Annotated in this window: 48 protein-coding genes, 1 other RNA gene and 2 other annotated features (1 of these 51 running past the window's edge); of the genes, 16 read left to right on the forward strand and 33 right to left on the reverse strand. The window is 30.4% G+C overall.

Going from position 1 to position 57671, the window contains the following annotated elements:
- Nucleotides 1-120: 120 nt before the first annotated feature.
- The 6 genes from clpB to H2684_RS08175 form a co-directional block, all read right to left on the reverse strand.
- Complete coding sequence (gene clpB / locus H2684_RS08150; protein WP_182088912.1) at nt 121-2712, reverse strand: ATP-dependent chaperone ClpB; 2592 nt, start codon at nt 2710-2712, stop codon at nt 121-123.
- Between the two features lie 189 nt (nt 2713-2901).
- Nucleotides 2902-4155, reverse strand: coding sequence for a helix-turn-helix transcriptional regulator (locus tag H2684_RS08155; RefSeq protein ID WP_182088913.1), 1254 nt, complete (start codon nt 4153-4155; stop codon nt 2902-2904).
- A 24-nt stretch (nt 4156-4179) separates the two neighbouring features.
- Complete coding sequence (locus H2684_RS08160; RefSeq protein ID WP_182088914.1) at nt 4180-5478, reverse strand: helix-turn-helix transcriptional regulator; 1299 nt, start codon at nt 5476-5478, stop codon at nt 4180-4182.
- A 259-nt stretch (nt 5479-5737) separates the two neighbouring features.
- Complete coding sequence (locus H2684_RS08165) at nt 5738-5890, reverse strand: YtxH domain-containing protein (RefSeq protein ID WP_243159301.1); 153 nt, start codon at nt 5888-5890, stop codon at nt 5738-5740.
- Between the two features lie 123 nt (nt 5891-6013).
- Nucleotides 6014-6769: a ribonuclease H family protein gene (locus tag H2684_RS08170; protein WP_182088915.1), complete on the reverse strand. Its 756-nt coding sequence runs from the start codon at nt 6767-6769 to the stop codon at nt 6014-6016.
- Nucleotides 6770-6802: 33 nt separating this feature from the next.
- Entirely contained in the window at nt 6803-7693 is an 891-nt protein-coding gene (locus tag H2684_RS08175; RefSeq protein WP_182088916.1) for a YkvA family protein, read from the reverse strand.
- A 197-nt stretch (nt 7694-7890) separates the two neighbouring features.
- Between H2684_RS08175 and H2684_RS08180 the strand changes: the two genes are divergently transcribed.
- Nucleotides 7891-9624, forward strand: a complete 1734-nt coding sequence (locus H2684_RS08180) for an FtsH/Yme1/Tma family ATP-dependent metallopeptidase (RefSeq protein WP_182088917.1) — start codon at nt 7891-7893, stop codon at nt 9622-9624.
- Between the two features lie 43 nt (nt 9625-9667).
- Here the strand turns inward: H2684_RS08180 and H2684_RS08185 are convergent, their stop codons facing one another.
- Nucleotides 9668-10660, reverse strand: coding sequence for a rhomboid family intramembrane serine protease (locus H2684_RS08185; protein ID WP_182088918.1), 993 nt, complete (start codon nt 10658-10660; stop codon nt 9668-9670).
- A gap of 14 nt (nt 10661-10674) precedes the next feature.
- Nucleotides 10675-11721 (reverse strand): HD-GYP domain-containing protein, encoded by a 1047-nt coding sequence (locus H2684_RS08190; RefSeq protein ID WP_182088919.1) that lies wholly within the window; start codon nt 11719-11721, stop codon nt 10675-10677.
- 198 nt (nt 11722-11919) lie between these two features.
- Between H2684_RS08190 and H2684_RS08195 the strand changes: the two genes are divergently transcribed.
- The gene (locus H2684_RS08195) at nt 11920-12243 is read left to right on the forward strand and encodes a hypothetical protein (protein WP_182088920.1); all 324 of its coding nucleotides are present in this window, start codon (nt 11920-11922) and stop codon (nt 12241-12243) included.
- Nucleotides 12244-12245: 2 nt separating this feature from the next.
- Here H2684_RS08195 and H2684_RS08200 read toward each other — a convergent pair whose 3' ends face one another.
- The 6 genes from H2684_RS08200 to H2684_RS08225 all read right to left on the reverse strand — a co-directional run bounded on the left by H2684_RS08200 (nt 12246) and on the right by H2684_RS08225 (nt 19980).
- On the reverse strand, nt 12246-12680 hold the full coding sequence (locus H2684_RS08200) for a transcriptional repressor (RefSeq protein WP_182088921.1): 435 nt from the start codon (nt 12678-12680) through the stop codon (nt 12246-12248).
- 115 nt (nt 12681-12795) lie between these two features.
- Entirely contained in the window at nt 12796-14955 is a 2160-nt protein-coding gene (locus H2684_RS08205) for a YhgE/Pip domain-containing protein (protein WP_243159302.1), read from the reverse strand.
- Nucleotides 14956-14992: 37 nt separating this feature from the next.
- Nucleotides 14993-17155, reverse strand: a complete 2163-nt coding sequence (locus H2684_RS08210; RefSeq protein ID WP_182088923.1) for a YhgE/Pip domain-containing protein — start codon at nt 17153-17155, stop codon at nt 14993-14995.
- Nucleotides 17156-17403: 248 nt separating this feature from the next.
- Entirely contained in the window at nt 17404-18318 is a 915-nt protein-coding gene (locus H2684_RS08215; protein ID WP_182088924.1) for a branched-chain amino acid transaminase, read from the reverse strand.
- 114 nt (nt 18319-18432) lie between these two features.
- Nucleotides 18433-18975 carry a VanZ family protein gene (locus H2684_RS08220; protein ID WP_347707540.1) on the reverse strand — a complete coding sequence of 181 codons (543 nt, stop codon included), beginning with the start codon at nt 18973-18975 and terminating at the stop codon, nt 18433-18435.
- A 159-nt stretch (nt 18976-19134) separates the two neighbouring features.
- Nucleotides 19135-19980 (reverse strand): SLAP domain-containing protein, encoded by an 846-nt coding sequence (locus H2684_RS08225; protein ID WP_182088925.1) that lies wholly within the window; start codon nt 19978-19980, stop codon nt 19135-19137.
- A gap of 226 nt (nt 19981-20206) precedes the next feature.
- Here H2684_RS08225 and H2684_RS08230 point away from each other — a divergent pair, with 226 nt between their 5' ends.
- Nucleotides 20207-21934 (forward strand): WG repeat-containing protein, encoded by a 1728-nt coding sequence (locus tag H2684_RS08230; protein ID WP_182088926.1) that lies wholly within the window; start codon nt 20207-20209, stop codon nt 21932-21934.
- 36 nt (nt 21935-21970) lie between these two features.
- Here the strand turns inward: H2684_RS08230 and H2684_RS08235 are convergent, their stop codons facing one another.
- The 7 genes from H2684_RS08235 to H2684_RS08265 all read right to left on the reverse strand — a co-directional run bounded on the left by H2684_RS08235 (nt 21971) and on the right by H2684_RS08265 (nt 34440).
- The gene (locus H2684_RS08235) at nt 21971-22357 is read right to left on the reverse strand and encodes a hypothetical protein (protein WP_207719422.1); all 387 of its coding nucleotides are present in this window, start codon (nt 22355-22357) and stop codon (nt 21971-21973) included.
- Between the two features lie 113 nt (nt 22358-22470).
- Nucleotides 22471-23631 (reverse strand): TolC family protein, encoded by a 1161-nt coding sequence (locus H2684_RS08240; protein ID WP_182088927.1) that lies wholly within the window; start codon nt 23629-23631, stop codon nt 22471-22473.
- 20 nt (nt 23632-23651) lie between these two features.
- Nucleotides 23652-24779, reverse strand: a complete 1128-nt coding sequence (locus tag H2684_RS08245; RefSeq protein WP_182088928.1) for a TolC family protein — start codon at nt 24777-24779, stop codon at nt 23652-23654.
- A gap of 137 nt (nt 24780-24916) precedes the next feature.
- Complete coding sequence (locus H2684_RS08250) at nt 24917-25312, reverse strand: hypothetical protein (protein WP_182088929.1); 396 nt, start codon at nt 25310-25312, stop codon at nt 24917-24919.
- Nucleotides 25313-25503: 191 nt separating this feature from the next.
- Nucleotides 25504-28800, reverse strand: a complete 3297-nt coding sequence (locus H2684_RS08255; protein WP_182088930.1) for a cell wall-binding repeat-containing protein — start codon at nt 28798-28800, stop codon at nt 25504-25506.
- Nucleotides 28801-28969: 169 nt separating this feature from the next.
- On the reverse strand, nt 28970-32851 hold the full coding sequence (locus tag H2684_RS08260) for a cell wall-binding repeat-containing protein (protein ID WP_182088931.1): 3882 nt from the start codon (nt 32849-32851) through the stop codon (nt 28970-28972).
- Nucleotides 32852-33384: 533 nt separating this feature from the next.
- On the reverse strand, nt 33385-34440 hold the full coding sequence (locus tag H2684_RS08265) for a cell wall-binding repeat-containing protein (protein ID WP_182088932.1): 1056 nt from the start codon (nt 34438-34440) through the stop codon (nt 33385-33387).
- A 249-nt stretch (nt 34441-34689) separates the two neighbouring features.
- Between H2684_RS08265 and H2684_RS08270 the strand changes: the two genes are divergently transcribed.
- Entirely contained in the window at nt 34690-35130 is a 441-nt protein-coding gene (locus tag H2684_RS08270; protein WP_182088933.1) for a cell wall hydrolase, read from the forward strand.
- A 50-nt stretch (nt 35131-35180) separates the two neighbouring features.
- A complete protein-coding gene (locus H2684_RS08275) occupies nt 35181-35705 on the forward strand; it encodes a hypothetical protein (RefSeq protein WP_182088934.1) in 525 nt (174 codons plus the stop codon).
- 36 nt (nt 35706-35741) lie between these two features.
- On the opposite strand, the gene H2684_RS08280 is transcribed toward H2684_RS08275, so the two are convergent.
- Together H2684_RS08280 and H2684_RS08285 are read right to left on the reverse strand one after the other, a co-directional pair.
- Nucleotides 35742-36014, reverse strand: a complete 273-nt coding sequence (locus H2684_RS08280) for a hypothetical protein (protein ID WP_347707538.1) — start codon at nt 36012-36014, stop codon at nt 35742-35744.
- 25 nt (nt 36015-36039) lie between these two features.
- Complete coding sequence (locus H2684_RS08285) at nt 36040-36903, reverse strand: ATP-binding protein (RefSeq protein ID WP_182088936.1); 864 nt, start codon at nt 36901-36903, stop codon at nt 36040-36042.
- A 274-nt stretch (nt 36904-37177) separates the two neighbouring features.
- Between H2684_RS08285 and H2684_RS08290 the strand changes: the two genes are divergently transcribed.
- From H2684_RS08290 to H2684_RS08310, 5 genes are all read left to right on the forward strand, one after another.
- Nucleotides 37178-39286 (forward strand): BglG family transcription antiterminator, encoded by a 2109-nt coding sequence (locus tag H2684_RS08290; RefSeq protein WP_182088937.1) that lies wholly within the window; start codon nt 37178-37180, stop codon nt 39284-39286.
- Between the two features lie 15 nt (nt 39287-39301).
- Nucleotides 39302-39616, forward strand: coding sequence for a hypothetical protein (locus tag H2684_RS08295; RefSeq protein ID WP_182088938.1), 315 nt, complete (start codon nt 39302-39304; stop codon nt 39614-39616).
- 5 nt (nt 39617-39621) lie between these two features.
- Nucleotides 39622-39939: a PTS sugar transporter subunit IIB gene (locus H2684_RS08300; RefSeq protein ID WP_207719423.1), complete on the forward strand. Its 318-nt coding sequence runs from the start codon at nt 39622-39624 to the stop codon at nt 39937-39939.
- A 96-nt stretch (nt 39940-40035) separates the two neighbouring features.
- The gene (locus tag H2684_RS08305; protein ID WP_182088939.1) at nt 40036-41358 is read left to right on the forward strand and encodes a PTS transporter subunit EIIC; all 1323 of its coding nucleotides are present in this window, start codon (nt 40036-40038) and stop codon (nt 41356-41358) included.
- Nucleotides 41359-41419: 61 nt separating this feature from the next.
- Entirely contained in the window at nt 41420-41785 is a 366-nt protein-coding gene (locus H2684_RS08310; protein ID WP_243159303.1) for a PTS lactose/cellobiose transporter subunit IIA, read from the forward strand.
- Nucleotides 41786-41887: 102 nt separating this feature from the next.
- On the opposite strand, the gene H2684_RS08315 is transcribed toward H2684_RS08310, so the two are convergent.
- Nucleotides 41888-42790 (reverse strand): dual specificity protein phosphatase family protein, encoded by a 903-nt coding sequence (locus H2684_RS08315; RefSeq protein ID WP_182088940.1) that lies wholly within the window; start codon nt 42788-42790, stop codon nt 41888-41890.
- Nucleotides 42791-42946: 156 nt separating this feature from the next.
- Here H2684_RS08315 and asnB (H2684_RS08320) point away from each other — a divergent pair, with 156 nt between their 5' ends.
- From asnB (H2684_RS08320) to H2684_RS08330, 3 genes are read left to right on the forward strand one after another with little or no spacing between them, the layout of a single operon-like run.
- The gene (gene asnB, locus H2684_RS08320; RefSeq protein WP_182088941.1) at nt 42947-44788 is read left to right on the forward strand and encodes an asparagine synthase (glutamine-hydrolyzing); all 1842 of its coding nucleotides are present in this window, start codon (nt 42947-42949) and stop codon (nt 44786-44788) included.
- A 35-nt stretch (nt 44789-44823) separates the two neighbouring features.
- Nucleotides 44824-45813 carry a hypothetical protein gene (locus H2684_RS08325; RefSeq protein ID WP_182088942.1) on the forward strand — a complete coding sequence of 330 codons (990 nt, stop codon included), beginning with the start codon at nt 44824-44826 and terminating at the stop codon, nt 45811-45813.
- On the forward strand, nt 45810-46577 hold the full coding sequence (locus H2684_RS08330) for a protein-glutamine gamma-glutamyltransferase (RefSeq protein WP_182088943.1): 768 nt from the start codon (nt 45810-45812) through the stop codon (nt 46575-46577). Before H2684_RS08325 ends, H2684_RS08330 begins: the two co-directional genes overlap by 4 nt.
- 52 nt (nt 46578-46629) lie before the next feature.
- Here H2684_RS08330 and H2684_RS08335 read toward each other — a convergent pair whose 3' ends face one another.
- From H2684_RS08335 to H2684_RS08350, 4 genes are all read right to left on the reverse strand, one after another.
- Nucleotides 46630-47040: an arsenate reductase ArsC gene (locus tag H2684_RS08335; RefSeq protein WP_182088944.1), complete on the reverse strand. Its 411-nt coding sequence runs from the start codon at nt 47038-47040 to the stop codon at nt 46630-46632.
- Between the two features lie 25 nt (nt 47041-47065).
- Nucleotides 47066-48106: an ACR3 family arsenite efflux transporter gene (gene arsB, locus H2684_RS08340; RefSeq protein WP_182088945.1), complete on the reverse strand. Its 1041-nt coding sequence runs from the start codon at nt 48104-48106 to the stop codon at nt 47066-47068.
- A gap of 23 nt (nt 48107-48129) precedes the next feature.
- Nucleotides 48130-48468 carry a metalloregulator ArsR/SmtB family transcription factor gene (locus tag H2684_RS08345; protein WP_182088946.1) on the reverse strand — a complete coding sequence of 113 codons (339 nt, stop codon included), beginning with the start codon at nt 48466-48468 and terminating at the stop codon, nt 48130-48132.
- Nucleotides 48469-48605: 137 nt separating this feature from the next.
- Nucleotides 48606-49016, reverse strand: a complete 411-nt coding sequence (locus H2684_RS08350) for a hypothetical protein (RefSeq protein WP_182088947.1) — start codon at nt 49014-49016, stop codon at nt 48606-48608.
- A 142-nt stretch (nt 49017-49158) separates the two neighbouring features.
- On the opposite strand from H2684_RS08350, the gene H2684_RS08355 reads away from it, so the two are divergent.
- Nucleotides 49159-50040, forward strand: coding sequence for an AEC family transporter (locus H2684_RS08355; RefSeq protein ID WP_243159304.1), 882 nt, complete (start codon nt 49159-49161; stop codon nt 50038-50040).
- Between the two features lie 28 nt (nt 50041-50068).
- Here H2684_RS08355 and H2684_RS08360 read toward each other — a convergent pair whose 3' ends face one another.
- Nucleotides 50069-51457, reverse strand: a complete 1389-nt coding sequence (locus tag H2684_RS08360; RefSeq protein ID WP_182088948.1) for a hypothetical protein — start codon at nt 51455-51457, stop codon at nt 50069-50071.
- Between the two features lie 179 nt (nt 51458-51636).
- Here H2684_RS08360 and ssrA point away from each other — a divergent pair.
- Nucleotides 51637-51999, forward strand: a transfer-messenger RNA (tmRNA) gene (gene ssrA, locus H2684_RS08365).
- Between the two features lie 111 nt (nt 52000-52110).
- Here ssrA and asnB (H2684_RS08370) read toward each other — a convergent pair.
- From asnB (H2684_RS08370) to H2684_RS08385, 4 genes are all read right to left on the reverse strand, one after another.
- Nucleotides 52111-53697 carry an asparagine synthase B gene (asnB, locus tag H2684_RS08370; protein WP_182088949.1) on the reverse strand — a complete coding sequence of 529 codons (1587 nt, stop codon included), beginning with the start codon at nt 53695-53697 and terminating at the stop codon, nt 52111-52113.
- Between the two features lie 49 nt (nt 53698-53746).
- Nucleotides 53747-54021: a binding site (T-box leader), on the reverse strand.
- 67 nt (nt 54022-54088) lie between these two features.
- Nucleotides 54089-55390 carry a pyrimidine-nucleoside phosphorylase gene (locus tag H2684_RS08375; protein ID WP_182088950.1) on the reverse strand — a complete coding sequence of 434 codons (1302 nt, stop codon included), beginning with the start codon at nt 55388-55390 and terminating at the stop codon, nt 54089-54091.
- A 15-nt stretch (nt 55391-55405) separates the two neighbouring features.
- Nucleotides 55406-56587, reverse strand: a complete 1182-nt coding sequence (gene deoB / locus H2684_RS08380) for a phosphopentomutase (protein ID WP_182088951.1) — start codon at nt 56585-56587, stop codon at nt 55406-55408.
- 46 nt (nt 56588-56633) lie between these two features.
- A complete protein-coding gene (locus H2684_RS08385; protein WP_182088952.1) occupies nt 56634-57032 on the reverse strand; it encodes a cytidine deaminase in 399 nt (132 codons plus the stop codon).
- Between the two features lie 193 nt (nt 57033-57225).
- Nucleotides 57226-57490 (forward strand) — a binding site (T-box leader).
- A gap of 65 nt (nt 57491-57555) precedes the next feature.
- On the opposite strand from H2684_RS08385, the gene H2684_RS08390 reads away from it, so the two are divergent.
- On the forward strand, nt 57556-57671 hold the start of the coding sequence (locus tag H2684_RS08390; protein WP_182088953.1) for an iron-containing alcohol dehydrogenase family protein. It continues 979 nt past the right edge of the window; 116 of the gene's 1095 nt are visible here — the first part of the coding sequence; it begins with the start codon at nt 57556-57558; its stop codon lies beyond the right edge, outside the window.

Raw genomic sequence — 57671 nt, forward strand, 5'->3', positions numbered from 1 at the left:
AGTGAGGTATTTTTTTTCAACGCTTAAGCTCTTCTGAACACACCTGCATAGCAGGTGGTTTTCTAAATGGACAAAAAAATAATCCAAATCTCTAAAAAGAGATTTGGATTATCTGATTACCTATTCTATTAAAAATTCTCCATTCTTAAAATCTACATTTACTGTACATCCTTCATATATTTCACCTTTTATTATTTTCTTTGCAATCGATGTTTCAAAGGTATTCTCTATATACCTTTTAAGAGGTCTTGCACCATAAACAGGATCATATCCTTCCTTTGCCATAAATTCTTTAGCAGTATTTGTTATATTAATTGTGATATTTTTATCTTTAAGTCTATTTTTTATATCTTCAATGAATATGTCAATTATAGACTTTATCTCTTCAATATTCAAAGGTTTAAACATTATTATATCATCTAACCTATTTAAAAATTCAGGTTTAAATCTTGATTTCATTTCATCCATAACTCTATCTTTTACATTTTCATCTATTATTGAGCTTTCCTTATTATCAAGTAGATAACTGCTTCCTATATTAGATGTCATAATTATAATACAATTTTTAAAATCTACAACTTTACCCTGATTATCTGTAAGTCTACCGTCATCAAGTATCTGCAAGAATATATTAAATACATCATTATGTGCTTTTTCAATTTCATCAAATAATATAACACTGTATGGTTTTCTTCGAACTGCTTCTGTTAATTGACCTCCCTCTTCATAGCCTACATATCCTGGAGGAGCCCCAATTAATCTTGATACCGAATATTTTTCCATATACTCAGACATATCTATTCTTATAATATTATCTTCACTATCAAATAGTGTTCTTGCAAGAGTTTTAGCAAGCTCCGTTTTACCAACTCCTGTAGGTCCAAGGAATATAAATGATCCTATTGGTCTTTTTGGATCCTTCATTCCAGATCTAGCTCTTATAACTGCATTTGAAACTGCCTTTACTGCTTGATTTTGACCTATTACTCTCTTTGAAAGCTCATCTTCAAGTTTTATAAGTTTCTGTCTTTCTCCTTCTACAAGTTTTGAAACTGGTATTCCAGTCCATTTTGAAACTATATCTGAAATTTCACGTTCTGTAACTTCTTCTTTAAGCATTGAATTTTCATTATTATCCTTAATATTCTTTTCTTTCTCTTGTATTTTCTTCTCTAAATCTGGAATAACTCCATATCTTAACTCTGCAACTTTATTTAAGTCATACTCTCTCTCTGCTTTTTCAATTTGACCTCTTGCATCATCAAGTTTCTTTTTAAGATCTCTAACCTCAGTTATAACAGCTTTTTCCTTTTGATATTTTGAAGTAAGCTCTTTATCTTTCTCCTGCAAATTACTAAGCTCTTTGTCTACATATTTAAGCCTTTCTTTTGAAGATTCATCCTGTTCTTTTGAAAGTGCCTCTTTTTCAATTTGCAGCTGAAATACTTTTCTCTTTACATCGTCCATTTCAGTAGGCATGCTGTCAATTTCAGTTCTTATCATTGCACAGGCCTCATCTACAAGATCTATAGCCTTGTCTGGAAGATATCTGCCAGTTATATACCTATTTGAAAGTTTTGCAGCTGCAACTATAGCAGAATCATGTATCCTTATACCATGATATATCTCAAATTTTTCCTTTAAACCTCTAAGTATTGAAATAGCATCTTCCACAGAAGGTTCATCTATAATTACAGGTTGAAATCTTCTTTCAAGTGCTTTGTCTTTTTCAATATACTTTCTATATTCATCAAAGGTTGTGGCACCTATGCAGTGAAGTTCTCCTCTTGCTAGCATTGGTTTTATTAGATTTCCTGCATCCATTGATCCTTCAGTTTTTCCAGCTCCTACTATATTGTGTATTTCATCTATAAACAGTATTATCTTACCTTTACTTTTTTCCACTTCTTTTAATACTGCCTTCAATCTCTCTTCAAATTGTCCTCTGAATTTTGCACCTGCAATAAGTGCTCCAAGATCAAGTGAGAATATTATTTTATCTTTTAATCCCTCAGGTACATCTCCACTTACTATTCTACCTGCAAGACCTTCAATTATAGCTGTTTTTCCTACACCTGGTTCTCCTATGAGCACAGGATTATTCTTTGTTCTTCTTGAAAGTATTCTAACTACACGTCTTATCTCATCATCTCTACCTATTACAGGATCTAATTTGTGTTTTTTTGCTTCCTCCACTAAGTTTCTACCATATTTTACAAGTGCATCATAAGTTCCTTCAGGATCTTGAGTATCCACAGTTTGATTTCCCCTTACTTTTGAAAGCACTTCTAGAAAACTATCCTTTTTTATGTTGAACTTATTTAATATTCTATCTACATCACTTGAATGTGATTCAATAATTGCAAGCATTACATGCTCTACACTTATATATGAATCTTTAAACTTTTTGGATATCTCCTCCGCCTTTACAAGAACCTGCTCAAATCTTCTAGTTACATATACAGAAGATGAATTGGCTCCCTCTCCCATTACCTTTGGCATTTTATCTAAAACAGCATTGGTTTCATTTCTAACTAAATCCACATTAATACCCATTTTCTCAAATATATTTGAAACTAAACCATCTCTTTGAGATATAAGTGCCGAGAAGAGATGAATAACATCTACCTGTTGATGATTATGTTTTACTGCTATAAGCTGCGCCTCATTCAATGACTGTTGAACTTTTACTGTAAGTTTATCTATATCCACTTTTTCTCCCTCCTAAAACACTAGTCATAGATATACAATTAATTGAACTTTGACTTTCTTTGACCTTACTTAAATGATATTATTATATTGAAAGTTATTCAACCCATATATAATATCAAATACCCTAATCTAGCTCATAAATATGAATTTACTGCCTTTTTTCTGGCTTTAACTGAGTTTTCCTTTTAATTACATATCATATTTTTTCAGATTCATTGCAGAATTGAAATATTTTATTGCTTCAAATGTATTTCCAAGTTTATAATACATATTTCCCATGTCAATATACTTCTTATAGATTTTTTTTCTATCCTTAAGCCTTAAAGTAAAACTCAGTGAAAAATTCATGTATATCTCCATATGTTCAATATCATTTTGCTTCTCACATATATATGCCTTACAGGAGTAAAGCCCTTCCATCAGTTCAACATTGTCACATTCAATTGCCCTATTTAACATATCACTACATATTTTATCTGCCTTATTTACAAAATTGTTTTCAATTAATTTATCTAATATATTCAATAAAAGAAAATCAATCTCTTTGTAATTCTCACATGAATATTCCTCTAATCCTCTATCTAAATAATTCAAAGCCTTGTCTTTCATATTAAAATCAAACATTATTTTAACATACATAAATATTACAATAAATTTATACTTAGATTTTTCTTTAATAAGATTAAATACTTTTTTTTCATATTTTGAAAAGTCATCTCTCTTATATACAATTGATAAAATTGAGCACATAAAATATATTCCTGCTCTTTTTATTAAATCAGGCTGATCTTTTATATATTTTAAGAGATAATGTATAGAAGTGCTAACCTTATTATAATCTTCCATAATTATAAGGCATAGTGATTTATAGTAAATTGAATTTAATATGATTTGCTTATCTTTTATTTTCTTTGATATATTTAAAGCATTTTCATAGTAATTAAAGGCTCGCAAGTATTCTCTATTTTTTAACATATACGCACCAATATCCATATAATAAATTGCAAAATTTTTTTCGCAAAAATCCTTTTTTAAATATACATAGTACTTTGGTATAGTTAACTTAACATTATCTATATTATCGTATTTAATATAGTATCGAAGAATTTTATGAGCAATTTGAAAGCACAAGTCGTAATAGGAGTTTTCTTCTGCAAACATAAGATTATATTTTAATTTTTCAATATAATCCTTATCTTTTTTACAATCAAGCATATTTATATTGTCTATTATTTGAGTTCTTATTCCCTTTTTTAAATATTCTCCATCAATTTCAAGTTTTTCTGCTATATATTCTAAAGTCCTATAATCTGGTTCCATTTTGCCATTTTCAATACAACATAATTTGGAAGGTGATATATTTTCTCCACAAACTTCTTTTAAAGTCATATTCCTATATATTCTAGCTCTTTTTATCTTTTCCCCAATAGAAAGTATCTCCATATTAATCACCTATTTATTTATAAACTAATCCAATACATTGAGTTCATTAAACATATCTACCCCTTTACTGAGATATTTGGCAGCTTCTGCCTCATTACCAATTTGAATATAAAACTTTCCAATTAAAATTGATATCTTTCCTACATATTCTGTATAATCCATATTTTGACAATAATTTAATGCAGCAAATAAAGTATTTTCCGCTTCTTTTATATTATTTTCCATCATATCCACACGATATTTAAGAAGATAGTACTGTATTAAACCAGTATCATTTTTAGATCCAACAATAGAAAACATCTCTTTTAGAGTATCTCTTGCACCTTTTATATCTTTTATTTTCATATAATTTTCACATATACTTTTAAGAGTGTATATTATATCCGGATCTTTTATTTTATTTCTTAATTCTTTAGATTTATTTAAGTGAAGAAATGATTCTTCCATATTGTCAAATTTAGAAAATAAATTTCCCATATTATTTTCAATTTTTGCAATATTTACAATATCAGCAATACTTTTATACACATCAAGTGTCTTCTTCGAATACTTTATAGCATTGTCAAAGTCACCTTTTTTATTGTATTCTTCTGCAATAAGTAAAAGTGTCTTAGCATATTTATTATTGTCCTCTACTTTCATAAACTTCTCTTTTGCAAGATATGAATAATCCATTGCATTTTTCATATCATCAAGTTCAAAATAGACAAAGGCTATGTAGTAATATATTTTTCCAATTAAAAGATCATCACCTATATTGTTATTATTATACACTATCTCAGCTTGTCTAAAATAGCTCATAGCAGAATTATATGATTTTAATTTTATAGTAGCATAGCCAAGATTCATAAAACATTTTATAATCTCTTCATAATTATTATTTTTTATAAAAATGACATTTGCAGATAAAAAGAATTGCTGAGATTCAGAATATTCCTCTTTTATCATGCATATCTTTCCTCTTAAATATAAATTTTTAGCCTTTTTATATTCAAGGTTATATTTATCTGCATAATAGAATGCCTTTTCAATATATTCTTTAGCTCGAATTAGATTATCACTTATTATATATGACTCAGCTAAATTCTCACAATAAGTGCAAAATTTTTCTGCTTGACTCTCCTCTGATTCCATAAGATATTCTACAGAAGTATTCAGCTCCTTTGCCAAATACTCCAATAAATCCATACTTGGATTTGACTTTCCAGACTCAACAAGACTTATTTGCCCTGGAGTTATCCTATCTCCTGCTACATCTTTTAGAGTCATATTCATTTCTTTTCTTTTTCTTTTAATTTTTTCTCCTAATGAAAGTATCTCCATATATCATTCTTCCTTTAAATAATAATTTATATAAAAATATAGAACATTATTACATTTAATTATACTATAAATATACTCCATTTTAGATTCTAGGATTCCAGTTTTTATTGCACTTTATACTTATTTTTATTATATCATAAAATTTTGAATAATATTATTCTAAGTAAATAATTTTATTCAAAATTTTGAAAAAATTGTATTTTAAAATGTCTTGACAAAATTTAATCGTCAAGACATCTTAAATATATAGCAAATTAGACTATTTCATCCACCCAATTACACCATCTGCTGCATTTCTCATAATTCTTTTTGTCTTTTTCATTCTTTTCTTTGTAGATCTTTGATTTTCCATCATTGTTGCAACTGCTGTACCAACCAAAATTCCTGCTATAAATTTACCACCATGCATCATATAAGGCACCGTATAAAAATAACGGCTTTTCAACTCCTTTCATAATTAAAATATTTTTAATTACTCGTTTATATAAATTATGATGTGTAAATTTATATTTTTTATTACTCAGATACATTAATTTCAATTTTCAATTATTACATTATCAATTAAATCTCTAGCAATATTCCTAAACTGGGATTTTATTTCTTCATTTTTAACTTTTAATTTATTTTTTTTAAGCCATTTATATACTACATTTTTGGATTCTATACCCACTGCTTCTTTTGCCTTTTCATCTGCAATATCATTAAAAAGATCTCCAGAATGTCCTGAAACTTTTGAAAACTTTATATCTAATCCCATATCAATGAATCTTTTCATAGAATTGTAGTATTCTCTTGAAGATTCACTTTTTCTCTCCCATAGACCTGTTACATGATTTGCAATTCCCTCATAATCATGAAATATTACTATATGCTTTTCATTATTTTTAATAGCATATTCAGCAGCTTTAACCGCTGCTTCAAGTTCCCCGGCAACTTGTCTTATTGATTTTTTACTATTATCCTCTGATACTTTGCTTTCAACATATTCTACTACATCCTTTTTTACCACAACAAGAGCATAAGCATATTTTTCAGTTGAAATGTTATAGCTTCCATCTACATATATATGGGCAATATCTGGAAAAATATCACTTTTTTTCACATCAAAATTATAACTTTCATTTAGATAGTCTTCAGCTTCATCTCTGCTTTTAAAACTCTTATATACTGCTCCCTTTGCTCCCTTTACATATTTAAGACATTCTGCCCAGCTGTCCACAATTAAATTTTCTATATTTTTATTATTTTTAAAATCATATCCCTTTTTTATAGCATAAAATTTTTTCTTCATATCTTTTAAATAATTTTACTCCTCCCATATTTCCTATTTTAAATTATCTGCAGAATGCATCTTTCTATACTGATTCTTAGTTATAATCTTATCTCCTCCAATTATTTCGGATATATATTTTTTAAATTTTTTTGTAATTAAAATTATATTTCCCTTACCACTCCAATTTTCAAGTACTATATTTTCAGGTATTTCATCTAAAACAATGTTAAGAACTAAAAATGCAGCAACTATATCATCAATCTGACCTAAAACTGGTATAAATCCAGGTATAAGATCTACAGGACTTACTAAATATAAAAGAGCATTTCCCAGTATAACCTTTGATTTTCCTTTTACTCGCTTGTCTTTAATAAGTTTCCAAAATAGAATAACAATATCAGGCATTAAAAATATATAATCTCCAAATTTTTCATACCACTTATTATAAAAGTGTGGATATTTATCTGTTTTTTTCTCTACATGTGGAATCTCTTTATCTTTTTTATATACTATATTCTCAACCTGTACTTTAAAAAATCCTTGAAAAACTTCTATAGCTTTAATATTAAAATTTACATAAGGTATTAACTTTTTAACTCTATCTAAATCTATAGTTACTATATCCCCATTAAGTTCTACTCCATAATCAGTAAAATCTTCAATAACTTTTTTTATCACATTTTTTTTAATAATATTTAACATACCAAATTTATATATATTTAGCTTGTATACCTTCAAATTTAAGAAACCATCTTTTACATTTCCAATTCCCATTTCAATTTCAAAAGGAATATCAACTTTTTTATTGTATTTTCCCCTTAAGGTTATAATATCACCTATAGATATGCTCTCTATAGATAACCCATTTATGTCAACATATTCTTCTATTATTTCAAGCACATCCTGTTCTGTTAATTTTATATCTGCAGAAGACACTTTCATATAATATTCTCCCTTCAACGATTTATAACTAAAGTATACAGTAAATATTAATTTATGCAATAAGAACAATTATCTAAAGTAAAATATATCCTTATTTACAATAAATTACTTTAACAAATTTTATGATTTTCATTAGACTAATTGAAAAGTATATTATATTATTAATACAAATACACTAAAACAGAGTAGGTGATTGAATGAAAAAATTCAAAAATAAATTTTTTATACTGCCAACTATCATAATAGTACTATCTGTTTCAACATTGGTGTTTTCAAAATATACATCTAAAGAAGTAAGTAAAATTTCATATACAACTTTCAAAACCTATCTTACAAATGATAAGATATCAACAGTATACCTTACAAATTCCGAAAAAATAAAATTCGAATTAAAAAATGGAAATCTGTATGAAACAGATAACCCTAAAAGCAACAATTTTAAAGAAACACTATTAAATGAAGATATAAATGTACTTGATAACTACCCACTAAACAATGTAGAAAAATATTCTTTAGCAGCTTTAGTAATATCTATAGCTTATTTAATTACATCATCTATAAAATCAAATAAAGTTAAATCAAAACGTTCTCTTGGCATAGATTCAATGGATACCTCAGCTGTAAAAAATCCTGACTTTACTTTTGATAATATGGCTGGAAATGAAGAGGCAAAAGAAAGTGTACAAGATGTAGTAGATTTTCTTAAAAATCCTGAAAAATACAAATCCTATGGTGCAAGAATACCACATGGCATAATACTCTACGGAGAGCCAGGTACAGGAAAAACTCTTCTTGCAAAGGCAGTTGCAGGTGAAGCTGGTGTTCCTTTTTATGCTGTATCTGGGTCCGACTTTGTACAAGTATATGTTGGAGTAGGTGCAAGTCGTATAAGACAATTATTTAAAAAAGCAAGAAATAATAAAAGTGGAAAATCAATTATATTCATAGATGAAATAGATGCAATAGGTAAAAGGCGTCAGGGAAGTTCAGCTTCTGGATCCGACGAAAGAGATCAGACTTTAAACGCCCTTTTAACTGAAATGTCTGGTTTTAATGAGAACTCGCAAATAGTTGTAATGGCTGCAACAAACAGACTTGACACCCTAGACTCCGCCCTGCTAAGACCTGGGAGATTTGACAGGCACATTGAAGTTACACTACCAGATATATCCGCAAGAGAAAAAATATTCAAACTCCACTTAAAAAATAAACCTGTAGGTAATATAAATATAAAAGAATGGTCACAAAAAACATCTTATTTTTCAGGAGCAAAAATTGAAAGCTTAATAAATGAAGCTGCAATTATTGCCTGCAAGGAAAATAATCCTGTTATTGAAAACAAGCATATAGACAGAGCATTTTCTATAATTTTAGCTGGATATGAAAAGAAAAATAGAGATTATATAAAAGATATTGACAGGGAAATTACCTCTTATCATGAAATAGGACATGCTATTGTATCTTTAAAAGCACTTCCAAATGAAAAAATATCAAAAATAACTATTATCCCGAGTACAAAAGGTGCTGGAGGATATACACTAAGTATTCCTGAAGACAGACTATACCACAATAGATCATATCTTATAAAAAAAATAATGGTTATGCTTGGAGGACGAGCTGCTGAAGACATTATATTTGGTCCTGAGTATATAACCACAGGGGCTCATAACGATTTAAAACAATGTACAAACATAGCCTATAACATGGTAACCAAATATGGAATGGGAGAAACACTTGGACTTTTGAACATAGAAGGACTGGCAGAGGTGAACATTAATCAAAATGATGTAATATCTGAATGTAAAAAGCTAGTTAATAATATCTATGATAAAACCAAAAAACTTCTAAGTGACAACAGAGAACTTTTAGAAGAAAAATCAAAACTTCTTCTTGAAAAAGAAACTCTCTTTGAAAGTGACATTATCTCATAATAAAAATATTATAAACAGTCAATAAGTTTTATTTATACAGAAACTATTGGCTGTTTTTATTTTTCAAACCTATAACGCTTGAGCACAATACTCCTCCAATTAGTCCCCCAATGTGTCCAAAATTATCTATATTGGCAACTGAAAAACCAAGTACTAAATTTGCAACTATTACAGATACTATGCTGTAAATATACTCCTTGTTTATTCTCTTTCTCATCTTAATTCCAAATACAAATGCTGCTCCAAGAAGTCCAAATATTGCACCAGAAGCACCTATAGAAACATAGGGCGAAAGAACATAACTTAAAATAGATGACATAATACCTGAAAAAAAGTATATAAATAAATATTTTACCTTTCCATAAAATTTTTCAACTATAGGTCCCATAATATAAAGAGCATACATATTAAACACAATATGCATTATACCAGCATGTAAGAACATACAGGACACAAGTCTATAATATTCACCTTTAGATATAAGTGAATTAACTTTAGCTCCCATAAATACAAGTACATTGGTATCAATTGTAAAAAAATTATGAGATATTACAGAAGATATAATATATACAATTATATTTAAGGCAATTAAAGTATATGTAACGCTGGAATCCTTTATGCTAAATTGGAACTTTTCCTTATTTTTATTTTGTTCATATTGAGAAATTGCATTTACACAGTTATATATTCTATTTAAAGTATCCTCTGGAACTTGAGTTGAGTACACTATATTTTTAGAACTAGAATCTATTAAAATTAATCCACACTGTGGATAAATATTGGGTTCTTCTAGCATGACAACTACACATTTTATTTTATTAAAGTTGTATTTTTCTTTTAAATTAAAATAAATACTATTAAAATTTATATTTCTAAAATTATTTTGTGTTGAAAAAATTACTACTTCAAGATTTTCACCTTCTATTTTACAAAGTCCCCACTTACTTATAAGACAGCAGTCATCTTGAAATTCTACAATGCTGTAATTGTAAAACTTATACATGCACTCTACAATACTTTTTATATATTTTTCCATTAGGCTCTCCCAAATTACATTATATTTGAAATTACAATATTAGTATTTTTAAGTAAATCAATTTCACTATACATAGAGTCGTTTTTATTAAAACATCTTACAATAGGTCTATCAGGGAATCCCTTATTTTGTCCAACCACATATCCATCTCTATTATTTGACAATTTCACATGACATCCAAGGGGATATATGGAAAATGTATTCTTAAAATCCTCAACAAGATCCCTATCAAAAGAACTTCCACTTCCTGAAAGTATCAACTCATAAGCATCATTAAGGCTAAATTTTTTCCTATAGCACCTGTCATTACTCACTGCATCATATACATCACATATGCAAACTATTTTTGCAAATTTAGTAATTTGAGGTCCCTTAATTCCAAGAGGATATCCTCTTCCATCTATTTTTTCATGATGCTGTCCTACTATTTTTATTATAGAATCAGGTATTGAATAATTATTCTTTAAAAGTTCCACTCCATAAACAGGATGCTTTTTTATCTCTTTAAACTCCTCATCTGTAAGTTTTTCTGTTTTATTCAATATTTCAATAGGAACTCTTATCTTTCCAACATCATGGAGCACTGCTCCTATACCAAGAGTTTCTAAATCCTTTCTATTAACTTTTGCCGTTTTTCCAAGAAAAACTGCCATAATACAAGTATCTATAGAATGAACAAAAGTATAGTTATCATAAGTCTGTATGTCATATATGCTTTTGTTTACATCTCCAATTTCTAATATATAATCTATCATTTTTTTCACATCATTTGTAGACCTCTCAAGTTCTATTGTATTGCCGCTAGCTACATTTAAAAATATGCTTGACATACTTTTCATAGCCGTCTGTTTAAGCTGAGTCAATTTTTCGTCTTCTACTTGAACATCATCAAGTCTTTCATCCTCAACATAAATAAAAAATACTCCTAATTCTCTTAGTTTATTTATATAAACATCTGTTAATTCAACTCCAGCTTTTAACAATATCTGTCCTTCTCTTGCAAATATGCTCTTCCCTAAAATAAGACCTTCTTTAGCTTCGTCTATAAACTGTAATCTCATTCTTAACACCCCAATAAGTTTTAATTTTAACAAAATTCCTTAGTTATTTTTATTTTTCAACAGCAGTATAATACATACTAATCTCATTATAAATATCTCCTCCATAATTTATCAAGTAAATTTATTCCATATATTTACTTAATATGTAATTCGGGTTATTATTATAATATAAAATAATTTAACTATTAGGAGGAAATTATGAAAAAACTTATAAGCATATTAATTTCTATTTTTTTATTAGGCAACGTAATATACTATAAGCATAATATTAATATGTGTAAAGATATGAATTATGCAGTAAATAGATTTTTTACTGAAGGCATTTTCAATAAATATAAATTATATAAAATTGATAGTAAAAACGTATACTTCTCAAATGGCGAAATATCTTTTTTAAAAATAAGTGGAATCTCATACAATTCACCTTATAGAGAAGTAACTTACAGAGTACTTGTAAAAAAAGACTCCAAAGGGATATGGAAAATTGAAAGGGTATATGAAGACAATGCCTTTGAAAAATAAACTCATTTTTGATTTATAAGTTTATTTCTACACTGACTGCATATTCCATCTAATTTAAGATTTAATTTTTCCTCTATTAAAACAAATCCCGTTTCATTTTTTACAATTTCTTCTATTTCCTGCATTGGACAATCTATCTCTACCTGCTTATGACACACTTTACACTGCACTATATGCTTATGACTTTTTTTAAGTATAGCATAAGTAGCCTTATTAAGTCCAAGGTCGAATTTTTTTATTATCTTCTTTTTTTCAAAAAGCTCCAATGTCCTATAAATTGTAGACATATCCATAATAACATTATTCTCTCTACATTTATTAAATATATCCTTTGCATTTAAAGAACTATCAGTTGTAAAAAATACTTTCAGTATATTAACTCTAGATTTAGTAACTTTTATACTGTATCTTCTCAAATACTGTTCTATATTCTCCATAGAATCACCTCAAATTTAAAAAAAAAAATTAAAATAAGTATATATTTATATTATATACTTATTTTAATTAGCAATAAATATTATAATTTTTATTTTAACAATTCTATGAAAATTATTATAAACCAAGACCTGACTTTTCAAATTCCATTTCAGATTTTTCCATAAGTTTGTGCAATGGTTTTTTCAACAATGCAAATATTAAAGATAACCCTACAAAAGAAAGTAGAGATCTAATATCTGTGTATACATTACTCCATATAGGTCCTGCTATGGCCTCTCTCATTCCATTTATTGAATATGTAAATGGCCACAGTGGTTCTAACACTCCAAATATCTTTGGCAATGTTGCTATAGGATAAAGTCCTCCAGCTCCTGCAATTTGAAAAACCATCATTACAACAGCTGCTCCTTTACCTATATTTCCAAATACATATACAAAAGTATATACAATAAATGAAAATGACAAACTTGAAACTAGTGAAATTATATACATAAGCAAAGTATTTTCAGGATGAATTCCAACTAAATATATATCACCAGTTATAATTATAATTGTCTGGATCAATGATATAATTAGGAAAAGCAACAATTTACTAAAATACTTGTGAACTAAATTTATCTTACTTCCATCTTCAAACTCCCTGCATTTTACTGTAACTATAGAACAAGTTAAAGTAACCCCTACCCAAATTGCAAGCACAGTATAAAACGGAGTAACTCCATATCCAAATAGACCTGAATTATAAATTTCTACGCTCTTTACATCAACAGGTGATGAAATAAGTTCCGGTAGACTATCTGGATTCTTATCTATAATATCCATTATTTCATCAATATCATCATTATCTAAGATATCTAACTTTTCATCTAGTGAATCTAACTTTTCATCAATATCAGTAAACTTTTTACTAAGCTGCTCTCTCTGATTTACAACAGCCTTACTTGTAGAGATATTTGAATCTGCTAGCTTGTTTATCTGTGGAATAATATCCTTTGTTATTGTAAGTACAGAATTAATATTGTTTAGATTAGTTTCCATTGAATCAGCCAATATACCCATTGAATCATATGTATTTGAATAAAATTCATTTGATAAATCGATTATATCTATAGAAACTTGATTACTTATTTCAGATAATTGATTTATAGTAGAATCAATTGCATCCTTTGAAGAATCATTGTTAATTGCCTCTTTTAAATCATTTAAATAATTTATTTCAGTTTTTATAGAACTTCTTAAAGATTCAAGATCATCTATAAGTTTACTTGTAGGTTTATTTGGAATAATATCATTTATTTTATTAAGCACATCTATATCCGTATCAATTTTATCAGAAATAGAATTATTTAACTTATTCATTTCATTTATTAAAGTTGTAGCTGAACTTTTTCCAATATCTATATCATTGATATTTCTTAAATTATTTAACAAAAGCTGGATTTCATTGTTTGTAGTTTCAATCTGATTTATATCTTTTACAAGATCTTCTTGTTCTGATGTTATTGAATCCTTTGTAGTCTGAGTAATTGATTTACTTTGTGCTACAATTGTCTGTAATTCATTTATTCTATTTGATATTTTAGGCAAATCACTTTTAATTCCAGCTAGATATTTCTGGAGATCTTTTGAATTCTTATTTTCATTTTCTATATGATTTCTCATATCTTCTATAGTTGACTTTGCCTCTGGAATACTATCTCTAAGTTCTTCTATCTGTGGCTTATTAGTTTCAATTTTTTTATTTAACTTCTTTAACTGTTTTATTGACTCTTCATTTACGGATTTTACAAATTCACTTTTCACATTATCTACAAATTTCTCCTTAGCTGCATCTATAATTTTATTTGCTATTCCATTTAATTTCTCATTTAACCTGTATATTATATTGGGTTTTTCTGGATTTTCTGTAGCTAAGGTAAGTAACTTTCTAGAAAAGTCATTGGGAATCTCTATAAGGGCATAGTACTTTCCAGAATTAAGTCTGTAATTTCCCTGCCATTCATCTATGAATATCCAATCTATTGAATTATTTTTTTTTAAATTATCAACAATTTCATTTCCAACATTTATATTTTTCCCATTAAATGAAGCACCTTCATCATTGTTTACAACTGCAATTGGCAGCCTACTTGTATTAGCATAAGGATCCCAACAAACTTTTATATTAATCCAAGCATAAAGTGAAGGTAAAAAACACAAACCTATAATCAATGCCAAAACTGATGGATTTTTTATTATATTTTTAAAATCTCGCTTCAATATTCTAAGAATCATTTTCAATATACATTCACCTCTAAGTCAATAATTGCATTTAATATCCTATGCCTGAATCTTTAAGTTTCTTTCTAAACTTATAAGTAATGTGATAAATACGTTTTTTCAAGAATAATCCCATTATTATGAAGATAACTGTAGTTATTATAAGCACTACAAAATCCAGAACAACAGTACTTATAAGAGGTCCAGCAATAGCTTCCCTAAATCCACTAACTACATATGTAAATGGAAATATAGGTTGTAATACTCTAAAAATCAATGGTTCAAGTTGAATAGGATATGTAGCTCCACTTCCTGCTATCTGTGCTATGAGAAATATAATTGAAATTGCTTTCCCAAGATTTCCAAACATTGAAACAAGGGTATATGTTATTGTAGTAAATGTGGCAGATGCTGCAAGAGAAATCATTATCATGAGAAATACATTCACCGTCTGTACATTAACTAAGAGTTTATCTCCTACTGCAACTATAAATCCCTGAATTAAAGACAACATTACAAAAGTTGTGAGCTTTCCTAAATATCTCTCTCTTGGAGTGAATTCTGCATCTCCCTTAAATCCATCAGCGTCACTTCTAAATATTGACACAAGCAAAATAGATCCTACCCAATTTGCAAGAGTTGTATACAAAGGTGCCATAGCCGATCCAAAACTTCCAACAGTATATATATTTTCCACTTTAACATTAAAAGGATTAGACATAAAATTTCCCATAAACTCAGGATTATTTTGTAGTATGGTAATTATCTGTATTATATCGTTATTGTTAACAAGTTTAAGTTCATTTGCCAGCTTATTTATATCATCTTTAAATTTAAGTAATTTTTTATTTAACTTACTTGCAGATTCTCCAGCAAGATTACTACCTTCTATTAATGCATCTATAGAACTATCTCCACTATTATTAAGATTTTCTATAGACTGTAACATAGTTACTGCAGTATTTGTAGAATCAACAAGTTCATCAGCTATTGAATTCAAATCTCCAATTACCTCATTATTATATTGAACCGAAGCGTCTATAAGATCATCATTAATATCTTTCATAGTGCTAGTTATTGAAGTCATTAGATTGCTATTTTTCCCAATACCCTTGTCCAATTCATCTTGAAGCTCATTTATATTTCGTTTTTCAGTATCTAGAGAATTTTGTATATTGTCAAGGGAATCTATCATATTTTCAACTGCAGAAGTAGATTTAAAACTATTAATCTTGTCCAAGAAATTTCTCGTTACATTAATTTTATTGTCCAATAAATCTATCTGATAATTAATTTTTGATACAGTGTAATCAACATTTTTATAACCAGATTCTTTACTAAGTAAATTCAAATAATCAATCATACTTTCAATTCTATAAAGGTCAATTTTAGCATTGTTTAAATTATTATTTATATTATTTATAGAATTGTTAAGAGAAGATTTAATTGTATTTATAGAATTTGTATTATTTTCATTTGCATCATTAACATCTCCTATTACAGTATCAAGTGATGGAATTCCTCCCTTAACTGCACTTAGAATATTAGTTAAATCTTTAGAACCATCATCTATATTTTCTAAAGTATCAGTTATTATATCCATATTATCACTTAAAGTTATTATAGCATCTTTCAATTTTATAATATCATCTTTGTTTTCATCAGCAACCTGACCAATTGAATTTAAAGAAGTAAAAAGAGTTTTATTTACACTATAAATAAAATTTGTCTTTATTTCATTTGAAATATTCATTTTAGTAACATCTGCTATTTTTACTGCAACAGGAGTATTTTTAGTATCAACTTTATATATAATTTCAGGTTTTTTAGGATTATCAGAATCTATAGTAGTAAGATCTTCGGAAAAATCCTCAGGTATTTTTATCTCAGCATAGTATGTCCCATCTATAATACCCATATCAGCATTTTCTGAGTTTACAAATTTCCACCCTATCTTATCATTCTCTTTTAATTTATCAACTATATCTTTTCCTGCATTTACATCCTTACCTCTAAATGTAGCACCTTTATCTTCATTTACTACTGCAACTGGAATATCTTTTGTATTTTCATAAGGACTCCAACAAGCTTTTATGTTAACCCATGCATACAAAGATGGAAGAATACATACACCTGTAACTATTAAAAGTGCCATTTTGTTTTTGACAATACTTTTCATATCTCTTTTAAATATTTTCAAGAATCTAGTTTTCATATGAATACACTCCTACAAATGACTGTACAACTGCGTATATAATTAGTAATTTAATTGATAAATTTCAATAACAATTCAGAAATAGTTTCTAACATTACTGACCAGTCAGTAATATTAAACACTATTTCTGAATTTATGTCAACAATTATAGGTAAATATTTTATTTAGCTATAATTATTTAAACTAAATAAAAATAAAATACCGACCTAAGCCGGTATCTTATTTTTTTATATAATTGAATATAAATTTTAATAAACAGGAGTACATGAATCTGCATACTTAGGATTTTTTCCTACAGTTAATGTAAAGAATAACTCCTTAAGTTTTTTACAAACTTCTCCTTCTTTTCCTGTTCCTATAACTCTGTGGTCAACTTCAACTACTGGAGTAACTTCCATTGCAGTTCCACTGAAAAATACTTCATCTGATGCATAAAGTTCAGTTCTTGTAATGCTTCTTTCAACAACCTCAAGTCCGAGTTCTTCTTTTGCAAGTTTAATAACTAAATCTCTAGTTATTCCTTCAAGTATATTATCAGAAGCTGGTGGAGTTATAAGCTTACCTTTCTTGAATATAAACAAGTTTTCTCCTGGTCCTTCACAAACATGTCCTTCTCTTGTAAGGAATATAGCTTCATCAAATCCTGCTTCATGTGCTTCAAGTGATGCCAAAGCTGAATTCAAATAAGAAGCTGTAGCCTTTACCCTTGGAGGTATCATGTTGTCCTCAATTCTTCCCCATGATGTGATTCCAACACTTAGCTCAGATTTTCCAGCATACTTATTAAGAGGCTGACAGTATATAACAACCTTAGGCTCTGCATTTGTAAGGCTTGGTCCGATATCCTGTGCATCATTGTATATTATAGGTCTTATGTAAGTAGTACATTTAAAGTTATTTTTCTTCAAAAGTTCTACTGTAAATTTGCTTAAATCCTCTACTGTATATGGTATATTCAAATTAAGTGTCTTAGCAGACTGAAGCATTCTTGTATAATGCTCTTTGAATTTAAAACCAAATAACTGTTTTTGTTCTTCATCCCAATAAGCTCTTATTCCCTCAAAACAACCAAGTCCATAATTAAAAGCCTTACTTCTTATACCTATGCTTACTTCGCTTTCCTCTACAATTTTTCCCTGATAAAATACATACGATTTTGACATTAAAAAGCCCCCTCAATTAAATTACAAAATAAATTTTAATATTCTATAATATATATATCATTTATTAATAAATATACCTCTATAAAAAAATTAAGTCAATAAATTTTAGAATATTTATGCTTTATGTTTATTTAAAATCTTATAATATAGTAGGTAAAACAAAAACATTCCTATAAGACTTCCTGTAAAATCTATTAGAGAATCACTTACAAGTGATGTTCTACCTGCTATAAACTGCTGGTGAAATTCATCTGTAACAGCATAAAATAGGCAAATGAACATTATATATACTATAGCCTGTTTTCCTTTCAATTTAAACGTAAAAAGCAAAATAGAAACTAAAATGGCAAGTATAAAGTATTCAAACATGTGAGCACATTTTCTTACAATAAAATTCAACCTTTCTTGCCTATTATCTGGAATTTCAAAAACTTTTTTAAATTTTGTTTCAATAGAACTCTTATTAAAAATTTTTATTTTACTAGATTGACTTTTAGATTCTACTTTGTTTTCAAGTATTTTATTTTTAATGTTTTTAAGATTATTTAAAATACTATAACTTCTCTTATTTGACACATTTCCACTATTGGAGGAGTTGTAAAATATAAATCCCATCCATATAAAACAAATTAAAATTAAAGCTACCTTTTTGATTATATCACCTTCTCATTTAACCAAATTTATACTATTATATCATAATTTAAAATTAACATAAATTAACTATTTATTAAATTAAAGTAAATATATAAAAACATGAGTAAGACAATTTAATTATCTTACCCATACTTTAAAAATATATCAGATTTTTATATTCTATTATTTTCTGTCAACAAGCTTATAAGCCACAGACCAACCTTTAAGTTCCTGAGCTTTTTCAGGACGCACATTAGTTTCAAATGCAAAGTTGCAAAGTCTTGCCCTATATGGACTTACAGTAAAGTTTTTAAGTTCAAATTGTCTTGACTGAAACACTATATTTTTTTCATTTAACACTGTTAAAGGCATTTTACTTAAAGTAATAGGCTTAGGTGCAGCATTTCTCATAACGCAAGTAACAAGCACCTTTCCATCTTCTTGAATTCCTATACTGAAAGTTGATATACTAAATTCTCCTTCTTCAAGTTCTGGCAATCCTTCAAGAAAGTTGTCAAGAACTTTTCTATCTTTCTCATCTAAATTTTCAGGTAATCCTTCAAAGCTTGGCCTAACTCTTGTAGTTATTTTAAATGTTCCGCTTAAAGCTATTTCCCAATCCTCAGGTATAGTGTCCACTTTCACATTTTTCTTATCAAAGTATACTTTTATAGGTCTTACAGAATAAGGAGGAAGCTTTCCAAGTCCTCTAAGATCAAAAGTTTGTACTCCAAGTATTTCACCCTTTGAATTCTTTATTACAAGAGGAATATCCTCTAAGTTCAAATTTTCTGAAACTCCATTTCTAACATATATCTTTGATTCAAACTTTTCACCTACATCATATAAATAAACTGCTGAAATGTTTAGTTCTCCATCTTTTATAGGTGGAAGTTCTTTTATCTCATCTTCCAAAATTTCCTTATGTACATCTGAAATTACAACATCATCTTTTTCCAGAAGTGACAATTTTGTCGAAACATATTCGCTTTTATTATTTTGTGAATCTTTTTCTACCTTCTTAACCATATTTCCCTCCATTTATCGATTTGCTTTCTACAACATAATTGAAATTATTATACTCTCTATGACATACAACTGTCTTATAAATTTTTACATAAATACTATAACTACATTATACTATAACAAATTATTTTATTCTATATGATTATGAAAATGGGAGAATGTTAACATATATGTAACATAGAAATCATATATAATAAATGGTATAATAATCTAAAAAGGAGGGAAAAACATGCCAAAGTCAATAAAAACATACTTTATTCCTCTCTGTTTAATCTTGTTTCTTATAGGCTTATCAAGAATAAATCTATTTAAAGTTAAAGCTTCTAGTCCTATCTACTCAATTACAAAGACAGATATAGAAGCAGACAGCATATATCCCTTTCAAAATGGAATTTCTAAAATAAAAAAAGACAATTTATATGGTCTTATAAACACAGAGGGGAAAATGATAGCAAGTCCACAGTTCACTTCTATTTCAGATTTTAAAAATGGATATGCAAAGATTGCAAAGGGTTCTAAGTTTGGAATTATAGACAAAAATGGAAATATAATTATAAAACCAATATATGACGATGTAACCTACTTTGCAAAAGAAAATATTGCTGCAGTAAAAATAAATTCAAAATGGGGAATTGCAAATAGCAATGGTACAATTATTTTAAACCCAAGATTTGATTTTATATATGATTTTCAAGATGGATTTTTAAAAGTTAGAGAAAATAACAAATATGGATTTTTAAACTCTAAGGGAAATATATTTTTAATTCCAAGTTTTCAAGATGCCAGTGACTTTCAAGATGGGTACGCATCAGTAAAATCAGGTTCTACATGGAAGCTTGTAGATGAAAATGGAAATTTTCAATACCTAGGCTTTGATGAAATGAAACAGCCTTCAAAAGGTATTGTACCTGTTGAAAAAAATAAAAAGTGGGGAATTGTAAAAACAGATGGAACCGCTTTAACACCTCTTAAATACGATGACATATCATTTTTAAACAGCAAACTTATAAAGGTAAAGGATTCAGGAAAATGGGGAATAATAGACTACTCAGGAAATGAAATACTGGGCCCACAGTTTGACAGTATAACAGCTACAGATGGGGAAATGTCACTTATAGTTAAAAGCGGAAGATATGGGGTTATTGATTCCTCTGGGAAAATATTAGTAGAACCAAAGTACAGCTTTATAGATAATTACAGAGAAGGAAAGGCAATTGTTATATCATTAAGTGGAGATTACGGATTTATAGACAGCTTGGGAAATGCTACAATGAAATCAGAGTTTGACAATATATATGCCTTTCATAATGGCCTTGCAAGAGTAGAGAAAGATGGCAAATTTGGCTTTATAGACGAAAATGGAAAAACGGTTATAGAACCTACATTTGATATGGCATACGACTTTACTGAAGGCTGCACCTGTGTACGCGAAATCACTGGAGCTTTAAATGACAGAGATCCTGATACAGTAGAAAAGTATGTAAAGTGGCGTTATATAGATACATTGGGTTCATCTCTAATAAATCAAGACTTCAACAGTGCCACAAACTTTGATAAGGAAACAGCTCTTGCTCTAGATGATGGAAAATGTGTAATAATAAAGATGTCAAATATAAAGACACTTTCAGATAAAGAAACAAAGGATCCATATAAAGCATGGGAAATACATTTTAATAAGCCCTTAAATGATAAAACTGAAAAAGATAGTGATGACAATATAATAGAAAGTATAGATATGACAATGCAAAACAATATAGAAGTTAAAGATGAAAATGGAAATTACAAAGATGTATCCTTTGAATTTAAAAGTCCAAATACTATAGTAATAAATCCTCCTTTTAATGGATATGAAAAGAATACAGAATATACAATAATTATACTTGATAATATAGAAAGTACATCTGGAAAAAAGCTATCTTTTCCAATTACTAAGATGAATTTTAAAGTTTTACCATAAAATTAGGAACTGCATTTTGCAGTTCCTAATTTTTAACTATTCAATTTTTACATTTGCTATGTTCTTGTCATTCTTTACAGCCATAACATTTACTGGCATATTCTTGTATTCTTCTTTCAATTCCTTTGCATATTTATTTGCAAGTGCTTTGGCGTCAGCATCGCTGACATCATCCTTTACAATCATAGTTGCCACTACTTTGTTGTCTTGCACATAAACCTTACCATTTGTTAATATCTTTTCCTCTTTAAGTTCAGCAGTCTTGTCCTCATTAACTTTTATGTCTGCCGGTTCTTCAGTTTTTGAAGCCTGCTTAGTACTATTATTAGACTTGTTTGCAAAACTATACCCAACAAAACACAAAATTAAAACTGCAATTACTACTGATATTATTTTAAGCTTTTTCGAATCAACCTTCACCATAAACACTCTCCCTACATGAGCTAAATATTTAGTTTATTTTAACAAACCTATTTTAACACATATTAGTATATTTACTAGGGCTTATTTTAACTTTTAATAAAAACTTAAAATAATTATTTTGTAAGGTCATACTGAAACTTTTCAGCTGCAACCATATAGTTGTTTTGAGCATTTCTCAAATTTATCTTCTCACTTTCAAGAGAAAGTTTTGCAGAATCTGCTTCAATACTCAAAGCCGTACCTTCCTTAACTTTTGCAAGAATTGTATTGTAATTTGCACTTGCACTTTCAACTTTTGCAATTTCTGTATTCACAGTATCTTCAAGATTTTTTAAGTTATAATAACTATTCCAAAGACCTATCTTTGTATTAAGTTCTGTATCATAAAGGCTGCTCTTTAAATTTTCAATACTTAACCCTGTGCTTACCTCTCCTGTAGCATCGTTGTATGAATATCTTCTATATATATCCTTTTGAATTTCAAGTATTGCAATATTATTATTTATTTTTTTCAAGTTATAACTTTGTTCTACGGCATTTTCAATTTTATCTTGAATATCACTGTCATCATATTTTGAATATGTCTTTTCCGTTGGTACAAGAGTTAAATCACTATCAAGATCCATATTTATTGCCTGCTTTATACTTAAAAGATCTTGCTCTAGTTGTGCCTTTGGCGCATTTAAACTTGCCATAAGTTGACTCTTTTGCACATTCAAGCTATTGAGTTGAGTACTTATTGCAACTCCCTGATCTATTTTTGCTTTCATAATTGAAATTTGATTGTCTACATTTTCTATCTGCTTATTTATAATATCTATCTTATCTTGACAGCTAAGTGCATCCATATATTTCTGTTCAACATCGAACTTTATATCATTTAAAAGTGTATCTCTATCATTTTTTGCATCATTTATGTTCTGCTCATCTTTCTTTGGCAAAACATCAGTTTGCAATTTCACAGTTACATACTGTCCTCTTGGATAGTTTACTTCACTTGTACCACTATTATTTATAAGTTCTGCATTCATCTTATCTCTGTCAAATTGTTTTTGATAAAGAGATATTTTAGCATCAGCTGCTTTTACTTTTACATTATTTTTTTCTATATAAGAAAGTACCTGATCAAGGCTAAGAGTTTGACTGCCTATTATAGATACAGTAGTTGGAACTTCAGTATTTGAAGTTGCCTGAGCATTTGAAGCTGCAAAACAACTTGTATTTATAGCAAAAGCCAAAGCTACAGAAGCTACTACGCTAAATTTTCCTTTCATTATTCTACCTCCCATATATTTTAATTCAGTTTAGACGTATCATATCCCTCATTACAAGCTAAATTTAGCTTATGCTGAGCAAGCCATATTTCCCTTTCAGCTGCTTTAACTGTATTTTCTGCCTCTTTCAATTTTATAGCTTCAGATTGAAAGTCTATTCTACTTATAACTCCTACATTATACTTTGTACTTGCCATATTGTAATTTATCTTTTCAAGTTCAAGAGCATCTTTTTTAGACTGAAGTGTTTTTGCCTTTACTAACACATCATTGTATAGGCTATTTATTTCAGGTATTATGTCCAATTTTGCAATTTCAAGACTATCTTTTGCGTTATCAAGTTTTGCCTGTGCAAGTCTACGTGGAACGGACTGAGTATCTGGAAAAACCGACCTTGTTATGTTATATTCAAACTTTTGTAGTTCTATATTTTCCTCACCTATTAAAATTTCCGCTCTTTTTGTAAGTGCATCATTTAAGTAATCCTTATAACTTCTTATGTAAGGATCTTCAGTAAGCTTATCTCTTAGTAGCACATCATATTTTTCATATATATCTCTTCCTAGTGTTTTATTCATATTTATAACGCAGAGATCATACTGCCTCTCAGCCTTTTCAAGAGCAGCCTTTTCACTATAATAATCTGCCTCTGCCTGCTTTAATTGGGCAGGTGATATTGTACCAACATCAAGTTTTACTTTAGAACTATCATACTTATCCTGTGCATTTTTAAATTTCTCTTTTTCAAGGTCAAGATAATCCTTTGCATTCATAAGTGAAATGTACTGAGTATATGCAGATATTTTCACTTCATTTTCAGCTACAGTCTTCATCTGAGTGTATTTATATTCATCAAACTTATCTTCTCTAGGCTTATTTGCAATGTTTTCCATAATAGAAAGCCTTGTATACTTGTCCAAATTAGGTGTGTCCAATTGATCTCCATAGCTTCCTGTTTTTTTAATATCCGAAGTATAGGAATTTTCTGCCTGTTTTATAGAAATATCTATACTCTTTATCTTGTAGGAACTAGTTATAGCAGAATCTATGGAAGCATCTATATCAAGAGTATTACCACTTGCCAAAACTGCCGTATTTGAAAAAAGAGCAATGCAAGCTGCAATTGTTGTGATTTTTAGTTTGTTCATTTTTTCCTCCCTTCAAAATTCAAATTGTTTCTATACTAACATTTACAAGGTAATTTTACCATAAACCTAAGTTTATTTCCACCAAAACATATATATGCCTACTAAACCTCTTGACCCATAGATAATTTGCTGTTTTCTTATTTCAAAGCTTTTATAGTTGTAAGCTGATATCCTCTAACTTCATTGTACTTAAATCCATATAAATATTTAAAAGTCTTTATAGAACTATTTCCATTTTGGGTTATTTTATAGACTTCAGTTGTAGTTATAGTTCCAGATTTGTTATCGTCTGATATAGTATAAGATTCCAGGCTATATGACATTATAGATTCTCTTATTCCACTATCATGAGTATTTTGAATATACTTTAATTGCTCATTATACAGACTACTCCCAGGATATAGGTACTCCTCCACATAATAAAAATCTCCATATTTTATAGAATAGCAAAATCCTGTTGTGTAATTGCTTATAAGATTTTTCAGTTGATTTTCTATGCTGTTTAATTCATATTCAGAATTACTAAATCTCAAATCAAAGTATTATAAAAAAAATAAGATAATATATCCAATTTTCTTCATTTTTATTCATATTTCTTAATTATTCTACAAAAAATTCATAATTCCTTCCTATTTTTTATAATTTATTAATTTTTTTTAACATAATTACACACAATTACACACAAAAAAAGAACCGCCATTTAAGCGGTTCTTTATAAACAAGTCTATTTTGCAGTAATAGTGTATCCTGACAAGTCATCACTTGAAGGCGAGTATACAGTATATCCTGCATCATCATGTTTTTCACTTCTTATGCTTATATTTGATGTATTGCTACTTGCTGCAACTTTTATAACATCACCTTCGTCAAAAGCAGATGAAGTAAATCTATAAATTACAACATCATCATCTACATCTATTGCAGTTGGAGAGAGAGTTTTTCCCGTAGTTACATCTGTAAATACAAAGTCATCTCCATAAAGATTTTCTATAGAAGTATTTATATCTTGATTAAAGGCAACTTTTATAGTATCTTGATTTGAAGCGTCAATTGCCTCAAAGTCATCTGGATCTGTTACAGGTGGTATATAGACTTTAGTAGAACCTGTCCTTATTTTTCGTCCTGCTACATCTACTGAATTGGTGCTTACTACCTTTACAGTTGTACTTTCTCCACAGTCTTTTATGTCATCTACCTTTTCACCATCATCTACACTGCTCTTGTATAGCAAAACTACATCATTTCCATCTACAGATGCACTATCAGGTTTTTTACTATCTACTCTAAAATCATCCATATAAAGAGCGTCAATAGGTTCAGACATTGTTACTCTTACAACTATGTCATCTCCACTGAAAGTCATTTTAGGACTTCCAGATATCATTTTAGGGCCACCGCTGCTTGATGTGCTTATATCTCCTAAATATCCAAGTGATAGAGAATTTCCATCTTTATCAACTACATTTTCAACTCCTGCCTGAACTACATCTCTTGAAGTATCTCCACTTCCAATGCTGTAATTTGAAGGAAATTCAATAGTTACACTCTTATCATCATAGGAAGGAATTACATCAGCACCACCTGGCAAATCTCTTATCTCCCCTGTTCCATCTCTAAAGAGGTAATTTGACTTGTTTGATATAGATGCCTCGTCCATTGTCTTATTGAAAAATATTACAATGGAATTGTCCTCATCTACTCTTTTAACTATTTCTGTAACTTTAACATCTTCATCGTCCATACCAGATAGTGTTTGTGTATAAGTATCCATTAAATTAGGCTTTGCCTCTGTATCTATTATGTTCTCTACAGTTAATGTGTATCTTGATCCGTTTAATGCACCATCTTCAAATTTAAGATCAAATGTTCTATTGTTATTTCCATCTACAGTTATTGTGTTTACATTGTTTAACTTATAGCTTATGTCATTTCCATCTGAATCCTTTATTGTATAGTTGCCAATATTTGTTGCGTAACTTCTTACAACATCTTTGCTGAATTTAATTCTTATAGTTTCAGAGTTTAAAATATTTGCAGATGTTACAGTTGGCTTTTCACTGCTGCTTCCATAATAAAGAGTTCTGCTTGTCTGATTTATGTTATTTCCAAAAGTATCCTCTACATCAGATTCTATAAGTATTGTGTTAGTTCCCTCATCAAGCATACTTCCTACATTCTTTATTTCAACTATACTGTCTCCAGAGCCAGATTCAAAATTAACGTATGAATCATCTACATCTACAGTATCACCATTTATTTCATAGTTATCAGGATCTAGTGCAGTTTCAGTGTCCATTGGTCTGTTGTATTTTATATATATAGTTCCTGCATTGTCAGTTGTAACAGATTCAACTTTAGGATCTCCAGATACAGACTCTACTGTAAAGCTTTCAGATTGACTTTTAATTGGAATATTTGCTGCATTGTCAAATCTAGTTCCAGTGTTACCATCTGGCATTGTAAAAGTATTTTCTCCTATTGGAAGAGGTGAATTAAAGTACAGGTCAACTCCATCTACCCAATCTCCAGACTGATCTTTTAATTCAGTATATTCTTCATTAATACCATAATTTAAAACACGTTTTCCATTTATCTTCATGTAATAGAGGTCATCATCATCCATTCTTATAGGCTCTGAAAATCTAACTTGAACTTTATTTCCTCCAATTGCAGTTACGGATTTAATTGAGGGTGAACCAGTTTCCATAAATGTAATGTCTTTTTCATATTCATCTATTGAAGATGATGAATCATCTGTTAAAATATTGCTCTTTACTTTAAAAGTTTTAGTTTTTCCCATAAGAAATGGCTTACTAAAGGTAATTAAAACGGTTCTATTGTCATCTTGAAGATAGGCTTTAGCTGTAGAAGTTAAATTATCTCCGTCAATTTGATAATTTGCAACTCTCTCTGCAGAATCCTCATCTACATCAGTGTTAAATACAACTTTTATTTGATTAAGTCCAATTGCAGTTACAGAGTTTACAGTATTGCTATCTCCTACAATTCCCCTTTGAGCATTTCTAATTGCAGAAATAGTTGCATCATCTACTGCTCCACTTTCAGATATTACATTTATTTCAGTGGAATCTTCTGCTTTTGAGCTTATATACTTCATTGCATTTGTAGTTTGTAAGTCGCCTCCACTTCCTACAAGTACAAGAGGTGCATAGTCTATTCCTGCAAGAGAAGCTGCTATAAGAGCATCGGCATATCTATCTCCACTTGCATTTGCTACATATATTTTATTTGAACTCAAGTCACTATCATAGGCATTTAAAACATTTAAGTTTGTTTCAAATCTATCTGCGCCACCGTCTACTCTATTTACTGCACCTACAGTTTTATAGGTACTATCACTTATAAGATTGTTTGTACCAATTACAGTAACTTTAGAATTGTTATTCTTTACAAAAGATATTATAGAAGGCATGGCAGTTTTGTCATTTCCTCCAAGTAGTAATATTTCATTTTTAGCTGAAGCAACTGGTGCAGCAGAGAGTGCATCTGAAAAATTGCTTCCACCTACCATAATTACATTTGAAGGATCCATTCCAAGTTCTACAAGCTTGTTTGCTACAGCTGCATTTGTTTCATATCTATTTTCCCCACCAAGTTCTACAAGGTTGTAACCTTCACTTTTAAGCTGGGTTCTTATGCTGCTAGATATTACACCTGTTCCACCTACAATGTATATGTTCTTTGGGCTCAATTTACTTATTTCTTCACTTGTATTTTCATTTAAACTGGAGCTTCCAGTTAAAAGTATTGGGGCATTGAGTTTTTTTGAAAGTACAACTGCACTTATGGCATCTGCATAACTTTCACTAGATACAAGTACTACATTATCCGCACTTGCCCAATTTGACTCTGCAGCATTAACTGCTAATTCTGTACTGTCTGCACCTACTATTTGGTTTACATCTTCTTCAGCATGTACAGAAATTCCAGGAATAGATGCAGACATGACAAGGGAAAATACAGCAGTACCTCCTATAGTTCTAAGAGTATTTTTATTCATAAAATCTACTACCTCCAGTCTTTTTTAGATATATATGAATATTGTACCATAGATGATATTTCTATAGTAAATATTTCACAATAAAACATGAATTAAAATAAAGTGCATAAAAAAATGAGGGAAATAATTCCCCTCATTTTTTATTTCAATGTTTAATTTTTATCTTGTATTATTCTGCTATTTTAACTGTATAAGTTACTCCGTTTAATGTAACTGTATCTCCATCAGCAAGATATCCTGTTGTCTTATCTTGAGTACTAGTACTACCATCTTCATTTGTTACAGTTTCTGTTACATTTGCTCCTAAATCATTAATATCGCTAACTTTTACTGCATCCTTAGCAACAGTGAATGTTCCATCAGTAGGATTGTTAACAGGATCTGCTATTGCTATTGTACCAAAATCTGCTAACAGATAAGAATTATTAATATTAGCTACATTATCTGCATCTAATATTACATACATAGTCTTCAAATCATCATCTGAAGGTTTATAGTAAGCATGATTGCCTGCATTATCTTTTACTGTTGAAATACTTAAAGTTCCATCAACAGGTTTAACACTTATATTTACACTACTATTTACACTACCATCTTTATTTTTAGTTGCATTATATACTGCATCTTTAAAGTCATTTAAATCATTACCTGTAAACTTAAATACAACACTATTTCCACTAGCAACTGCCTTTGTAGCATTTACTGAAGCTCCATCTATACTAAACTTAAAGTCTGAAGCTTTAAGTCCATCTTGAGAAATTGGAGTATCAAATGCAACTGTAACATCAGCTTCAGTGCCATTATAAGAAGCACTCCAATTGCTAACAACATCATCATCTTTATCAGCAATTAATCTTGGTGCAGCATCATATGAATAAATTTCAGCACTATCATTTACTGAATTACCCAATACATCTTTAAGGTCACTAACTTCTAATTTAGCATTATTTCCCTCTGCCTTAATTGTATTAATCAATGTAGCTGGATCAGTCTTATCATCTGATGTAACTTTCTTACCATCACTATCAACCGATGTATCAGCAGCAAATGTAAGTGTTACGTCTGAACCATCAACACTAACTGTAGTTGGATTGACAGTAGCCTTTGCATCACCACTACCATATTCTAATTCTTTTCCATTACTATCTAATATAGTAAATTGAGTTTTGTCTACGCTATCCTCATCAATTGGCTTATCAAAGCTTAAATCTACTTTTAAGTCATCATCATCATAGTAAACTCTTACTGAATTTTCCTTAACCTTAGCTGCTACGTCTGGATCGATACCTTTCTGAAGTATTCCACCATTGTTTCCAGTGCTCAATGAATTTCCATCTTCATCTTTAACACCAGTTGCATATATTTTTGTTATTACATTTTCACTAGAAATTTTATTACCATTACTATCTGTATCAGTATTATATAATGATGTATCTTTTAAATCAATTGTTACACTCTTGTTGTCACCATTTACTGTAATGTCTGCATCACTTGGAAGAGTCTTTGTATCGCCTTTTCCATTTACATATTCATAGTTATCTGTATCAGTTAATGTACTTGAATCCATTTCCTTGTTGAATAGAAATACAATTTTGCCATGTTCGTTTTCCTTAGTTGGAGAAATTGCATAAACTCCTTTTACTTTTCCACTTACTTCATCTGATCCATCAAATGTAGTAGTGTAATCATCCATTACATTTGGAGTTTTTGCTACGTCCTGAATATTTTTTATTGTAATAGTATAAGTAGAATCTGTTAAATCATTCTTTAAATTAATATCAACTACATTTACTGTGTCATCATCTAATGAACCACCTGGTATAGTAAAATTATCTATATCAGTATCTGTTATATCAGTACCATCTGAATCTTTTAATGTATAGTTAGACTTATCAGTTGCATAATCTGTATCTACATCTTTGCTAAATCTTACTCTTATAGTATCCTCATCAAGAGCATATACTTGAGTTACTTCAGGTTTAGTAGTGTCTTCCTCAAGTGTAAATGATTCATAAGTATCATCAGCTACATTGTTTCCATAAGCATCTTTTACACTATCATCTATATATATTTTATTTGAGTTCTTATTTAATAATGAACTTACACCAGTTATTTTAACTTGAGTATCACCTTCTTCAAGAGATACATCTGATCCATTTATTTCACTAACAAAGGTACCATTTATTTCAAAATTATCTTTCTTTTTAGCAGTCTTTGCATCCATTGGTCTGTCAAAGTTTATATAAACTTTTCCACTGTCTTCAGCTGTTATACTTGTAATTTCAGGTGTGCTTGTAAGTGTATCTACTGTGAAGTCTTCAGTTGTATCTGCAATTGGGAATCCTGCAGCATCTGAAAGTGTATCATTATCAGCATTTGTAAGTTTTAATGTATTATCTCCTGTTGGAAGATCATCATCAAAATACAATTCTACTTCATCTGTATAATAATATTTACCGTCACTTGCTTTAACAGCATCATCTAATGCTGAATAAGAAAGGCTTCCATCCTCAGTTCCATCTTCAGTTGTATAGTCAATTCCAAATGATGATAAGTTCTTATCATTTATCTTAAGCTTGGATACTATATCTTTAAGTGCAGCTTTTTCATTATCACCTTGTGCTTTTACAGCTTCTGAAAATACAATATCAATTTTGTTATTTCCTCTAACTGATACTGAATCAACTGTAGGTGCTGTAGTATCTTCAAAAGTTACAGTCTGTGTAAATTCAGGAACTGTATCTGATTTATCTGCTGTAAGTATTCCCTTTTTAACCTCTACATCAACATCAGAATTTTGATCTTGTTTGTCTGCAAGAGTTATTATAACAGTCTTATTGTCATCTTGAAGTGATGCTACTGCGTCACTATCTTTTCCTTCATTATCTGTAAGTTCTGTTCCATCAACTTTGTAGTTAGTTACATCTTCAGCTGTATCTGAATCAACTTCTTGGTTGAATACAACTTTTATCTGATTTAAGCTTTTAGCGCTTATTGATGAAACTTCTGGATCTGCATTATTTGTTTCAGGGTTAACTGCATCGTTTATTTTATCAACAACTGCATCTGAAACTGCTCCAGTTCCACCTATTACCTGAAGATCTGTTGATGTATCTGCTATTGACTTAATGTAGCTTATAGCATTATCAGTTTGAGTTGACTCTCCATTAAGAAGTACAAGTGGTGAACCGTTCTTTCCAGCTACTGCTGAAGCTACTAATGCATCTGCAAATGCAGTATCGTCTGCTCCGCTTGCATTTGGTTTTGCAGTTGCCATATAAATTGAATCAGTGTTTAAGTCATCACTGAATGCCTTTAATATTTTTAAGTTTGTAGCGAATCTATCAGCTCCGCCATCTACTCTGCTATCTGCTTTAAGGTTAGTATATGTTTGGGCATCTACACTATTTGTAGTACCAATTACTGTAACATTTGCATCTTTTGCAAAGTCATAAGTAGGCTTCATTACAGTAGTGTCGTTAGTTGAAAGAAGAAGGATTTCATCTTTTGCTGCTGCAACTGGTGCTGCTGATAATGCATCTGAATATGCCTGTCCTGTTACAACCATCATGTTGTCCTTGCTTACTCCAAGATCAACTAATTTGTTTGCTACTGCAAGGTTTGTAGCATATCTATTTACTCCGGCAAGTCTTTCTACATTATAATCTGATAATGCATCTTCAACTGCCTGTGAAACTGCTCCAGTTCCACCAACAATATAAATATTCTTTGGTTGTAATTGTTCTATTGCACTCTTTGCTGAATCATTAAGTGAATCAGCTTCTGTAAGAAGTATTGGTGCATTCAATTTTTTAGCTAATGTTGATGCACTTACTGAATCTGCATAACTTAATCCATTTACTAATATAACATCGTCACTAGTTGTCCAGTTTGCCTTTGCAACATTTGCTGCTGTTTCGTATCTATCTGCCCCACCAGTTCTTGTTACAGAACCTGCTGCTGCGTTAACTGGTCCTGATGTCAATGCTGTGGTCAAAACTAATGACATAAGCGTAGCACTTGCAAGTGCTTTAGTTGATTTCTTGCTCATAATTGTATTTACCCTCCTCGAATTTAAGTGAACTTTAATTAAAATTCTTTTTAATTTTTAATATATATATATATTTTATTTTAAATATATACTTAATTTAGAATACCTGTCCAAAATAAATGACGGCATTTGCAAAACAGACATTATTGTATCACAGATAAATTTCACATTCTAGTAATTGTTCAAAATTTTAAACTATATTCATAAATGTACACTACCTGCATAATTAATGCAATTTCTACTGATTATTATAGCATAACTATATTCCAATTTCTATAAATATATCAGAAGAATAATTAAATTGTAAACGTCTGTTTGCCTTTATATTGGTCATTTATAATTGACGCATTGATATACTATTCTACAAGAGTTAAAAAAATCCTTCTTTTTTTCTCAAATTTTTTTCATTATGTTAAATTTTTTTAAACATCTTATAAATTAGAAAAATCATTGCTATTTATTAGTCTACATTTATTAGACGTACCACCTATAGAAAATGTTTCAAAATTATTTTAAATTTATCAAATTTTTTTCTAGTCTATACTAATTACGCCAAAAGGATCATCATTTTGAAAAAATTCTTCAACTTCACTTGATATTGCTCCAGTTCCACCTACTATTATAATTTCTGGACTAGGATTTATACTTAGAAGATAATTTCTCGCCCTCTGTGTTGCATCATTAACATCAGAACCTGAAAGCAAAAGTGGTGCTGATTCATTTGCTGCTGCAGCTGAAGCTACAAGTGCATCTGCAAATTCAAGGTCATTTCTTCCTCCAACAGCTACATATACTTTATCAAAGTCAAGTCCTCCATGATTTCTAAAGTAGTCAAGCACTGCAGTATTTGTATCATAACGATCCTTTGTATTTCCCGTTATCTTTTCTCCTCCTATAGAACTTACAACTGATGGTGGAAGTACTGCATCTCCTCCTACAGCATATATTGTAAGTCCACTAGCTACATCTTTTACAGATTGACTTATTCCTGTAGTATTTGCAAATAATACAGGATATCCCTTTTGTGCTGCAATTGCTGCAACTGAAAGTGCATCTGGATAGTTATAGCCATATACAAGCATTGCAGTTTTCTGCCCACTCATTGAAAGAACTTTCTTTGCAACTGCGGCATTTGTTCCTGTTCTAGTTGTATCTACATTTCCTTTTGAATCAGTATAACTTGCTATTCGCTCTACATGATAATCTTTACTAAGGCTTGTTTCAATATCACTTGACACAACCCCTGTTCCACCTACTATATATATGTTCTCTGCTTTTAAACTCTTTATAGTATCTAAAACTTCATCTTCAAGTTTATCTCCTTTAGTTATAAGTATTGGTGCGTCAAGTTGTTTTGCAAGTGGAGTAGCACTTACTGCATCTGCATAGTTATAGCCATATACAAGAACTACATTTTTCGCAGTTGAAAATTGCTTTTTTGCAAGTTCATTTGCTGTACCTATTCTTCCTGCACTTCCTCCATCTATTCTTGTAACGCTCGGTGCAGCCTGAGCTTTTATACTATTAAATCCAAAAGTAAGCACAAATGTCAATGCTGCAAGTATTAAATATCTTTTGCTTTTAATCATAAAATGTGTACCCCTCTTTCCTCTTGTGATTTTAGACTGCACACCCTGTACAGACAATAATATTATATAACATTAGTATCTATTTTCATACCTTATATTACAAGTTTTTTAATACAATTGTATTTATATATAAATTGTTCCTCAGTTATATATAAATTAAGAATAGATCCATATTTATAAATAAGTGTAACTTTTTATTGATATATAAATAAACTGGTATTGTACTAATATTTCACGGGGTGAAAATATATGTCTTTTTCAGATAGAGAACTTCTGGCAAGAATTATAAAATGTGAGGCAGGTGGTGAAGGCGATATTGGAATGAAATCTGTTGCCACTGTAATTATGAACAGAGTCAGAGTTCCCTATGGAGAGTATCACAGAATAGGTGAAGGTGACCTTAGAAAAGTGCTCTATCAAAAAGGGCAATTTGACTGTATGCGCTCTACTATAGGCGGAGTCCCAAACCCTCAAAATATCTGGTCAAACCCACCAGAACAAATACACTACGATATAGCAGATTGGGCTCTTGCAGGAAACAGACTCTTTGATATAGGTTACTCTCTATGGTACTTCAACCCCTATGCTCCTTGCCCATACATCTTTCCCTACAATGGAGTAGGTAATTTTCAGGTTAAAGTAATCAATCACTGTTTTTACAATCCTACAGAACTTTATGCAAGCACTTAAAAATATAAAGAATATATTTAGAAAATTAATTTTATGGAGGTATTTAATTTATGATTTCAAGCTATCCAGATTATTTTGGTGAAATTCCAATGATTCCAAGAGGAGTTCCTGTAATGCCAGGCTATCCATCAATGGGAGATATTTCAATGCCTAGAGTAGATGATTATGAAGATGACGATGAAGAGGATAACGAAACTACTACAGATAACAACATAGATAGTGAAGACAATGAAGATAGGGTAGAAATAGACAAAAACTCTATGAGGCAAAGGCCTGCTGGTACTCCAAGTTCTACTGGAACAACAGGTATGTCAACTGGAGGCAGTGATTTTGAAATGGCCCCTGGATCACCTGTAAGTCAAGACATTAACTATACTCAGGGATACTTAAAAACTCAAATAGGTAAAAAGGTAAGAGTAACTTTTCTTCTTGGAACAGGTACACTGCAAGATCGTACTGGTATACTAAAAGATGTTGGTATAAGCTATATTATACTGAGAAATGAGGAAACAAATTCAAATGAACTTGCAGATATCTATTCAATAAAATTCGTTAGCATATTTGATGAAAAGTAAATTTTTATATTCAAAAAGACTAAAGCCAAATTGGTTTTAGTCCTTTTTTAAAATTTCCTCTATAACAAATTTATCATAGTCAAAACTATCTATAAAGTTTTCAGATGTAAATGAAGTTTTTCTTCTTTTATTGTACTCATCTACATTTGTAGGAAGCCAGTAAGGTCTTTCTATGTCAAATTCCCTACATATATCAAGTATACACTTTTTCAAAGCTTCCTGATAATTTTCCCCTTCTTCAATAGATACAACTTTGTCTTTCACTATTTTATTTTTCTTTAAAAGTTTTCCCCATATTTTCAAGTCCACATCTCCTTAAACTGTTTTAATTACTTTAAATATCGTAATCTTCCATAAAGGAATGTTTTTCTCCGTCCTTTGTCCAGCCAAGTATGGAATCCATGTTTACATTTTGAGCTGCATGAAATATAGACTTATCAACTCCATTAAAATTTTTCTTCATTTTTTCTATTAAGTCCTTTATTTCATAGCGTTTATTACCTATTTTCTTTGCAGATACCATACACGCACAATTTAAAGGCCATATACCGCTTTTTTGTATGAAATTTTTAATATGTGACTCCTCTATATAATAAAGTGGCCTTATAAGCTCAATGTTTTCAAAGTTCTGAGATTTAAGCTTCGGAAGCATAGTTTTAAAGCTGCCAGAATATAGCATGTTTAAAAGTGTAGTTTCTATAACATCATTAAAGTGATGACCTAGTGCAAGTTTGTTACATCCAAGTTCCTTCGCCTTGCTATACAAAAAACCCCTTCTCATTCTGGCACACATGTAGCAAGGATAGTCCTTTGCTATAGTATTTGTAACTTTAAATATGTCAGAATTATATATTTTTATTGGTATGTTTAAGTAATTGCAATTATCTATAAGAAGTTTTCTTATACTTTCATGGTATCCTGGATCCATTGATATGAATTCCAAATCAAATTTTACTTTCCAGTGTTTCTTTAATTCCTGGAATAACTTTGCCATTACAATACTGTCTTTTCCCCCTGAAACTGCAACTGCAACCTTATCTCCTTCTTTTATCATTTCAAAGTCATTTATTGCCCTTACAAACTTAGACCATAGTGTTTTTTTATAGGTCTTTGTAATACTGTGTTCTATATCCCTTAAAGGTAATCTCTCACTAAAAGGCACAAGTATGTCGCAGCCAGTTCCTGCAATATCATTCATATTTTCACCTCATTTTGAGTAAATTTGCGTAAATGTAGTCTATTCAATTTATATTACAACAAAATCATTAGATTTCCAAGGTTATATTCTTAAAATTGTGGCACAAAATTACAAATATTAATTCTATGTCAATTGCATTTTGACAACATATAATCATGTTTTAGTTGAATTATAATGATTTCAAGTTATATAATAATAGTGTAATAAATACAGTTCAAAACATAATTGAAATATATAAACATATTTGTTATACATTATCAACTAGGTGATTTAAATGGTAAATTTAACTTTAAGACAGATGGACATACTAAATTATGTGCTACAAGATACAAAACAGATGAAAGTTAAAGATTTCGCTAAAATTTATAATGTAAGTACAAGGACAATTTACAGAGAAATAGAAGCAATAAATAACTCTATAAGTAGTTTTTCAGTTAAAATTATAAATACACCAGATGGACTAAGCTTTGAAGGAAAAAAAGATGAGATACTAAACTTAAAGTTATCTCTACCATGTTTTACTTCATCTCTTGAAGCTGAATCAAAAAAAAAGTTAATTATAGCAAAACTACTTCAGGAAAAGGGACCTATAAAACTGCAATATTTTGCAAACAAATTTCACCTTTCCACTGCAACTATAAGTAACTATTTAAAGGACATAAAAAAATGGTTTTCCTTAAAGAATATAGAACTTATTTCAAAGCCTGGAGTTGGAGTTTATATTGAATCAGATGAAAAGAGCATAAGACATGCTATTGCGGATATTCTTTATAAAAACTGCAATATAGATCAGCTTATAAATACAATGAAAAAGTATGACAACAATTTAGGTAACAACTACAATATAAAGATGGATACTTCAGTTTTGAAACTTTTTAATGTAATCGATTATGATACTATACTAATAATTGAAAGAATTCTTGAAAAGATTGAAAAAAATATTAACTATGAAATAGAAGACAGGCTGTATATAGAACTTTCAATTCATCTTGCAATAGCCATAAAAAGACTACAAAACAATGATAAGGTAAGCTTAGACTCCTCTACTTTGAAAAATTTAAAAAATACAGATGAATACAAGATAGCAAAACTCATTGCAGGATATGTAGAAGAGGAAATAGATATAGATATTCCTGAAGAAGAAATAGGTTATATGACTATACAGCTTCAAGGTGTACATGTTGGAAGCCTCAGTTTAAACTTAAATGAAAAGTATCTTAATACTATTACTGAACAGGTAATAAAGGAAGCTTCCTTTGTTTTCAATATAGATTTTGAAAGCGATAACATACTTAAAAAGGATTTGACAATGCACCTACTATATTCATTGTACAGATTGAAATCAGGATATAAAATAAGGAATCCATTAATAGACGATATAAAAAAAGAATATGGAGATATATTTAAAAAGTGTAACAAATCTCTTGAAATTTTGAGAAAACTTTTAGATGTTAAAGTAAGCGATGATGAAGTAGGTTACATTACAATGCACTTTGCAGCTTCCATTGAGAGAATGAAGGACAAATCTGAAAAACTCACTGTACTAAACGTGCTTTTGGTATGCTCAAATGGAATTGGAGTATCAAGGATGTTATCTGAAAAGCTTAGAAATGTAGAACAACTAAATGTAGTTGACACCTGCTCCATGTTCAAAATTGATGAAATGCTTAAAAAACATAAAATCGACATAATAATATCAACAATTCCAATAGAGAGGACTGATGTAAAGGTAATACTTATAAATCCTCTATTTACAGAGAAGGATATTGAAATACTTGAGAAAAACTTAAATATTAAATTATCAATGAAGCCACTATATAAAACTTCCTCCCCTTCTAAGGAAACCTTTAAGGAGTTAAATACAATAATAAACTATGGCATTCAAGTGAATATGATTGTAAAGAATACTTTTTTAGTGGATATTTTGACTAGAGATGTAAATAATCTTATTCAACTACTTCTAAATGAAATTATAAACAATAAACTTATTACAAGAGCTGAATCAGAAAGAATAAAGAAAATTTTAAAAGACAGGGATAAACTAAGTACAATAGTACTTCCTACAAAGGGATTTGCAATATACCATTGTACAAGCAATCACATAAAAGAACCTGTTGTATGTGTTGGCAAGTTAAAAAATCCCATAGAACTTATAAACTTAATGGATAAAAAAGAAAAAGTGCATACTACATTTTTGATGATTGCTCCAAACAAAGTTAAAGAAAGTGTTGAAATAATAGGTGATATATCCGCTTCAATTATAAGTGAACCTGATTTTATCACAAATTTGAGCAATTCAAAAGACATTACAGAATGTAGAGATTTAATAAAAGATGCACTATTTAAAAAGCTATATTCAAAAATTGTAAAAATGATTAAATGACTAGGAGGTGTTTTAATGTCTTCAAAAAATAACAACTTACTTTATATTTCTGAATCCAGCAAAAATGCCAACTTACTTTATAGTTCTAAAAAACCAATGATAGTATTTTTCACAGCACTTAGTCTTATATGGATAGTACCTGCTGGAAAATTATTAATTAGTGGACAAATAGCTTCTTCAATAAAACTTTTTATGTTTGGTTTCTTCTATATTGTAGTTTTATTTATAGCACAGAGATTTTTTAAAAGAATGCTTATGGTTTATCAAACAAATTTAGATAAATCTATTAAAGAATCCAATAGAAAAAAATTATTAAAAAATAGGAGGTAATTATAATGAATGCAATTATATTATGTAGTTGGGGTGCAACATCAAGCTCTCTTGCAAAGGCAGTTAATGAGGCAGCAAAAGATAGAAATCTAGATATACATGTGGATGCTGGTGGTACAGGTGAATTCAAAAAAAAGGCTGAAAATTATTCTGTAGCACTGCTTGAGCCACAAGTAAGACATTTGAAAAAAGAAGTTGAACAATGTGCAAGCAAATACAACATCCCTGTTGAAATTGTAAATATGCAAGCTTTTGCACTTATGAATGGTGGAAAAGTATTAGACCAAATAATAGACCTTGCAAAAAAGGCAGGAAAGATGTAATAGAAACCCACCTTTAAAATGACTTTAAATTGGTTTTCTAAAATTTGAAAACCAATTTAAATATAAAATTTAATATAACAAGGAGGAATTTCTAAAATGAAAGAAAACCGTTTTATGAAGTGGATGGAAGAGAAGCTCATGCCAATACTTGCAAAAGCTGCTCAAAACATCTATCTCCAATCTATTCGTGATGCATTTTGTATCTTTGCACTTCCGCTTATTATAAGTGGTGCAGTATTCTTGATTATTGCAAATCCACCTGTAGCACTTGGATGGGGCATAATAACTGCTTGGAACAATGCAATTATGCCAATACAAAATCAGATTTTAATAGCATTTAATTTGAGTTTTGGTATTATGGCAGTTGCAGTTGCTTTTGGTACAGCTTACAGCTTAGCTTCTAGATGGGACATGGATGAGGCACTCTGCGGTTTACTTGCACTTGTATGTTTTCTTATAGTATGTTTCCCTGCAACTGATATTACAAAGGTGGAATTTGGAAAAATTCTAGACTATTTAGGTGGTCAAGGATTATTCATAGCAATAATCTTAGGTATTATATGTACAGTAGTAACAAAACTATTTACTAAAAAAGGCCTTGTAATTAAGATGCCTGCTGGAGTTCCACCTTATGTAGTAAGAACATTTAGTGCACTAGTTCCTTTTTTTGTAATGATCACACTTTCATGGGCTGTTGAATGGATAGTTTGGGCAAACCTTCAAATTACAGTTCCTCAATTAGTTCTTGAATTGTTTAAACCACTTGTTGCAGTTTCTGATACTTATCCTGCCGCACTTGCAGAGATAATATTGATGATGCTTTTATGGTCACTTGGAATACATGGAATGAACGTAGTTTCCTCTGTTGCATATCCATTCTGGATGGCTCAACTTGCTGCAAATGACGCAGCACTTAAAGCAGGTGCTCCACTTCCTGGAATAGTTTGCGAACCATTCTTCCACATGTTCACTCACATAGGTGGGTCTGGTATAACATGGCCACTTACTATAATGTTCCTATTCTCCGCTTCAAAACAACTTAAGAGTTTAGGAAAGATAGAATTGATACCTGCTGTATTTAATATAAATGAACCAATAATATTTGGTGCACCACTTGTACTTAACCCTAGAATGTTTATACCATTTATACTTGCACCAGCAGTTACTGTAACTATAAACTATATAGCTTTTGCAACTCAGATAGTTCCTAGAATAGTATTCCAGCCACCATTTACCGTTCCTGTTTTCTTTGGAGGACTTATTGCAACCGGTGGATATTGGCAAGGTGCTGTACTTCAACTTGTAAACTTAATAGTTGCAGGATTAATATACTATCCATTCTTTAAGAGCTATGAAAAAGAATTAGTAGAAAATGAAAAAAAGGCTGAAAGAGAAGCACAATTAAATGGTGCTAACTAATCACATGTAGAAAATATATGCACTAACAAATACAACAATATTTTAAGGAGGAATATATGGCATGGAAAAAGATACTACAGCTGAAGATAAAATGGATCTAGAAAAAATAATATTTAATTTAGTTTTGCATGGAGGAAATGCAAGAGGAAAAGCTTATGATGCACTAGATGCAGCTGAAGAAGGTAATTTTGAGCTTGCAAAAAAATGCCTTGAAGAAGCAGATGAAGAATTTTACAAAGGCCATGACTACCAAAATCTACTTATTCAAGGACAAATGGATAATGAAACTCCAAACTTTCTCGTAATTCATGCACAAGATCAGCTGATGACTGCTCTTTCAGAAAAGAACCTTATAAAAAGACAAATTACTCTATATAAAAAGGTGGCTGAATTAGAGAAAAAGATAAATGATATTTTAAACAAGTAATCAATTTAATTGTAAACCCTACGCATTATAAGTTCAATATAAATTAAAAGATTCGGTGGTATTCAAATTATATGGATATCACCGATTTTTTTAATAATTAAATTACTTTGATTTAAGCCACTTTGACCAGCTAGTTTCAAAATTGTCATTGTTTTGTTTTGCATATTCATAGAAATTTCTTAAAAAATCTGATCTTCTCTGTGAATTGCCCTTTTTACCATTCTCAGGTTTTAAAATTTCCTTTCCTCCTATAAGTGTCTGCCTTTCCATTATATCTTCAAGACTTACCTTTTTAGCATTTTTCATCATATCATACATTGCCATAAAAGTTGTGGTTCTTCCTATTCCTGCTTTACAGTGGAAGTGAAACCATGTGTCCTCTGGCAAAGTCTTTACCATATTTACAAAGTAATCCACCATATCGTCATCAGGTCTTTCGTTATCTGTAACTGGTATCCTCACATATTTCATATCATATTTTGTTACAAGTTGTTTTTCATCTTGGACTTCAGTTGGAACTATTGTTTTACCTTTTATTTCTATTGGCTCATTTAGCTTTATAGATTTAAGCAGTTCTTCCTCTGTTTTTAACACCTGACTTTTTGTAAGTCCCTTGTTCGCCTTGTTTTTACCATCCTTTTTCCAGCTAACTGCCCATCCATTTATAAATCCATGAGATTCTTGCCTCAAATCAACTACTACTATATTTTTACTCCCTATTGCCTTTTTCACCATATCTATATTTCCAGGAGTAAATTGGGCACTTCCTGATTCTTTTAAATCGGATAGTCCTGTTAAATTTGGAGTTTTTTCAGTAGTTTCTATTTTGTCAGATGCCTTTCTAAATCTCTTTGGCATTTTCCCATTTCTCTTAGAATCTACGGTCATACTTATACCTGCATTTTCATTATTGGGTTCAGACAATTCTTTTGAAAATGCAGTTGATATTCCCATAATAGATATGAAAAATAAGATAAATGCAATAATTCTAAATTTCTTCTTCATACAAGTAGTTCACCACCTAAATTTTTTTACATAAAATATGTTTTTTTAAATCTACACTCATATTTTGTTTAGTAATTAACCATATTATGCACATATACATTTTTTAAATCATAAATTATAATTATTAACACTATTATTTATTTGGAGGTAACATTTATGTGTGGAATTGCGGGATGGATTAATTTAAAAGAAGACATTTCTAAAAACAGAGATGTAATAATAAATATGACAAATACATTAAAAAAGAGAGGTCCAGACGATGAAGGTCATTATCTTTCAAAAAATGCACTTCTAGGTCATAGAAGACTTATAGTTGTAGATCCTTCAGGTGGTGCTCAACCTATGTCAAAGAGTATGAATGCTAAAAAATTTATAATTGTATACAATGGAGAGCTTTATAATACAGAGGATTTAAGACAAGAACTTAAAGATTTAGGATATCACTTTGACTCCTACTCAGATACTGAAGTATTACTTACAACATATATTCACTGGGGAAAAGATTGTGTAAAACACATAAATGGAATATACGCTTTTGCTATATGGAATGAAGATAAAAAAGAGTTATTTATGGCAAGAGATCCCCTTGGCGTAAAACCTCTTTTCTATACAATAAAAAATAATTCTTTAATTTTTGGTTCGGAAATAAAAACTCTACTTGCTCACCCTTTTGTAGAGCCTATAATTGACAGACAGGGACTTACAGAAGTATTCGCCCTTGGACCTGCAAGAGCTCTTGGAAGTGGTGTGTTTAAAGGAATTCGGGAAGTTCCTCCTGCAAATTATCTTATCTATACAAGAGATGGAGCAAAACTTGTAGAATACTGGAAACCAAGATGTAGAGTTCACAATGAAGATGTAGATACAACTGCAGAGCATGTAAAATTTCTCCTTTCAGATGCTATAAAAAGACAGCTTGTTGCAGATGTACCAGTATGCTCACTTCTCTCAGGAGGGCTTGACTCCAGTGCAATATCTGCTGTAGCAGCTTCTGAATTTAAAAAGCAGGGAAAAATTTTAAACACTTACTCAATTGATTATAAAGACAATGATAAGTACTTTAAGGCAAATTCCTTTGAACCTACTCCAGATAGGGTATGGGCACTTAAAATGTCAAAATTCATAAACAGCAATCATCACAGCATAATAAATGATAACAATGAACTTGCAGATGCACTTTATGATTCAGTTATAGCAGGTGATCTTCCAGCAATGGCAGACATAGACTCTTCCTTCTATTTATTTTTCAGAGAAATAAGAAAGAAAAATACAGTTGTACTTTCAGGTGAATGTGCAGACGAAATATTTGGCGGATATCCATGGTATAGACGAGAAGAAGACATAAATGCAAATACATTTCCTTGGTCTAAATCGATAAACTCAAGAAAGGAAATACTATCTCCTGACTTAAAAAAATTAGACCTTGAAGGATACCTGAATTCACAGTATCAAGACACTTTAAAACAAGTTCCCCACCTAGATGGAGAATCAAAGTCTGAATACAGAATGAGAGAACTTTTCTACCTTAATATAAAGTGGTTTATGATTACCCTTTTAACTAGAAAGGATAGAATGAGTATGGCAAACAGCTTAGAGGCAAGAGTTCCATTTGCAGATTACAGACTTGTTGAATATGCTTTTAATATACCATCTGAAATAAAGTTCTACAAAGGAAGGGAAAAAGGTCTTCTAAGAAAAGCTCTCAAGGGAATACTTCCTGATGAAATCCTGGAAAGGAAAAAGAGTCCTTACCCTAAAACTCACAATCCAGAGTACACAAAAAATGTGCAAAAACAGATGAGAAAAATAATGAAAGATAAAACCTCTCCCCTTTTGGATCTTATAGATCAAAAAGCTGTAAAAAAGCTTGTGGATACAGGTGGTTCATCATTTAAAGCTCCTTGGTTTGGCCAACTTATGAGAGGACCTCAGCTTCTTGCCTATTTAATTGAAGTTAACACATGGCTTAAGGAGTATAAGATAAAAATAGAATTTTAAAATCTCATAAATTTATAAGGAGATATCAAATATCCATGAACTACAAAACTAAAAACAATTCAAGTTTTTTAGACAATGTAAGGCGTGATAGAGGAATTAGCGAATTGAAGAATTTTTTTAAACAATTATATAGGAAGAGCTCTAAGACATCTTTAAATTTCATAAATAATGAACAACTTCAGTTTCCCACTCTCTTTATATTAAAAAATGAAATTCTTAAAAGTAAATTATTTGACAAATTAAATGAAAGAAATAAAGCCGCTCTATCTATTACAAATGAAATTCTCATGGGAAAACATGATAGCCCTATAAAGAAGCAAAGCCACTTTGATTATGTTCACCTAATTCACTCTACACTAAAGTGGATGCTTGAATCTGGACTTGAAAGTGACGGAATAAATGATGAATATGACAGAGTCATGGACATTGCATCTGCAATTCTTGTAATGACATATAAGGATAAAACCATACTTCCACTTATGGCCGATACAATATTTAAAAGATGTAAGAATAAAAGGCTTGTCCATGATATGGTATGGGCATTTTCTCAAGCTGCCGATCCTCAAAGTTTGATGATTATAGGCGAAAAATTGCTGTCCTCTGATAAGGAAGATGTGGAAATAGCCTCAAAACTACTGAATTTTATACCAGATCTATCAGATAAATCAAATGGAAATGAAAAATACAATGCCTTTTTACTGTGGATGGAGGAAAATAGCCATTTTCTAAAATTTACAGGTGAAAGCTTTCAGCAATGCTCAAATCCAAATCCTTATAAAGTAGTTTGTGAAGGAAAATATTTATGCAAGGACATCTGCTGTGACACAGGACATGCATTAATTCCCCCTTCTGAGAAAGAATATAAATTACTTGAAGAATTCAAGAGGCTAGATGAGGCCACCAAAATACTGCTGTCTAACTTTTCATTTAGGCTCCATCATAAAAATATATATTTGTGGAGTATATGGATAAACTGTAATTTAGAAGATCAGATAAAAATAGCTAAAGTAGGTGGAGTGCAATGATTAGAATTGATGGTAACAAAGTAAATATAAACTCTATATTAAATTTATATAACATAAAAAGTATAGAGAGAAATATACTTGAAATTTTATATAAAAGTTCTGAAAATTACACTTATAGCTCTGAAGAGGATCTAAGGTTTGAATTGTTTTTTAGAAAAAACACTGTACAAGCTTCACTAGATCTTTACAAAAGTAATTTTAATTTTAAAATATTTAGAAAATCAAAATGCAATACAATGTTTTGGGAGAGAACAAAGCAAGGTGGATTTTTATTAAAATCAGATGCACTTCCATCAAATGCCATAAATGACATATATAAAAATGGAGAACTCTATGGTACAGAATGTGCAACAGCTATTGTAATTGTATATTATAAGGCATGTCTTGACTCCCTTGGAGAAAAAACATTTAACGATACTTTTCCAAAAATATATCTTATGAACTGGCACTATGTAGATGAAAATTTAGGACTTGACACTACAGACTATGTAGAAGATCTTATTCCCGGAGATTGCAGATATTTTAAAAATCCTGATGTAAATCCAATGACTCCTCAATGGCAAGGAGAAAATGTAATTTTTATGAGAAGTAAATTGTTTTATGGTCATGGAATTGGTATTAAGACAGGAGATGAAATTATATCCAAGCTAAACAGCGTTAGAATAGCTGGTGCAAATGAATCTGCCTATTTACTCGATTCTGCAACTCGTCCTAATTTTAAGAGATTATGCTATATATATTCAAAATCTCGCCTAAGAATTTAATATATTTCCATTAAAAATAAAGCACGCCAAAACACTTTGACATGCTTTATTTTTATAGCTTAATTTGGTTATTTTTTATCTTTTCTACTAAGTCCTTAATTTTTGCCTCAATTGTTTTAGCTGTTTTAATAAATGCTTCTTCACCTTTTCCAGTAGGATCTTCAAGTCCCCAATCCTCTTCGTATTTAGATGGCAAAAATGGACACATTACATTACAACCCATCTTTACTACTATATCAATTTCTGGTAGGTCATCAATTAATTTTACATGTTGAGTTTCACTTATATCAACATTGTAGAGATTTTTAATTGTTTTAATTGCATCTTTATTTATTTCAGATTTAACTTCAGTTCCAGCTGAGTATGAAGAAAAAACATCATTTCCATATAATCTTCCTATTGCCTCAGCCATCTGTGATCTACAGGAATTGTGGACACATATAAAAGCTACCTTTGGTTTCATTTTAATCCTCCTAAATTGAGTTTCCTTATTCTTTTGGTAAAAAATATTTTTTTCTCCAGTGAAGAGCTACATTTACAAGCGATATCATTACAGGAACTTCAATTAAAGGTCCTATTACTGCTGTAAATGCTTCTTTTGACTCTATGCCAAATACGGCTACTGCTACAGCTATTGCAAGTTCAAAGTTATTACTTGCAGCAGTAAATGAAAGTGTTGCTGTCTTTTTATAATCTATATTTGACTTATAACTTATAAAAAATGAAATTGAAAACATGACTACAAAATAGATTACAAGTGGTATAGCAATTTTTATAACATCTAAAGGCAATTCTATAATATACTTCCCTTTAAATGTGAACATTACAACAATAGTAAATAATAATGCAATTAAAGCTAGTGGACTTATTTTAGGAATGAATTTTTTAGTATACCATTCAGTTCCCATTTTAGGTTCTAAGATAAATCTTGACAATATTCCAAGTGCAAATGGAATTCCAAGATAAACTGCAACAGATGAAGCAATCTTTCCCATAGAAATATCTATACCATAACCTGTAAGTCCAAACCAAGTTGGAAGCACAGTTATAAATATATAGGCATATAGAGAATAAAATATAACCTGAAATATAGAGTTGAAGGCTACAAGTGCAGCTGCATACTCTGTATCTCCATCTGCCAAACTATTCCATATTATAACCATTGCAATACACCTTGCAATTCCAATGAGTATAAGTCCTGTCATATATGGTGGATAAGAATGCAAAAATATTACTGCAAGTGCAAACATTAGTATAGGTCCTATAATCCAATTTTGAACAAGTGACAGACCTAATACTTTAGGATTTTTAAATACTTTTCCAAGCTCTTTATAATTCACTTTAGCAAGAGGTGGATACATCATTACAATAAGTCCAATAGCTATGGGGATTGATGTAGTACCTATAGATAAGCTGGATAATGCCTCTGACATTTGTGGTGCTACCCATCCTAAAAAAATTCCTAAAAACATAGCAATAAATATCCATAAAGTTAGATAACGGTCAAGCACAGATAATTTACCTTTCATATATACCTCCATTTATAATTTCTCTATTTTTCACTTTCTGTTTTGCAGCAGTTTCTACTTTCTTTGCCGCAAATGCAATCTTCTGTATGTGTTATAATGTTCATTAAGAATAATGCCAATTTGTCTGCATTATTTTTATCTAATGAATAGTAACTCCACAGTCCATCTTTTCTACACTTAACAAGATTACAATCTGTAAGTACTTTCATGTGATGAGATAGCGTAGGCTGTGTAAAGTCAAAATATTCTAGTAAATCACAGGCACATTTTTCTCCACATGATAGTATATCAATAATTTTTAATCTATTTTTATCTGATAGTGCCTTAAATATTTTTGCATATAGTTCATAATCTAAATCCATAAATTCGCCTCCTTATATAGACAATTATCTATATATAGTATATGGGATTATATATATAATGTCAATATATACACTTAAATAAAAAAGCATAAATAGACTGTAATCTATATTATAGCCTATTTATGCTTTTTGTAGTTTTATTTTATTACAAGCTTGCACCTTAATAGCATATCATGAACTTTTTCAAACAAAAGTCCAACTGTAAACCAAACTGGAATAAAATCCAATCTTATAAGCCCATTAATTGAGTGAACGCATTTACTATAATCCCAAGGGCAAGTCCCCAGCAGTAGTTTTAGTAAACCTCCGGATATATATTCAACATCAAAAATAACAACCATATATACAGCTCCTCTCAAAATAACCGGCCATTTCCTAATTCTATTGTGCAGGGGTTCAAGGAAAACTGCCATACCATATATAGGAAACATCCAGAGATAGGTAATAGATAAAAGTCTTAAATCTCCTTTAAGAAAAGATCCTAAACCAGTCCATGCTATTTCCATACACCAACCCAAAATTCCATAAACTATAAATCTCCTTTTCATAAAAATACTTTTTGCATTTTTAAAAATTATATTCAGAAATTTAGTATTGATATATTAATTTTATATAATTATAATAATAATGTTATTATCTTCTAAAAGATTGGAGTGCATTAAAATAGAAAACGTAAATAGTCAATTTATTTTGTTTATATTAATTATAGGTTTAGGTTATACATTAAAGAGATTAAATATAATAAGGGAATCAGATGGAGATGGTGTATCCAGGATAATATTCAATGTAACTCTCCCAGCATTAATAATAAACACTTTTGACACAATGAAACTTGATACTTCATTAGTATTTATAACTATAACAAGTCTTTTATTTGGAATATTAATGTCCATAGTAGGATTATTTGCTTTTAAAAATGAAGATAGAACTTTAAAGGGAACTCTTGACATGATTGTTCCAGGCTTTAATGTAGGGTTATTTGCCTATCCAATAGTCCAGGCAATATTTGGGACAGAGGGATTGAAGTATATTGGCATGTTTGATATGGGAAATTCCATAACTATGTTTGTTATATGTTATTTAATTGCTAGTTATTTTTCTCCAAACAATAAGACTATAAGCTTAAAAACTACAGCTAAAAAGTTGATTACTTCAATACCTCTCATGTGTTATATAATTACATTAATAGTTAACTTATGCGGAGTACACTATCCTTCTGTTATACTAAATATTTCCAAAATACTTTCAAAAGGGAATATGCCGCTTTCCCTTCTTCTATTAGGTATATGCTTAAACTTCAACATAAACAAGGAGTACAGAAAAAGCGTCATAAAGGTTTTATCTTTAAGATATTTTATTGGACTAGCAGTAGGTATAATATTATTTAGATTCTCACCTTTTAACAACTTATTCAAATACATCGTATTAATTGGTCTTATACTTCCAGTTGGCATGGCAGATATACCTTATGCAGTTGAATTTGGATACGATAAAAGATTTGTAGGTACTATGTGCAATATAACTATACTACTCAGCTTTGGACTTATATGGATTATAACGACGTTATTTTAATAATTAGTTTTATTTTATAAAAATTAAATCATATTAAAAACATTGCAAATATAGTAGTTACAACTAAACCTATTACAACAGGCTTTAAATTTCTTCTTGTAAGTTCAAAGGCATCAACTTTACAAATAGCAGCAACTGGTATTACAGCCCATGGAATTATTGTTCCTCCTCCTACATATATTGCAGCTATCTGTCCCATTGCAGTTAATACTGCTATTCCTTTTCCAAGAGATATAGAAAACATATGTGCAATAGATCCTACCAATGATATTCCTGAAAATCCTGAGCCATCAAGTCCTGTTATTGCTCCTACCACTGTAAGAGTTGTAGATGCCATAACTTTATTTAAAGGCACCACATTTGACAGTGCTACTCCTAAATCATTTACTATTCCATTTGAATTCTGTGGAAGTACCTTTCCAAATATCTCTGTAAAAGCTGAATCCCCTAAATAGAAAAATGCAGCTATTGGAATTACTACTCCAAATACCCTAAAACCAAATTGAAGTCCAGATACAATATTTTCAGTTACTTTATCTAGACACTTTTGTCTATAGGCAATTCCGGATATCAAACTTAAAATTCCTATTGCAGTTCCTCCTACAAGAGCTGTAGCATCTCCTCCTTGGAACTTAAATATAAGCATAATTACAACATCTAAAACAAATGCAGCAATGACTAAAATTGCAAGTATCTTTTTAACATTATCAGATAACACCCTATCAGTTCCATCATTTACCTCTTCTTCTATTTGAAAGTCCATATCAACTTTTCCCTTTTTCATGTCTTTTTTTAGCATATAAAAAGCAGATACTGTAGTAACTACACCCATTACTATAACAAGTGGAACACTTGCAGATATTACTCTAGATACAGGTATACCAGCTGCATCTGCTGTAAGTTTTGGAGCTGCCTGTATTACAAAATCTCCTGACAGGGCAATTCCATGTCCAAATAAGTTCATTGCAATTGCAGCTCCAATAGCAGGAAGACCAACCTTTTGTGCTATTGGAAGAAAAAGTGCTCCTATAAGTGCTACAGCAGGTGATGGCCAAAACAGCCAGGAAAGCACCATCATAACCAGTCCTATTGTCCAATATGCGGAAAATGGAGTTTTTATAATTTTGCCAAATGGTTTAATCAATTCTTTGTTAATTCCAGTTTGTACAAGCACATTACTCATAGCAGTTATTATTGAAATAATAAATATAGTAGGCATAAGCTCTCGCGTTGCATATACTAAACTGTTAAATATGCCCATAAGGGATTTTGGTATAGATAAAGTTGCAAAAATTCCAAGAATAAAAATCCCAACCATACATATTAATGATATATCCTTTTTCATAATCATTGCTAAAATTATTATGATTATAAAAGCTAGATATATAAAATGCAGATTTATAAGCAGTACATTCATATATTTCCTCCAAGTTAATCGATATATTATAAAATATGCTTATAAAATCATGCTGTGATAACATTAAAAATTTTCAATTTAATTTTGACTTATATGATTTTAGATGATATAATTATATACTGCACTGGAGTTTTAATTAGTGCACAACTTGTTTGCGAAAACACTATATGCTTTAACATGGGGGCGTATTTTGGTTTCGACGGGGGCAAGTTGGGTTTGAGAAGCGAGTCGAGGGAGCCTGTGGACCCGCGTTAAAAAACTACGGGGTTTAAATATAAACGCAAATAATAACGAAGAATTAGCTTTAGCAGCATAGTCTGCTAGCCGTCAGTCCAGACTTCCCGCGATCTGGAGCCTGGCGTCGACAGCGGGGTACCGAGTCTAGGAAAGCTTTGACCTAGAAACGGAATTTATGAAGCTACTGAATTCAGAAGCCTGTCCTTAGGCGTCTGATGGAGGGAATGTTAAATTAAGGACTGCACTCGGAGATGCTCAGGCCTTTCTGCTTTCGGACAGGGGTTCGACTCCCCTCGCCTCCACCAAATGGTAACAGGTGGAATTAAAAAATGACTGTTTATCTAAATTTAGATAAACAGTCATTTTTGATATTTTATAAGAATATAGTTTTTATATAGATTTAAACACATTGTAAACTATTTTCCGCTATCACCATAATTTGATAGTACTCTTGCACTAGGATCATCTACGTCGCAGCCTTCCCAGTCTTTGTTAGGCATCCAAAAATCCTTTATCATTTCTGCCTGTCCTGGATAGTATTTTTCAAAAATTTCTCTGTAAAGCAGCGATTCTTTGGTAAATGGCTTAACATGATAAGCATACTTTTCACATAACTTTTCAAATTCTTCATCAGAATATTTAGTTTCAGCATACTCCTTTAAGTAATCAACCATAGAATGACCTACAGCATCGCTAAATGCTGCTTTTTCACGATATAGGATATCATGTGGTAGATAATCCCCTTCAAATGCATGTCTTAAAAGATATTTACCTTTATTATATTTATTCAATTTCTTTTCAGGATCTATTGACATAACATATTTTACAAAATCAAGATCACCAAATGGAACTCTTGCCTCTAAAGAGTGTGTACTTATACATCTGTCTGCACGAAGTACATCATACATATAAAGTTCTCTTACCCTCTTCTGTGATTCTTTCTGAAATTCTTCTGCATTTGGAGCAAAATCAGTATATTTATATCCAAACAACTCATCGGATATTTCGCCTGTCAAAAGCACTCTCACATCAGAAATTTCATGTATTTTTTTGCAAAGAAGGTACATTCCCATACTTGCTCTTATTGTTGTAATGTCATATGTTCCAAGAATTTTTATAACTTCATCTAATGATTCAATTACTTCTTCTTTTGTCATATAAACTACAGTATGATCGCTGTGAATATAATCTGCAACTTCCTGTGCATACTTCAAGTCAATTGCATCTTCAGTCATACCTATTGCAAATGTCTTAATAGGTTTCCCCTTGTTCATCTTCTGTGCAATTGCACATACAAGTGAACTGTCCAATCCTCCGCTAAGCAGAAAACCTACTGGAGCATCAGCATCCATTCGTTTTTCTACTCCTTTTACTAACTTATCATGAATTTTACTACAAATAGTTTCCAAATCATCTTTGCAATACTCATCTACTGCAGCAATATCACAATAACATGTAAATTTACCATCTGCATAATAGTGTCCTGGTGGAAATGGCATAATCTTATCCGTAAGTCCAACTAGATTTTTTGCTTCACTTGCAAAAATAATATTACCTGACTTAGAATAGCCATAAAACAATGGACGAATTCCAATAGGATCTCTTGCTGCAATATAACTGTCCTTTTTTCCATCATATATAACAGTTGCGAATTCTGCATCCAACTTTGAGAACATATCCAATCCATATTCATAATACATTGGAAGCAATATTTCACAGTCACTGTTAGAGATAAATTTATGCCCTTTCTTTATTAATTCATCTCTAATTTTACGAAAGCCATAAATTTCGCCATTGCATATAGCAGCATCCATTTTCCTAGTAAATGGCTGCATTCCGCTAAAGGTTAAATCCATAATAGAAAGTCTTTGAAATCCCATTATGCCAGAAGGCAAAGTTAGAATTTCCATCATATCTGGTCCTCTGGACTCAGTTCTTTGCAGTGCTTCTGCAAATTTTTCATATTTCATATCTTTCCCAGTATAACACATAATTGTACACATATTAAACTACTCCTCCTTAGGTATAAAAACAGCCTCAATTCGTCTTAATACATAGGACGAATTGAGGCTTATCCGTGGTGCCACCTAATTTACCAAATTAAATTGGTCTCTTCCCAGCTTCTACTGGTATCCATGTAACGTATGGAATACGACTCCCCTACTATACTTTAGGATATTTTAAACATATATTTAAGATCAATTCCTAAAATATTTCAGTTCGCAGCTTCGGAGTGTTATTCAAAAAATCTCTACCATTGAGTTTCCACTATCCTCAATTCACTATTGGCGAATTATTTTTTTACTTCTCTCCATCAATGCTTTTATCAATGAATTTAATTTTAAACTGTCAATATATTATTGTCAATACCTTTTTTATAACAATATATTAAAATTATTCCGTTATAATTTTATGAATTAAAATTGGCTTTTCTGCATAGTCACTAATTTCAATATTTTCATAAATCTTCTTCTTTACATCTTCTACATCTTCACGATTTGAATATATTGTCATAAGTGATTCACCTTTTTCTACTTTATCTCCAACCTTTTTGTTTAATACCAATCCTACTGCTAAATCAATTTTATCCTCTTTTGTAGCTCTTCCTGCACCTAAAAGCATTGCTGCTATTCCAATTTGATCAGCTACCATATTTGATACAAATCCGCTTCTCTTTGCAGGAACTGGAATTTTGTATTTTGCCTGAGGAAGCTTTTCTGGATTATCTACAACTGCTTCGTCTCCACCTTGATTTTTAAGGAATGTCTTAAATTTTTCAAGTGCTTTTCCGTTTTTTATAGATTCAAGCAATTTTTCTCTTGCCTCTTCTAGTGTTTTTGCTTTCTTACTAAGAACTACCATTTGGCTTCCAAGAGTTAACACAAGTTCTGTAAGATCTTCTGGACCATTTCCCTTTAATGTATCAATAGCTTCTTTTACCTCTAAGGCATTTCCAATTGCAAATCCTAAAGGTTGCGACATGTCTGAAATTATAGCCATAGTATTTCTTCCAACATTATTTCCTATTTTAACCATAGCATGTGCAAGTTTTTCTGAATCTTCTTCTGTCTTCATAAAAGCCCCTGAACCTGTTTTAACGTCAAGAACTATTGCATCTGCTCCTGCTGCAATTTTTTTACTCATTATGGAACTTGCAATTAGTGGAATTGAATTTACAGTTCCAGTTACGTCACGAAGAGCATATAATTTTTTATCTGCTGGAGTCAAATTACCACTTTGCCCCATAACTGCAACTTTATTTTTATTTACTAAGTCAATGAACTCATCTTTTTCAAGTTCAACATGAAATCCCTTTACAGACTCAAGTTTATCAATAGTTCCACCAGTATGTCCAAGTCCACGTCCTGACATTTTTGCTACAGGTACATCAAGGGATGCAACAAGAGGTGCAAGCACAAGTGTTGTTGTATCTCCTACTCCACCTGTTGAATGTTTATCAACTTTTATACCATCAATTGCTGAAAGGTCAATAGTTTCTCCAGACTTCACCATTGCCATAGTAAGATCTGCTCTTTCTCTATCTGTCATATCCTGAAAATAAATTGCCATTGCAAGTGAACTTGCTTGGTAATCTGGAATTGTCCCTTTAGTGTATCCTTCTATAAAGAAGTTAATTTCCTCTGTAGTTAGTTCTCCGCCATCACGTTTCTTTTCAATTATATCCACCATTCTCATTTTTATATACCACCTTTATATTAATTTTTGTAAAAAGCTTTTACCGTATTTTGGCATCTCAATTTTAAAATTATCTGCAATTGTTGTGCCTAAATCTGAAAAAGTACTGCAAATTCCAAGATCTTTTCCTTCATTAAATCTCTTAGAATATACAAGTAAAGGTACAAATTCACGGGTATGATCTGTTCCTGTATATGTTGGGTCATTTCCATGGTCTGCTGTAATTATAAACAAATCATCTTCATCTAGCCTTTCAAATACTTCACTAAGCCTTTTATCAAATTGTTCAATTGCATTTCCATATCCTATTGGATCACGCCTATGACCATAGACTGCATCAAAATCAACTAAATTAGTAAAGCTAAGTCCATGAAAGTCTTCATCTAAAAGTGAAATAAATTTATCCATTCCATCCATATTTGATTTTGTTCTAATAGCTTTTGTAATTCCTTCACCATCAAATATATCTCTAATCTTCCCAATTGCAATGGAATCTAAATTTGAATCCTTTAAGTAGTTAAGCACTGTTTTTCCAAAAGGTTTTAATGCATAATCGTGTCTATTTGATGTTCTTTTAAATGTATCTGCTGTTTTGCCAACAAATGGCCTTGCTATTATCCTGCCTAATTTATATGGTTCATCAAGTGTTATATCACGACAATACTGACATATCTTATACAACTCATCTAGTGGTATAACTTCTTCGTGAGCTGCAATTTGAAGCACTGAGTCCGCTGATGTATATACTATTAATTCTCCAGTTTTAAGTTGTCTTTCACCTAGTTCTTTTATTATTTCCGTTCCACTTGCTGGCTTATTTGCTATTACCTTTCTTCCAGAAAACTTCTCAATTTTTTTGATTAATTCATTTGGAAATCCATTTGGGAAAACTCTAAATGGTTTATCAATATAAAGCCCCATAATCTCCCAATGCCCTGTCATAGTGTCTTTTCCACGAGAAGCTTCTTGCATTTTACCGAAATATGCCTTTGGATGGAGTGTCTTTTCTACACCTTTAATCTTATAAATATTGGACAGCCCCATAGACTCCATATTTGGTATATTAAGTCCATTCTTTTTCTCTGCAATGTGTGCAAGTGTATTTACCCCAAAATCATTAAATTCTTCAGAATCTGGCGCCTGACCAATACCAACTGAATCCATAACTATAACATGTATCCTTTTAAATTCATTCATTAAAATCACTCCCTGCCTATATTATACAATTAATAGTAAAAAAGAGTTATTTATCTAAATCTTCTTTAGTAAATGCACCTGGCAGTAATTCATCTAATGTTTTAACTAAATACTCATCTTTTCCTTTTCCCAATATTATCTTTGCATCCTTTGAAGCAAATTCAGCTAAAACTTGTCTACAAATCCCACATGGATATGTATAATCGTTTTCCACTCCAACAATAGCAATGGCTTTTATAGTTCTATTTCCTTCTGATATAGCCTTAAATATTGCAGTTCTTTCCGCACAATTTGTTGCACCATATGATGCATTTTCTATATTACAACCTGTGTAAACTTTATTATCTTCAGCAAGTACAGCTGCTCCTACTTTGAAATTAGAATAAGGGGAATATGAATTTCTTCTCCCATCAAAAGCTTTTGAAATTAAATATTTATAATCCATTTAATTACATCCTTCCTTAGATTTCTATTATATATGGAGTAAAAATAACATATTTAATAGATGAATTCAATAAACTAATATCACACAATTCATTATAATATAAATGAAAATTATAACATAAAACCCAATAAATTTCTTGACATGATAAAAATTAAAACATATAATTATTAACAGACAATTAACAGACAAAAAAATAAATACGATGATTGAGAAAAGTAGATTCTAAAGCACTTTAAAGAGAACTTATCATTTGGTGGAAGATAAGATTTGCATTAGATTTGAAAATCACTCATAAGTAGTTTGCTGAAGATACAGTTATTGAGTTATTGTGTAAGTAAAACCGGTATCAGCCGTTATATTGTAGAATATTAAACAAGTTTTATTGTTGATATTTAAAAGAGGTTGCTTTTTGGCAACAATTAGAGTGGTACCGCAGAGATTTAGACTTTGTCCCTAGTTAGTTAAGGCAAGGTCTTTTTTATATTTTTATATTTGTAAAAATTATATATGAGGGGGCAAAAAAATGAAAAGTTATAGTGTATTTTTACCAAGTTACAGCATAGGAGAAGATGTTTACAAGGAAATTCCTAAAATTTGTGAACCCTATGGAAAAAAAGCAGTTGTTGTTGGGGGCAAAAC

It is taken from the genome of Clostridium sp. cel8, assembly GCF_014050525.1.
In the GTDB taxonomy this organism is placed as follows: domain Bacteria; phylum Bacillota; class Clostridia; order Clostridiales; family Clostridiaceae; genus Clostridium_B.

Excerpts from the sequence above, each read along its gene's own strand:
- H2684_RS08155 (WP_182088913.1), bottom strand. The coding sequence starts at position 4,155 with ATGGAGATACTTTCTATTGGGGAAAAGATAAAAAGAGCTAGAATATAT.
- H2684_RS08160 (WP_182088914.1), bottom strand. The coding sequence starts at position 5,478 with ATGGAGATACTTTCATTAGGAGAAAAAATTAAAAGAAAAAGAAAAGAA.
- H2684_RS08165 (WP_243159301.1), bottom strand. The coding sequence starts at position 5,890 with ATGATGCATGGTGGTAAATTTATAGCAGGAATTTTGGTTGGTACAGCA.
- H2684_RS08170 (WP_182088915.1), bottom strand. The coding sequence starts at position 6,769 with ATGAAGAAAAAATTTTATGCTATAAAAAAGGGATATGATTTTAAAAAT.
- H2684_RS08175 (WP_182088916.1), bottom strand. The coding sequence starts at position 7,693 with ATGAAAGTGTCTTCTGCAGATATAAAATTAACAGAACAGGATGTGCTT.
- H2684_RS08180 (WP_182088917.1), top strand. The coding sequence starts at position 7,891 with ATGAAAAAATTCAAAAATAAATTTTTTATACTGCCAACTATCATAATA.
- H2684_RS08185 (WP_182088918.1), bottom strand. The coding sequence starts at position 10,660 with ATGGAAAAATATATAAAAAGTATTGTAGAGTGCATGTATAAGTTTTAC.
- H2684_RS08190 (WP_182088919.1), bottom strand. The coding sequence starts at position 11,721 with ATGAGATTACAGTTTATAGACGAAGCTAAAGAAGGTCTTATTTTAGGG.
- H2684_RS08195 (WP_182088920.1), top strand. The coding sequence starts at position 11,920 with ATGAAAAAACTTATAAGCATATTAATTTCTATTTTTTTATTAGGCAAC.
- H2684_RS08200 (WP_182088921.1), bottom strand. The coding sequence starts at position 12,680 with ATGGAGAATATAGAACAGTATTTGAGAAGATACAGTATAAAAGTTACT.
- H2684_RS08205 (WP_243159302.1), bottom strand. The coding sequence starts at position 14,955 with ATGATTCTTAGAATATTGAAGCGAGATTTTAAAAATATAATAAAAAAT.
- H2684_RS08210 (WP_182088923.1), bottom strand. The coding sequence starts at position 17,155 with ATGAAAACTAGATTCTTGAAAATATTTAAAAGAGATATGAAAAGTATT.
- H2684_RS08215 (WP_182088924.1), bottom strand. The coding sequence starts at position 18,318 with ATGTCAAAATCGTATGTATTTTATCAGGGAAAAATTGTAGAGGAAAGC.
- H2684_RS08225 (WP_182088925.1), bottom strand. The coding sequence starts at position 19,980 with ATGGTTAAGAAGGTAGAAAAAGATTCACAAAATAATAAAAGCGAATAT.
- H2684_RS08230 (WP_182088926.1), top strand. The coding sequence starts at position 20,207 with ATGCCAAAGTCAATAAAAACATACTTTATTCCTCTCTGTTTAATCTTG.
- H2684_RS08235 (WP_207719422.1), bottom strand. The coding sequence starts at position 22,357 with ATGGTGAAGGTTGATTCGAAAAAGCTTAAAATAATATCAGTAGTAATT.
- H2684_RS08240 (WP_182088927.1), bottom strand. The coding sequence starts at position 23,631 with ATGAAAGGAAAATTTAGCGTAGTAGCTTCTGTAGCTTTGGCTTTTGCT.
- H2684_RS08245 (WP_182088928.1), bottom strand. The coding sequence starts at position 24,779 with ATGAACAAACTAAAAATCACAACAATTGCAGCTTGCATTGCTCTTTTT.
- H2684_RS08255 (WP_182088930.1), bottom strand. The coding sequence starts at position 28,800 with ATGAATAAAAATACTCTTAGAACTATAGGAGGTACTGCTGTATTTTCC.
- H2684_RS08260 (WP_182088931.1), bottom strand. The coding sequence starts at position 32,851 with ATGAGCAAGAAATCAACTAAAGCACTTGCAAGTGCTACGCTTATGTCA.
- H2684_RS08265 (WP_182088932.1), bottom strand. The coding sequence starts at position 34,440 with ATGATTAAAAGCAAAAGATATTTAATACTTGCAGCATTGACATTTGTG.
- H2684_RS08270 (WP_182088933.1), top strand. The coding sequence starts at position 34,690 with ATGTCTTTTTCAGATAGAGAACTTCTGGCAAGAATTATAAAATGTGAG.
- H2684_RS08275 (WP_182088934.1), top strand. The coding sequence starts at position 35,181 with ATGATTTCAAGCTATCCAGATTATTTTGGTGAAATTCCAATGATTCCA.
- H2684_RS08285 (WP_182088936.1), bottom strand. The coding sequence starts at position 36,903 with ATGAATGATATTGCAGGAACTGGCTGCGACATACTTGTGCCTTTTAGT.
- H2684_RS08290 (WP_182088937.1), top strand. The coding sequence starts at position 37,178 with ATGGTAAATTTAACTTTAAGACAGATGGACATACTAAATTATGTGCTA.
- H2684_RS08295 (WP_182088938.1), top strand. The coding sequence starts at position 39,302 with ATGTCTTCAAAAAATAACAACTTACTTTATATTTCTGAATCCAGCAAA.
- H2684_RS08300 (WP_207719423.1), top strand. The coding sequence starts at position 39,622 with ATGAATGCAATTATATTATGTAGTTGGGGTGCAACATCAAGCTCTCTT.
- H2684_RS08305 (WP_182088939.1), top strand. The coding sequence starts at position 40,036 with ATGAAAGAAAACCGTTTTATGAAGTGGATGGAAGAGAAGCTCATGCCA.
- H2684_RS08310 (WP_243159303.1), top strand. The coding sequence starts at position 41,420 with ATGGAAAAAGATACTACAGCTGAAGATAAAATGGATCTAGAAAAAATA.
- H2684_RS08315 (WP_182088940.1), bottom strand. The coding sequence starts at position 42,790 with ATGAAGAAGAAATTTAGAATTATTGCATTTATCTTATTTTTCATATCT.
- asnB (WP_182088941.1), top strand. The coding sequence starts at position 42,947 with ATGTGTGGAATTGCGGGATGGATTAATTTAAAAGAAGACATTTCTAAA.
- H2684_RS08325 (WP_182088942.1), top strand. The coding sequence starts at position 44,824 with ATGAACTACAAAACTAAAAACAATTCAAGTTTTTTAGACAATGTAAGG.
- H2684_RS08330 (WP_182088943.1), top strand. The coding sequence starts at position 45,810 with ATGATTAGAATTGATGGTAACAAAGTAAATATAAACTCTATATTAAAT.
- H2684_RS08335 (WP_182088944.1), bottom strand. The coding sequence starts at position 47,040 with ATGAAACCAAAGGTAGCTTTTATATGTGTCCACAATTCCTGTAGATCA.
- arsB (WP_182088945.1), bottom strand. The coding sequence starts at position 48,106 with ATGAAAGGTAAATTATCTGTGCTTGACCGTTATCTAACTTTATGGATA.
- H2684_RS08345 (WP_182088946.1), bottom strand. The coding sequence starts at position 48,468 with ATGGATTTAGATTATGAACTATATGCAAAAATATTTAAGGCACTATCA.
- H2684_RS08350 (WP_182088947.1), bottom strand. The coding sequence starts at position 49,016 with ATGAAAAGGAGATTTATAGTTTATGGAATTTTGGGTTGGTGTATGGAA.
- H2684_RS08360 (WP_182088948.1), bottom strand. The coding sequence starts at position 51,457 with ATGAATGTACTGCTTATAAATCTGCATTTTATATATCTAGCTTTTATA.
- asnB (WP_182088949.1), bottom strand. The coding sequence starts at position 53,697 with ATGTGTACAATTATGTGTTATACTGGGAAAGATATGAAATATGAAAAA.
- H2684_RS08375 (WP_182088950.1), bottom strand. The coding sequence starts at position 55,390 with ATGAGAATGGTGGATATAATTGAAAAGAAACGTGATGGCGGAGAACTA.
- deoB (WP_182088951.1), bottom strand. The coding sequence starts at position 56,587 with ATGAATGAATTTAAAAGGATACATGTTATAGTTATGGATTCAGTTGGT.
- H2684_RS08385 (WP_182088952.1), bottom strand. The coding sequence starts at position 57,032 with ATGGATTATAAATATTTAATTTCAAAAGCTTTTGATGGGAGAAGAAAT.